General features: G+C 67.2%; 55 protein-coding genes, 1 other RNA gene and 1 pseudogene (1 of these 57 running past the window's edge). 39 read left to right on the plus strand and 18 right to left on the minus strand.

Annotated features, from left to right (window positions below; genetic code table 11):
* Positions 1–165: 165 nt before the first annotated feature.
* On the plus strand, positions 166–381 hold the full coding sequence (locus tag A5730_RS00020; RefSeq protein WP_067893890.1) for a hypothetical protein: 216 nt from the start codon (positions 166–168) through the stop codon (positions 379–381).
* 94 nt (positions 382–475) lie between these two features.
* Entirely contained in the window at positions 476–811 is a 336-nt protein-coding gene (locus A5730_RS00025; protein ID WP_067893893.1) for a DUF732 domain-containing protein, read from the plus strand.
* Here A5730_RS00025 and A5730_RS00030 read toward each other — a convergent pair.
* A complete protein-coding gene (locus A5730_RS00030) occupies positions 808–1,113 on the minus strand; it encodes a hypothetical protein (protein ID WP_067893896.1) in 306 nt (101 codons plus the stop codon). The genes A5730_RS00025 and A5730_RS00030 overlap by 4 nt on opposite strands.
* 250 nt (positions 1,114–1,363) lie before the next feature.
* Between A5730_RS00030 and A5730_RS00035 the strand changes: the two genes are divergently transcribed.
* On the plus strand, positions 1,364–2,257 hold the full coding sequence (locus tag A5730_RS00035; RefSeq protein WP_067893899.1) for a universal stress protein: 894 nt from the start codon (positions 1,364–1,366) through the stop codon (positions 2,255–2,257).
* A gap of 297 nt (positions 2,258–2,554) precedes the next feature.
* On the opposite strand, the gene A5730_RS00040 is transcribed toward A5730_RS00035, so the two are convergent.
* Entirely contained in the window at positions 2,555–5,614 is a 3,060-nt protein-coding gene (locus A5730_RS00040; RefSeq protein WP_156745621.1) for a hypothetical protein, read from the minus strand.
* 117 nt (positions 5,615–5,731) lie between these two features.
* Here A5730_RS00040 and A5730_RS00045 point away from each other — a divergent pair, with 117 nt between their 5' ends.
* Positions 5,732–6,472: a M15 family metallopeptidase gene (locus A5730_RS00045; protein ID WP_231994578.1), complete on the plus strand. Its 741-nt coding sequence runs from the start codon at positions 5,732–5,734 to the stop codon at positions 6,470–6,472.
* Here A5730_RS00045 and A5730_RS00050 read toward each other — a convergent pair.
* The gene (locus A5730_RS00050) at positions 6,469–8,043 is read right to left on the minus strand and encodes a serine hydrolase (RefSeq protein WP_067893905.1); all 1,575 of its coding nucleotides are present in this window, start codon (positions 8,041–8,043) and stop codon (positions 6,469–6,471) included. The genes A5730_RS00045 and A5730_RS00050 overlap by 4 nt on opposite strands.
* A gap of 123 nt (positions 8,044–8,166) precedes the next feature.
* Between A5730_RS00050 and A5730_RS00055 the strand changes: the two genes are divergently transcribed.
* Positions 8,167–8,928, plus strand: a complete 762-nt coding sequence (locus tag A5730_RS00055) for an N-acetylmuramoyl-L-alanine amidase (RefSeq protein ID WP_231994579.1) — start codon at positions 8,167–8,169, stop codon at positions 8,926–8,928.
* An 86-nt stretch (positions 8,929–9,014) separates the two neighbouring features.
* Entirely contained in the window at positions 9,015–9,776 is a 762-nt protein-coding gene (locus A5730_RS00060; RefSeq protein ID WP_067893908.1) for a C39 family peptidase, read from the plus strand.
* Here A5730_RS00060 and A5730_RS24530 read toward each other — a convergent pair.
* The 13 genes from A5730_RS24530 to prfB form a co-directional block, all read right to left on the minus strand.
* Positions 9,773–10,009: a hypothetical protein gene (locus tag A5730_RS24530; RefSeq protein WP_156745622.1), complete on the minus strand. Its 237-nt coding sequence runs from the start codon at positions 10,007–10,009 to the stop codon at positions 9,773–9,775. The genes A5730_RS00060 and A5730_RS24530 overlap by 4 nt on opposite strands.
* A 366-nt stretch (positions 10,010–10,375) precedes the next feature.
* A complete protein-coding gene (locus tag A5730_RS00070; RefSeq protein WP_067893915.1) occupies positions 10,376–11,539 on the minus strand; it encodes an aldose epimerase family protein in 1,164 nt (387 codons plus the stop codon).
* A 241-nt stretch (positions 11,540–11,780) separates the two neighbouring features.
* Entirely contained in the window at positions 11,781–12,908 is a 1,128-nt protein-coding gene (locus A5730_RS00075; RefSeq protein WP_067893918.1) for a hypothetical protein, read from the minus strand.
* Between the two features lie 157 nt (positions 12,909–13,065).
* Complete coding sequence (locus A5730_RS24040) at positions 13,066–14,901, minus strand: AAA family ATPase (protein ID WP_197506056.1); 1,836 nt, start codon at positions 14,899–14,901, stop codon at positions 13,066–13,068.
* A 539-nt stretch (positions 14,902–15,440) separates the two neighbouring features.
* Positions 15,441–15,808: a transfer-messenger RNA gene (gene ssrA, locus A5730_RS00080) on the minus strand.
* A gap of 90 nt (positions 15,809–15,898) precedes the next feature.
* A complete protein-coding gene (locus A5730_RS00085) occupies positions 15,899–16,744 on the minus strand; it encodes a maleylpyruvate isomerase family mycothiol-dependent enzyme (protein WP_067893921.1) in 846 nt (281 codons plus the stop codon).
* A gap of 45 nt (positions 16,745–16,789) precedes the next feature.
* A complete protein-coding gene (locus A5730_RS00090) occupies positions 16,790–17,635 on the minus strand; it encodes an EamA family transporter (RefSeq protein WP_156669607.1) in 846 nt (281 codons plus the stop codon).
* On the minus strand, positions 17,632–18,141 hold the full coding sequence (gene smpB, locus A5730_RS00095) for an SsrA-binding protein SmpB (protein ID WP_067893924.1): 510 nt from the start codon (positions 18,139–18,141) through the stop codon (positions 17,632–17,634). The genes A5730_RS00090 and smpB overlap by 4 nt, the downstream gene beginning before the upstream one ends.
* Before the next feature lie 2 nt (positions 18,142–18,143).
* Positions 18,144–19,037, minus strand: coding sequence for a permease-like cell division protein FtsX (gene ftsX / locus A5730_RS00100; protein ID WP_067893927.1), 894 nt, complete (start codon positions 19,035–19,037; stop codon positions 18,144–18,146).
* A complete protein-coding gene (ftsE, locus tag A5730_RS00105; RefSeq protein ID WP_055403053.1) occupies positions 19,038–19,727 on the minus strand; it encodes a cell division ATP-binding protein FtsE in 690 nt (229 codons plus the stop codon). It lies immediately after the preceding gene.
* 43 nt (positions 19,728–19,770) lie between these two features.
* Positions 19,771–20,247 carry a hypothetical protein gene (locus A5730_RS00110; RefSeq protein ID WP_067893930.1) on the minus strand — a complete coding sequence of 159 codons (477 nt, stop codon included), beginning with the start codon at positions 20,245–20,247 and terminating at the stop codon, positions 19,771–19,773.
* Complete coding sequence (locus A5730_RS00115; protein WP_067893932.1) at positions 20,244–21,239, minus strand: mechanosensitive ion channel family protein; 996 nt, start codon at positions 21,237–21,239, stop codon at positions 20,244–20,246. Before A5730_RS00115 ends, A5730_RS00110 begins: the two co-directional genes overlap by 4 nt.
* Positions 21,229–22,335 carry a peptide chain release factor 2 gene (prfB, locus tag A5730_RS00120; protein WP_067893936.1) on the minus strand — a complete coding sequence of 369 codons (1,107 nt, stop codon included), beginning with the start codon at positions 22,333–22,335 and terminating at the stop codon, positions 21,229–21,231. The genes A5730_RS00115 and prfB overlap by 11 nt, the downstream gene beginning before the upstream one ends.
* 163 nt (positions 22,336–22,498) lie before the next feature.
* Here prfB and A5730_RS00125 point away from each other — a divergent pair, with 163 nt between their 5' ends.
* The 3 genes from A5730_RS00125 to A5730_RS00135 all read left to right on the plus strand — a co-directional run bounded on the left by A5730_RS00125 (position 22,499) and on the right by A5730_RS00135 (position 26,676).
* Entirely contained in the window at positions 22,499–23,863 is a 1,365-nt protein-coding gene (locus A5730_RS00125) for an FAD-dependent oxidoreductase (RefSeq protein WP_067893938.1), read from the plus strand.
* A gap of 469 nt (positions 23,864–24,332) precedes the next feature.
* Entirely contained in the window at positions 24,333–25,496 is a 1,164-nt protein-coding gene (locus A5730_RS00130; RefSeq protein WP_067893941.1) for a PPE family protein, read from the plus strand.
* Positions 25,497–25,587: 91 nt separating this feature from the next.
* Entirely contained in the window at positions 25,588–26,676 is a 1,089-nt protein-coding gene (locus A5730_RS00135; protein ID WP_067893945.1) for a PPE family protein, read from the plus strand.
* Positions 26,677–26,682: 6 nt separating this feature from the next.
* On the opposite strand, the gene A5730_RS00140 is transcribed toward A5730_RS00135, so the two are convergent.
* The gene (locus tag A5730_RS00140; protein WP_067893948.1) at positions 26,683–27,012 is read right to left on the minus strand and encodes a hypothetical protein; all 330 of its coding nucleotides are present in this window, start codon (positions 27,010–27,012) and stop codon (positions 26,683–26,685) included.
* Between the two features lie 33 nt (positions 27,013–27,045).
* On the opposite strand from A5730_RS00140, the gene hisN reads away from it, so the two are divergent.
* The 3 genes from hisN to A5730_RS00155 all read left to right on the plus strand — a co-directional run bounded on the left by hisN (position 27,046) and on the right by A5730_RS00155 (position 30,559).
* Entirely contained in the window at positions 27,046–27,837 is a 792-nt protein-coding gene (gene hisN / locus A5730_RS00145; protein ID WP_067893951.1) for a histidinol-phosphatase, read from the plus strand.
* 77 nt (positions 27,838–27,914) lie between these two features.
* Entirely contained in the window at positions 27,915–29,324 is a 1,410-nt protein-coding gene (locus A5730_RS00150) for an acyl-CoA dehydrogenase family protein (RefSeq protein WP_067893954.1), read from the plus strand.
* Between the two features lie 29 nt (positions 29,325–29,353).
* Positions 29,354–30,559, plus strand: coding sequence for an acyl-CoA dehydrogenase family protein (locus A5730_RS00155; protein WP_067271363.1), 1,206 nt, complete (start codon positions 29,354–29,356; stop codon positions 30,557–30,559).
* A 73-nt stretch (positions 30,560–30,632) separates the two neighbouring features.
* On the opposite strand, the gene A5730_RS00160 is transcribed toward A5730_RS00155, so the two are convergent.
* Positions 30,633–31,490 carry an oxidoreductase gene (locus A5730_RS00160; RefSeq protein WP_067893957.1) on the minus strand — a complete coding sequence of 286 codons (858 nt, stop codon included), beginning with the start codon at positions 31,488–31,490 and terminating at the stop codon, positions 30,633–30,635.
* Positions 31,491–31,513: 23 nt separating this feature from the next.
* Between A5730_RS00160 and A5730_RS00165 the strand changes: the two genes are divergently transcribed.
* From A5730_RS00165 to nuoN, 27 genes and pseudogenes are all read left to right on the plus strand, one after another.
* Positions 31,514–32,512 carry an acryloyl-CoA reductase gene (locus tag A5730_RS00165; RefSeq protein ID WP_067893960.1) on the plus strand — a complete coding sequence of 333 codons (999 nt, stop codon included), beginning with the start codon at positions 31,514–31,516 and terminating at the stop codon, positions 32,510–32,512.
* 22 nt (positions 32,513–32,534) lie between these two features.
* Positions 32,535–33,506, plus strand: a complete 972-nt coding sequence (locus tag A5730_RS00170; RefSeq protein WP_067893963.1) for an NADPH:quinone oxidoreductase family protein — start codon at positions 32,535–32,537, stop codon at positions 33,504–33,506.
* A 121-nt stretch (positions 33,507–33,627) separates the two neighbouring features.
* On the plus strand, positions 33,628–34,731 hold the full coding sequence (locus A5730_RS00175) for a homogentisate 1,2-dioxygenase (protein ID WP_067893964.1): 1,104 nt from the start codon (positions 33,628–33,630) through the stop codon (positions 34,729–34,731).
* 2 nt (positions 34,732–34,733) lie between these two features.
* On the plus strand, positions 34,734–35,915 hold the full coding sequence (locus tag A5730_RS00180) for an alpha/beta fold hydrolase (protein ID WP_067893967.1): 1,182 nt from the start codon (positions 34,734–34,736) through the stop codon (positions 35,913–35,915).
* Positions 35,912–37,114 carry a CaiB/BaiF CoA-transferase family protein gene (locus A5730_RS00185; RefSeq protein WP_067893970.1) on the plus strand — a complete coding sequence of 401 codons (1,203 nt, stop codon included), beginning with the start codon at positions 35,912–35,914 and terminating at the stop codon, positions 37,112–37,114. Before A5730_RS00180 ends, A5730_RS00185 begins: the two co-directional genes overlap by 4 nt.
* The gene (locus A5730_RS00190; protein WP_067893973.1) at positions 37,111–38,007 is read left to right on the plus strand and encodes a hydroxymethylglutaryl-CoA lyase; all 897 of its coding nucleotides are present in this window, start codon (positions 37,111–37,113) and stop codon (positions 38,005–38,007) included. The genes A5730_RS00185 and A5730_RS00190 overlap by 4 nt, the downstream gene beginning before the upstream one ends.
* On the plus strand, positions 38,007–38,621 hold the full coding sequence (locus A5730_RS00195; protein WP_082946643.1) for a TetR/AcrR family transcriptional regulator: 615 nt from the start codon (positions 38,007–38,009) through the stop codon (positions 38,619–38,621). The genes A5730_RS00190 and A5730_RS00195 overlap by 1 nt, the downstream gene beginning before the upstream one ends.
* A 10-nt stretch (positions 38,622–38,631) precedes the next feature.
* Positions 38,632–39,867: an acyl-CoA dehydrogenase family protein gene (locus A5730_RS00200; RefSeq protein WP_067893979.1), complete on the plus strand. Its 1,236-nt coding sequence runs from the start codon at positions 38,632–38,634 to the stop codon at positions 39,865–39,867.
* Positions 39,864–40,850 carry a phosphotransferase family protein gene (locus tag A5730_RS00205; RefSeq protein WP_067893982.1) on the plus strand — a complete coding sequence of 329 codons (987 nt, stop codon included), beginning with the start codon at positions 39,864–39,866 and terminating at the stop codon, positions 40,848–40,850. Before A5730_RS00200 ends, A5730_RS00205 begins: the two co-directional genes overlap by 4 nt.
* A complete protein-coding gene (locus tag A5730_RS00210) occupies positions 40,850–41,191 on the plus strand; it encodes a DUF6285 domain-containing protein (protein WP_067893985.1) in 342 nt (113 codons plus the stop codon). Before A5730_RS00205 ends, A5730_RS00210 begins: the two co-directional genes overlap by 1 nt.
* An 11-nt stretch (positions 41,192–41,202) precedes the next feature.
* Positions 41,203–41,586 (plus strand): nuclear transport factor 2 family protein, encoded by a 384-nt coding sequence (locus tag A5730_RS00215; RefSeq protein WP_067893987.1) that lies wholly within the window; start codon positions 41,203–41,205, stop codon positions 41,584–41,586.
* Between the two features lie 33 nt (positions 41,587–41,619).
* Entirely contained in the window at positions 41,620–42,156 is a 537-nt protein-coding gene (locus tag A5730_RS00220; protein ID WP_067894128.1) for a YceI family protein, read from the plus strand.
* A 30-nt stretch (positions 42,157–42,186) separates the two neighbouring features.
* Positions 42,187–42,600: a response regulator transcription factor gene (locus tag A5730_RS00225; RefSeq protein WP_055402993.1), complete on the plus strand. Its 414-nt coding sequence runs from the start codon at positions 42,187–42,189 to the stop codon at positions 42,598–42,600.
* Positions 42,601–42,849: 249 nt separating this feature from the next.
* Positions 42,850–43,227, plus strand: coding sequence for an NADH-quinone oxidoreductase subunit A (locus tag A5730_RS00230; RefSeq protein ID WP_055402991.1), 378 nt, complete (start codon positions 42,850–42,852; stop codon positions 43,225–43,227).
* Between the two features lie 7 nt (positions 43,228–43,234).
* Positions 43,235–43,789 (plus strand): NADH-quinone oxidoreductase subunit B family protein, encoded by a 555-nt coding sequence (locus A5730_RS00235; RefSeq protein WP_066946610.1) that lies wholly within the window; start codon positions 43,235–43,237, stop codon positions 43,787–43,789.
* Entirely contained in the window at positions 43,786–44,511 is a 726-nt protein-coding gene (locus A5730_RS00240) for an NADH-quinone oxidoreductase subunit C (RefSeq protein ID WP_067893990.1), read from the plus strand. The genes A5730_RS00235 and A5730_RS00240 overlap by 4 nt, the downstream gene beginning before the upstream one ends.
* Entirely contained in the window at positions 44,511–45,842 is a 1,332-nt protein-coding gene (gene nuoD, locus A5730_RS00245) for an NADH dehydrogenase (quinone) subunit D (RefSeq protein ID WP_067893993.1), read from the plus strand. The genes A5730_RS00240 and nuoD overlap by 1 nt, the downstream gene beginning before the upstream one ends.
* A complete protein-coding gene (nuoE, locus tag A5730_RS00250) occupies positions 45,839–46,597 on the plus strand; it encodes an NADH-quinone oxidoreductase subunit NuoE (RefSeq protein WP_067893996.1) in 759 nt (252 codons plus the stop codon). The genes nuoD and nuoE overlap by 4 nt, the downstream gene beginning before the upstream one ends.
* On the plus strand, positions 46,594–47,922 hold the full coding sequence (gene nuoF / locus A5730_RS00255) for an NADH-quinone oxidoreductase subunit NuoF (protein ID WP_067893999.1): 1,329 nt from the start codon (positions 46,594–46,596) through the stop codon (positions 47,920–47,922). The genes nuoE and nuoF overlap by 4 nt, the downstream gene beginning before the upstream one ends.
* A 4-nt stretch (positions 47,923–47,926) precedes the next feature.
* Complete coding sequence (locus A5730_RS00260) at positions 47,927–50,353, plus strand: NADH-quinone oxidoreductase subunit G (RefSeq protein WP_067894002.1); 2,427 nt, start codon at positions 47,927–47,929, stop codon at positions 50,351–50,353.
* Between the two features lie 11 nt (positions 50,354–50,364).
* Positions 50,365–51,627, plus strand: coding sequence for an NADH-quinone oxidoreductase subunit NuoH (gene nuoH, locus A5730_RS00265; protein WP_067894131.1), 1,263 nt, complete (start codon positions 50,365–50,367; stop codon positions 51,625–51,627).
* Positions 51,599–52,165 (plus strand): annotated as a pseudogene (gene nuoI / locus A5730_RS00270) (NADH-quinone oxidoreductase subunit NuoI); the annotation flags it as partial. The gene nuoH and the pseudogene nuoI, both read left to right, overlap by 29 nt.
* Positions 52,166–52,182: 17 nt before the next feature.
* Positions 52,183–52,950, plus strand: a complete 768-nt coding sequence (locus A5730_RS00275; protein ID WP_156745624.1) for an NADH-quinone oxidoreductase subunit J — start codon at positions 52,183–52,185, stop codon at positions 52,948–52,950.
* Positions 52,947–53,246, plus strand: coding sequence for an NADH-quinone oxidoreductase subunit NuoK (nuoK, locus tag A5730_RS00280; protein ID WP_007168303.1), 300 nt, complete (start codon positions 52,947–52,949; stop codon positions 53,244–53,246). The genes A5730_RS00275 and nuoK overlap by 4 nt, the downstream gene beginning before the upstream one ends.
* 10 nt (positions 53,247–53,256) lie before the next feature.
* On the plus strand, positions 53,257–55,143 hold the full coding sequence (nuoL, locus tag A5730_RS00285; protein WP_067894009.1) for an NADH-quinone oxidoreductase subunit L: 1,887 nt from the start codon (positions 53,257–53,259) through the stop codon (positions 55,141–55,143).
* On the plus strand, positions 55,140–56,714 hold the full coding sequence (locus A5730_RS00290) for an NADH-quinone oxidoreductase subunit M (RefSeq protein WP_197506058.1): 1,575 nt from the start codon (positions 55,140–55,142) through the stop codon (positions 56,712–56,714). Before nuoL ends, A5730_RS00290 begins: the two co-directional genes overlap by 4 nt.
* A protein-coding gene (nuoN, locus tag A5730_RS00295) for an NADH-quinone oxidoreductase subunit NuoN (RefSeq protein WP_067894015.1) crosses the window boundary here: on the plus strand, positions 56,714–57,671 show its 5' portion. 632 nt of this gene lie beyond the right edge of the window; the window shows 958 of its 1,590 coding nt (coding positions 1–958); the start codon lies at positions 56,714–56,716; the stop codon falls past the right edge of the window. Before A5730_RS00290 ends, nuoN begins: the two co-directional genes overlap by 1 nt.

Below are 57,671 nucleotides of genomic sequence, written 5' to 3' on the forward strand. Positions count from 1 at the left end.
CAACGACGCCACAGCGCACTCGCAGGACTACCCCCGATCAGCCGACTGCGACCAACCTGATGGCTGAGTACAGCTAGAGGTCGAGTCACTTCGTCGCGCCTGGTTGTGATGCACAGCACATTTGTGCTTTCTTTGTATCCGAGGTCACAACGCGATGGAGGTTCCATGGCCGTAGCCGACGGCTCGGGCAAGTATGTAGTCGTTGCACCGCGCGCGACCGGGGCGGTGCGTTCACATCGGATACTGCTGGCCGTCGTCGTGGTCATGGCGTTCATCGCCGCGGTCACCGGCGTCGTCGTCGCCGCGACGACGGGGCACACCACCGCGGCGCTCGTCATCGCGCTCGTGGCGGCCGGGTGGTTTTCCGCCGCGCTCTGCTAGCGGCTCCCGGGTGATCTGGCTTTCGTCGTGAATCGTTCACGGCGGCAAGGTATTCGCGCGCAGCAACACCAAATCCTACGGAGGGGAGCCACCCGTGAGCTTGAGGGCTTTGTTGAGTTCGGCGCTGGTGCTGGCCGCGCCGGTATCGCTGGCGCCCACGGTCCACGCCGACCCCAATCCCATCTCGATCGGCGCCTACCTGCACACGCTCAACGTGCTGCAGGTGCCCTACGACAATCCGGGGCGAATGATCGACATCGGCAACAACGTCTGCCAACAGGCACGCGGCGGCACCGACTTCGACAGCATCTACGGATATGTGGCAAGCAACGGCTATGAGTCCGTACAGGCGGGCCACATCATGGGCGCCGCCGCCGGGGCGTTCTGCCCCGACATGGAGCCCGCATTCAACCGCTGGGCCAACAGCTAACTGGCGACCGCACCGGGGCAGTACTTGATCCGCCCCAGGTCGACCCACATGTTGGCGCGCTTGGCGGCCTGAACGGGAGTCAACCCCGTGACCGCCTGGTTGTTGGCTTGCTGCATCGCGCCGACGATCTGGGCGCGGGACCAACCCTGCGCCATCGCGTTGCACATGGTCTGCTCGGTTTGCATTTCGTAGTACGGCCAATCCGGCGGGAAGCCGATCGGGTCGGCGTGGGCGGCCGGCACCGCGGCGGGAGCGAACAACGCGATGACAAACGTCAGGGCAAGAAGCAGCTTTTTGAACACTTCTCCTCGATTCAGTCGCGCAGTCACGGGCTAATGCATTTATACCCCGAACGTCGAAGTGGGACCGATGTTTCGACGGGCTCAGGGGCCCTCACCTGCACACACTTCGGGCCGCTTGCGTAGCAACGGCATTCGCCGGCGTCGCTTCGGTGCCTTTGGTCCTTCCGCTTGCATCACTTCGGCCCTGACAATCGCGGCGGCCCTGGATGATCCTGCCGTTGGGTACATAGCCGATCAGAAACGAGCCGAGATGTGGCAGCCACCACCTGACGCGATCTTGGTTGGCGTCGACGGCTCGGCAGCGGCGCTGCGCGCCGTCCGGTGGGCGGCCCGCGCAGCCGCGCTGCGGGATGCGCCGCTGGCCCTGGTCCACGTCGTCGACGCCCCCTCGCCCGAGTGGTTTCAGGTCACCGCTCTGGCCGGCTTCAGCGATTGGCAGGAGACGCGGGCACGCGAATGCATCGCGGCGGCGGTCAGGGCCGCCCGAGAATCGGAGGCTGGACCGCCGCAAATCGATAGCCAGGTCCTGTATTCGGCCACCATTCCCACGCTCGTCGCCCTCTCCAAGGCGGTGGCGATGGTCGTGGTGGGCTATCGGGGGCACGGCGGCTTCCTGGTCCGCAGCGTCCTCGGCTCGGTGAGTTCGGGATTGGTGTACCACGCGCATTGCCCCGTCGCCGTGATCCACGACGAGGACGCGCTCGTCGGCAGCATCGCGCGGGCACCGGTACTGGTGGGCATCGACGGCTCAACGGCATCGGAGGCGGCGACCGCGATCGCGTTCGCCGAGGCGTCCCGGCGAGGTGTCGGCTTGATGGCGTTCCACGCCTGGGCCGACCCACGCGTCTATGCCCTCAAAGGGGCGTACCAAGACGCCAAATGGGACGCCCGGCTGTCCGAGGAGGAGGAAACGCTCGCCGAACGCCTGGCAGGTTGGCACGAACGCTATCCCCACGTGGCGGTCCACCGCAGGATCGAAATCGGTGAGCCGGCGCGCTGGCTCCTCGAGGCGGCGGAACGGGCGCAACTGATGGTGGTGGGCAGCCACGGCCGCGGCGGGTTCCCGGGAATGCTGCTGGGCTCCGTCGGGGCGACGGTGGTCAACAAGGCCAAGATCCCCGTGATCGTGGCGCGTCAACCCTGACCCAGGCTGCGGCCAATACGGCCTTCCCCGTTGCCGGGTCGACACACCCCCCGGCCTTTACCGCGCCGCCGGCGTGCGCGCAACAGTAGTCGTTGCCCTGGCCGAGGTCCTTGATGCAGAAGCTATAGAACTCTTGGTTGACGTCGGCGCGCGCGACGGCCGGATGTTGCAACGGGCCGGCCATCAGCGTCAGTGCGGCGCCGAAAAGGGCGGCACACACCAGCTTTTTCGGACGAGTGCTCATCAGGGTGATTCCTTCCATCTAGTCGTGTCTTTCAAACGCTCGCGCCTCGGCCGTCAAGACGAGGCCCCCGCCGGTACGCGCACCTCGATCGGGGCAAGGTCTTGCACGGGGAGCGCGCGCGCGTCGCCGTTGGCCGTCGTGACGCCATCATCGCACGGGACCGTCATGGCGCACATCGCAATGCTGCGACCGACCTCCGTGTAGGCGGCGAACTGCCCTTCGGAAAACCATTGATCGGATGTGTTGTCGTGGGGGAACTCCGCGCCGCCCTTCTCCGCGGCGTAGGTCAACACCCAATCGGGAAGCCCCTGCCACAGCACGGCTTTGGCGATGATCAGCCATCCGGTCCTGGCTTCCGCCGTCTTGATCCCGGCCGCGTCGGGATACGTGATCCTGCCCCTGGCCACGGCGCATTTGCTGATGCGGCCGTTGAGGCTGCAGAACGCGTGACTGTCGCCGAACTGCTCGCCGGACCCCGGCGCGAGATTCTCGACACCGAACGGTCCGCCACTGTCCATGGTGATCTCGACGCCGAGTTCGAACCTGGCGAGCCTGATCGCATCTGCCAGGCCGGACAGCAGCGGAGGAGCGTCACCACTGCTGTCGATGCAGTAGATCAGTCGGCACCGCCGGCGCAAGGCCTCGACCAGACCGAGGTTTTCGTAGTGCCCACCGTCGGTGACCTGAACAAGTCGGGCGTCAAACTTGTTGATCCCCAGGAGTTCTCGATAGAAGTACCCGGCTCCCCGCATGGAGGGCAGCGCCTTGGGAAACGACGGATCGGCGGCCTTGCGCTGAGCGTTCCGCACGAACAGCGGGTTGGGAAGCCACGTTCCCAGGCGGGCACCGGAAAGCGCCAGCAGCGACTGAACGCCCTTGCTCTGCCTGCCCATCGCCGAGGCGAAGGCCGCTCCGCTCACCGCCATCGCCGCCTCCACGGTGAGGTCGCGTTCGATGCGGGGCGGCGACGCCTGACGCAGTTCGGCGGTCTTCAGCCAGCCAAGTGCCGGTCCCCCAACGTAATCCGCGGTCATGACGTACGACACGGCGTTGAGCCCGGGCGCCGGGCGGATGTCACCGTCGGAGATGGCGGCGGCCGCGGCGAAGACGAATTTCGGGCCGCCGGTTTGCGTCTTGCCGTATTCGTCGAGCCAGGTGGCCTCGCTGCGCTTGTATTCCACGGCCCTGCCGCCAAGGCGGCGGACGGCGAACGTGTGCGCCAGCCGTTGCCGATAGAACGGGTGCAGGCTCAGCGAGGTCACGTCAAAACTGCTCAGCAGCAACGCCAACAGCCCGATGCCACCCAGGTACAACCATTGGACGTCGGAAGTCAGCGGCTGGCGGTTGCGCTCCGGGTGCAGGATCTCCTGATCGATCTCCATGTTGAAGACGTAGCCGGCGACAACGCCGAGCAGCAGCAGCCACGCGACCAGCAGCACGCCCAGCGTGAAAACCACCAGGGCGATGCGCAGCACTCCGGACGGCACGAATCTGAGCCACCGGGAGGGATTTACCAGGCTGTCCTTCTTCGAGGTCATCGAGACCAGCGTCGTCCAATATTGCAGGATCACGACGGCCGCGATGCCGCCGACCGCCCCCACCGGTCCCTTGTCGGGGCGCTGTAGGCACAGCCACATCAGTGCCGGGCCGGCGACGCTGAGGCCGAATACCAGCAACGCCAACAACGCGGCCCGTCGGCCCAGCCAGCCGAACGCGGCTTGCCCCACGGTGCTCCATTTCGACGCCGACGCCCATTCGCAGGCCAGATCTCCGATGATGCAGATGATCACTGCCGCAACGGGAATCGCGATCGCCGCCAGCGCCGCCACCGGGCGGGCCTGAAGCGCTTCGAGATCGAGCTGCTGGTGCAAATCGGCGCCATGCGGCGCAACCCCACCCCTGCGGGGCACGACGGCCCGGAACGGGAAGTACTTGACGAAGATGCCCAGCAGCCATCCGAGCACGACCGCGGACGAAGCGACGATGAGCAGCGAGGCCAACAGGTTCTTGAGTACCTCGGCGAGTGCCCGCAGGAGCGCCAGCGGTGAGTCGGCGATGTAGTCGCAACGGCGGCGCAGGGAGTCGAATTCGACTGAGCCAGGGCTGAATCGCTTGGACAGCGGCGCGATCGCGCCGCCCGCCCTGCCCTCGGAAGCGTCGCTTTGGACGCCGAGCACCCGCGCGCCGGCGCTGAAGCCACCACCGGACACCGAGATCACATAGTCGAATTCGTCCAGCGCCGGCGCCCGGCGCCACGCGTCCACGACGTCATCGCGCGGGCCGGCCAGCTTCTGCATCGCGCCCATGGCCACGCACGCGGAGCGCATTCCGCCGCCGGACAGGCACAGTGCCGTCGGCGCCGGCACCGGGCTGCCGTCGTGTTTGAGGGCCAGGTCTTCGGCGTCGGGGACGTAATAGGCCTGGCGCCAGGCCGCCTCGACGTCACCCGGCTGCGGGTCCATCGCCGGCGGCGACAACGTGTCGTCCCACCAGTTCTTGCCGTGGTGTCGCCGGCGGTACCTGCGCATGCGCAGATGCGACAGGATCACCCGGACTATCGCGAAGACGGCCGCCGGTATCGCCGTCACGGCCAACACGAGCGCGCACCACTTGACGGTTGCCATGGCCGCGGGCGCATAGATCCAGAAGGCGTCCGGCACGCGGCCGAGCAGCCCGTCGGCGGGCTTGGTCAGCACGCAGAAGATCAACGCGTCCTCGAGTAGGTGTGCGAACGCGGCGACCAACGCCGCGGCGAGGATGTAGTGGCTGAGCTTCTTGCCCGACTTGGAGAACGCCAGGGCCGTGAAGACAAGGGCGCAGGTGACCAGCATCAGGAAGTAGCCCAAAATCACCCATTGGTCGAAGTCCAGCGCCTCGGTCAAAGCCTTTTTCAGGAACGGGGGTATGCCCTGGCGCAGGAACTGCGGATTCTTGCTGAAGGTCGTCGTGAAGAGGTACTCCGGATCGGCCCGTCCCCAATGATCGGTGAACAGGTACGCGCCCACGCCGACCGGGATGCCGATCGATGCCACCTTCCCGCAGGCGCTCGCGATGGCGGACCACCAACGGAATCGGATCGGCACGACGCTGCCGGGACTGTGCACTGTGGTCATGATGACCTCACCGGAAGGCTCGAGTTGTTTGTCGTGCTCTCGAGGGTTCGCCGCGGGCACCGGGGCAAGTAGCGTAGTGGGCTACTCGAAAGTTTCTGATCGCATCGGGGCGGCTTCTTGGACTTCCGGATCGCGCGAGACCGGGCGCGGCGGCGGGGCGCCGCGGCGGCCGGCGTGCTCGCGGCCTGCGTCGCGCTGGTGCAATGCACGACCCCCGCGCCACCGCGCGCGGGCTCACCGTCAACGTCCGCCGTACCGTCATCGCGGGCCGTCGCGTCGTCGTCTAGTCCGCCACCGCCGCCCGGTGCCACAGTCGCACCGGTCACGGCCGCCGACCTCGGCACGACCTGGCGGCCGGGTTGTCCGGTCGAGCCGGCGCAGCTGCGGCGGGTCGAGGTCGACTACATCGGTTTCGACGCCCAGACCCACCGGGGCCCGTTGATCGTCCACGAAGACCTCGTGCCGGACGTCATCGCGATCTTCGAGCAGCTTTACCGACTGGGCTATCCCATCGAGAAGATGCGCACGGTCGAGAATTACCCGGACGCCAATGACGAGTTGTCGATGGAGGACAACAACACGTCGGCGTTCAACTGCCGGCTCATCCCCGGAACCGACGAATGGTCTCCCCACGCTTACGGGCGGGCCATCGATATCAACACGCTTGTCAACCCCTGCCTCTACGCAAGCGGATATTTCGAACCGCAGAACGCGGCCGCCTACCTGGACCGCACCCGCACCGACCCGGGCCTCTTACACGTCGGCGACCCGGCGGTGCGCGCCTTCACGGATCGCGGCTGGCGGTGGGGCGGCGAGTGGGCGGGTCCCCTCGACTACCAACACTTCGAGCGGCCCTAGAGACCCAGCGCCCGTGCGGCCGCGGTCGCGACCTGACCCCGCAGGTCCGAAATCGGTGGACTGCCCCGCACATGAATCGAGTTCGTCAGCAGAACGACGTAGGTATCCGAGTCCGGGTCCAGCCACACCGAGGTTCCGGTGAAACCGGTGTGGCCGAAACTGCCGATGGGAAAGACCACGCCGCGCGGCATGGACAGCCGCGAATCGATATCCCAGCCCAGGCCGCGCAGCTCCTGCCCCGCGATCGCCGGATAGCGCGCAGCGAGCAGCGGGTCCGCCGTCTTCGGTCTCTTCGCGATGGCCGCGCGGGCGGCGTCGTTCGCCGCCTGGAGCTGTTGAGCGTTGTGGCCGGGCTGCTGCGGAGTGGTCATCAACTCCAAGGTTGCTTGCGCTAGCGGGAATTCGCTTGGACGGCCCGCCAGCCGGTCGAGCAACGCCTGTGCGAAGATGCTCACATCGTGGGCGGTCGAGAACACGCCGGCATGCCCGGCCACGCCGCCCATCCGCCGCGCCGTCGTGTCCTGCACGGTGCCCCGCAGCAGGCGGTCGAGGTCGGGATTCCTGCTCGGATCGGATCGCCCCTCCTCGTCACGAGCGGTCGGCGCGACGCGCGGCAAGAGATTGACGTTCCACGTGCCGGCCGGACAGGCGTCCTGCGTCCGCTCGGGCGGCGCGGGGGTCCAGGCGACCGCGGACCCGATCGTCGTGTGCGGACCGCATGCTTTGGCCGCGGGAAGGTAGCGGGTGTCGGTCATTCCCAACGGTTCGAACACGTGTCGTTGGGCGTAGTCGTCCAGGGTGTCGCCGGTGACCTTCTCGACCAGCGCACCGAGCAGGATGAAGTTGATATCGGAGTACCGGAAACCCTGACCGGGGTCGGACTCCAGCGGCGTGGTGAGTGCGCGGTGAACGCCTTCCGCTTTGTCGGCCCCGTCCAATCCCCACGGATCGCCGAGGTTGACGTCCCCCGTTTCGCCCGAGGTGTGCGTGAGCAGCATGCGAACGGTCACGGTCGCGCGGCGCGGATCGTTCCCGGTGTCGAAGTCGGGCAGGTATTGCCCGACGGAATCGTCGAGCCTGAACTTGCCTTGTTCGTAAAGTTGCATGACGGCGGTCGTCGTGGCGAGGATCTTCGTCAATGACGCCATGTCGAAGACGGTGTCCTCCGTCATCGCCTCCGCGGGTGCCGGCGACCCGTCCAGTCCGGGTTCGCCCGCGAGCTTGCGCGAGCCGTAGGCCTGCTCGAAGGCGACCTGGCCCCCGTGCCCGACGGCGACCACCGCGCCGGGCAGCCGGTTCGCCGCAATCGCGTCGTTGATCAGCTTGGACACCTTGGCGAAAGCGGCGGCGGTTGCGGCATCGGGCGGTTTGGCCGGCGCCGCGGGCAGGGGCGTAAACACCGCGACCGGCGGTGTTGTCGTCGGGCTGATGCTCGACGCGGTGTGCGCCGTATCGCCGCGCGAGCAACCCGCCACCAGCGCGACCACGACGGCTCCGACGGCGATGGCTTTCCGCCTGCCGAAGGGCAAGCCGCCAAGCGAGCTGACGCAAAACCCGCTGGCCCGTCCCATCGCCGCCTCCCTACGGCAAAGCGTAGTGCCGATTCGGTCGCGAATGCAGCTGCGAGCCAACAGCTTCGCCCGGTAACGCAATCACGGCGTTCGGCGGCGCCGATCACCGTATCGTGATGAAGCGTGTGTGAGCCCGCGCGCGGTCGGCCGGCCGTCGTCAGCCGCCGCCAGCTGCTAGGACTGGCCGGCAGCGTCGGTGCGGCGGCCGTGGTCGGCACCCACTCGAGGACGGCACCGACGGACGTTGCGGCGGCCGCGCGGGCGACGTCGACGGCCGATGCCCGCCTGATGAGTGCCGGCTCGGCCCTGTTGTTGTGCCGGGACGCCTGGGGCGCCCGACCGGCCCGCTCCGGCGGCCGGCGTCACACCATCACCCGCATGACCCTGCACCACGAGGCCGTGGTCCTCGGCGACAACCGCAACGCGCCAAGCCACCTCCGGCAAGACCAGCGATACCACCAGGACGACCACGGGTGGATCGACATCGCCTATCACGTCGGGGTCGACCGCAACGGCAACATCTACGAGCTGCGCAGCACCGAGCTCGCGGGTGACACGGCAACGGACTACGACACGACGGGGCATTTTTTGGTTCTCTGCGAGGGCGACTTCGACCAGGAGTCCGTGCCCGAGGCGCAGCTTGTCGGGGCGGCCCGCGCGTTCGCCTGGGCGGCCCAGACCTTTCGCGTCGCGACGACCACCTTGGCGGGCCATCGGGACCTGGCGTCGACCTCGTGCCCCGGGGCCAACCTGTACGCGCACCTGTCCTCGGGCGACCTCAAACGCCGCATCGACGAGCTGCTGGCCGCGGGCGGAGTGGACCTGCAGCGCTTCTGCGGGCCCGACGCGGCGGCGCGCGTCGCGGCGATCGAGGCGGGCAACTGAGGTTCGCGTTGATTGCGCTGCGCGGGTTTGCTGGCGGTGCTACGTTGCTGACCAATCGGTAGTTCGACCGGCCTTTGCGAGGCAACATGTTCGACTCTCGGATCGCGGCCGCGGTACCCACCGCCCTGGTGGCCGCCTGTATCGGTATCGCGAGCGTATCGGCGCTGTCTTCGTGCAGCGCCGCGCCGTCGTCGATGCGCGCGGCGGCGACGTCAGCTACCGCCGGTACCGGCCGCATTTATCCCGACCCGCCGAGGGCCAGGACGATTGCCAGCGGCGTGTACGGCGACCCCGACGCGGCCGCCGAGTTCTGGCAGCAGCAGTCGTACGAGGACAACTGCGGGCTGGCGTCCGTGGCCGACGTGGTTGGGGAGGTCACCGGCCACTCCCCGACGGAGCAGCAGATCATCAAGCTGGCGCAGCACACGCCCTCGTCGATCCGCAACGGCCCGATTTACGCGCCGACCGGCGACCCGGCTCACGATGGCCCGAATGGCGGCATCGACATGGCCGACACGGTGGTGCTGCTCGACCACTACGGCATCAAGTCGCACATGACCTACGACAAGCACCCCGAAGAGGTGGGGCTGCCGTCGCTGGAGCAGTACCTGGGCGCCAACCGCAAGGTCATCGCGTGGGTCAATTCCGGAACCATCTTGAATTCAAACGACCAGCGCACCTCGGCCGACCATCTGCTGGTGGTCACCGGCATCGACACCAACAAAGACGTCGTCCACCTCAACGACCCCTACGCCGATCACGCCAACACGAAGGTCAGCATCGCCACGTTCATGACGGCCTGGAAGATCGGGCAGGAATCGATCGTCGTCACCGCGCCGCCCGGTTAGGGCGTCGTCACTGGGCGTTGCCCGGACCCGCCGTTTTGAGTGCGCTCGTCGAGGTGGTGGGGGCCGTTGGGGTGGTCGTTGGGGTTGCGGAGCTCGTGGGGCTTGTCGTGCTCGTCGGCTTCGTCGTGCTCGTCGGGCTCGTCGTGCTCGTCGGGCTCGTCGGGCTCGTGGGAGTCGTCGGGCTGGTCGGAGTCGTGGGCGTGGTACTCGCGAGGCCCGGCCCTTCGCCACACCAGTCCGCGACGTCCTTCGGGTACTGCTCGAGCGGTGGTGGGCAACGCTGCCCCGGCGGGAAATTGGCGCCGGCGTTGAGCAGGTCGCAGGGCACGTAGACCTGCTTGCCCGTCTGCGTGTTGGTCAGGCACTTCGTCGGCGGCTCGCCGTGGGCGGTGACGGGAATGACGACGGCCGCCGCCACCACCGCGCCGAGCGCCCAGGCAAGTCGGCGATAGGTCATGAAGGCTCCTTGTTCTCGGTGCGAAGACGATTAAAGCCGCTCACCGCCGGAATAATCCAACCCGCCGGTCGCCCGGTGGGGCTGCCCGGAATCGAGCCCGCCTCGAAAATCGGGCTTTGGCCTGTGCATACGGCGCCGGCGCCTACGCGGTGCCGAAGGAAAAAACCGTTGTCGAATCGTAGGTCTGCCCCGGGTTGAGCGTCGTGGTCGGGAAGTTCGGGTGATTCGGCGAGTCCGGGTAGTGCTGAGTCTCCATCGTGAATCCCGCGCCCTGCCGGTAGACGTGGCCGCTGGTGCCCGTGAACGCCCCCTCGATGAAGTTGGACGTGTAGAACTGCACAGCGGGCTCGGTCGTGGAGACGGTCAGCGTGCGCCCCGTTCGCGGGTCCTCGGCCTTGGCCGCTTGCACCAGCCCGGCGTTGTCGCCGCGGTTGATCACCCAGTTGTGGTCGTAACCATGGGCCAGCAACAGCTGCGGGTCATTGGCGGTGATACGCGCGCCGATCGCGGTCGGTGCGGTGAAATCGAACGGTGTGCCCTTCACCGGGGCGAGCTGTCCGGTCGGGATCTGGGTGGGGTCGGTCGGCGTGTAGTAGTCGGCATCGATGGTGACCTTGTGGTCGTAGATGTCGAGGGCGTCCTCACCTGCCAGGTTGAAGTAGCTGTGATTGGTCAGGTTGATCACGGTCGGCGCATCGGTGGTCGCGTGGTAGTCGATGCGCAGTTCGTTTTTCTGGTTGAGGGTGTAGGTGACGGTTGTCGTCAGCGTCCCGGGATAGCCCATTTCGCCTGCGGGACTTACGTATTGGAGCTTCACGCCCACGCTGTCGCCATCGTGCTGCTGGCCGGCCCGCCACAGCTTGGTGTCGAAGCCCGCGGTGCCCCCGTGCAGGCTGTTGCCGTTGTTGTTGACCGGCAGGTGATACTCGTTGCCGTTCAACGAAAATGCCCCCTTGGCGATCCGGTTGCCGTAGCGGCCGATGATCGCGCCGAAGTAGGTCTTGGCGGATCCGGTGTTGTTCAGGTAGTCGTCCAGGGTTTCAAAGCCCAGCACCACATTCCCGACATGTCCGGTGCGGTCGGGCACCTCAATCGACTGAATGATGCCGCCGTAAGTCAGGATTCGCACGCGCATGCCGTGCCCGTTGGTGAGCGTGTAGCGGGTCACCGGGGTTCCATTCACTTCGCCGAACGGCTCGCCGGCGATCGACGGCGGCTCCGCGGGTGCGGTGGTCGTGTTGCCACACGCCGCCAAGCCCGCGACACCGGCCACGGCAATCAGCAGAAGCAGTCGTTTGCCGTCCACGGCGCTCCTCGCACTCGTACCGAACCCACCTGCACCAGAAAAAACGGCCGCATCTCTGCGGTCCTTTTTTTGAGCTGCCGGGAATCGAACCGTTTCGCACCTGCGCACGACCTGCGACTGAGGTATCAAGAATGGTCTGACCTGCGGATTGACGGTAACTGGGATTCACCTTGATCCACGAGAATTGCCCTCGATAGCGGGCAAGTGTGCTCGAAATGTGCCCACCGCTGAGGCTGCCGATTCAATCGCCGGTGCTGCCGGATGATTGATCCGGCGTGTTCTGTCGCTGTTGCTTGGGCTGCTCTACCGAAGCTCGGTGCTGTGCAAACATCTGCATGGCTCGCTCGTGCTGCTCGCGGTCACGCTTGCCGTCCCGATACTCGATCTTGCCCTGCTCGCGGTGGCGCACCAATTCAATGTAGCCGTGGATCGCGTGTTCCAGCCGGTGCCACCGATCGGGCGGTTGCGACAGGTCGCCTTCACGCACTCGTGGAATCTGCACCCAAGTCAGATTCCACATGAGTTCGATCATGGGTGCGTTTTCGCGAACGAGTTTCTTGTCCTTGGCATCTTGTACAAAGTTCTCAAACGGCCATTGATGCCTCCCCCAGAAATCACGCGGCACGTCTACCTCAAAACCCATGGCGCGAACCATGTTGCTCGGAAGCGCTGACACGAGACCCTGCACGTGTGCCCTCGTCTGCGGAGTGTCTTTGCCTTTGTAGTCGCCCCACGCGGCGGCCAGGTCTATGAGAGTTTTTCGAATTTCGGCGCACCACACCCTATCCATGGCACCTTCGGCCTCGCGTTCGACTTCACGCCGCTTAACTGTCTCGTCAAATGTCTTGTTGGGTATGGCGTCCAGCACGTCTTTGAACGTCTTGCGTTCGGTTTCACCTTCGGGCAGCCAATCCAGTTCTACTGCGTTGCCGGCACTTCCGAAAGTAAAGTGAGCGTGGAACGCCACTGCATGGCCGGGCGCGACAGTCGGGCCTGTTTCACCCTCGTGCTGTTCGAAGAACATCATCGTGTGAGGGTCTACGTTGATGAATCGCACATCCTGGGCCGTCGATGTTCCGGTATTACGCAGCACGTAGCGATCCCCGTCGGGATGGACGGTGATCACCCAGCCGTACTTGGCGCGCTCCTCGTTCGCCTGAGCGCGCTCCTCAGCCGAATGTGCGAGTGCAGCTGCCTTCGTAGAGTTGTGTGCCGATCTGGACGCTTGGAACTGGGCGAAGCACGCGACTCCGAGCGCGCCGACTGCAACGAGCGTCGCAGCCGGAGAGTGGTAGTGCTTCCACAGCCAGAAATCAAAACCGCCGAAAACCACGACGATGATCAAGGCCACCAACACGGACAGTTTCATCGGTCACCCCAAACGCCTACCCCTGTCAGGACATTAGCCGTTGCGTCAGACATGGAGACGCGGCGCGCCGCCGCTGGCCGCCGAGCAGTGCAAAGCTGCGGACTTTGCTGGACACTGGCGCAACAGGATCGACCAGGCATAACGCTTCTGGCATCGACTAGGTTGACTCCGGCGGTTCTGGTTGAGCTTGGGGCGGCGCGGTGTCGGTCGCGGGATTGATGATGTAGTTTATCCGGTTCAAGTACGGCTCGAAATTCTGAAAGTTCGCCGGGTCCGCGTCATCGCCGCACAATTTATCGGCTAGCAGCGTCTTTCGCACTTCAGGAATAATTTTTGGCTTCCCTACAATGCCAGATGGTATCTCTTTGTCGTGGAGTACCTCCGGAGTGAATACATCGGCGGGTAGTAAATTTTCTATACCCGGCTCAACCGCTGCGCCTTCAATCTTCTCCAATGCAATGACATGGACGCTGCCGAATTGAGCATCTACCTGATTGGCGTCGTTGTCGAATACAGCAACGACGGTGCGGCTGGTGAAGCGTTGATTCGCTTTTAGGAATTTAATAGCTGCCTTAAGATTATCGTCTCCAGTATATTCTCCGCCCCCGCTTTTACCGGGAACACCAATCCACTCGAAATAGTTGATAAGTTGTGGGTAACCGAGGAGCTTGGCTGCAGTTTTGAAGTAAGGCACGTCAGTCTCACCTGCCAGCCAGACAACTGGTGTTTGGGACGCCGCCAACGACTTGCCGATTTCCGCTTCGAATGCGCGTGTTTCCATGAGCGCTGCCATAGCGCTATCGAACTCCGCATAGGACTCGGCGCTCAACGTCAATCCAGTTGATACGTCGATGATGCGAAGCCTCTCTTCAGAGAAGCGTTTCTCCATGCCAAGCGCAAAAAATGGCGAATGGCTCGATATTACAAATTGCACGCGCGGGAACATCGCGACTAACCGCGGAACCGCAGTGGTTTGAAGCTCGATATGCATGTGCGCGTCGAGTTCGTCGATCACTACAAGCCCTGTGACATTCTGAGGCAACAGCCCCGTTACATCGGCGTACCTCAGAATAGTGCCGAAAATTGCAAGCAATGACGACTGTCCACCCGACAAACCGTCCAAGCCGGCTGCCAGCACTCGATTTCCTGATGCCACGCCCACCTTGCGCGGCTGCCTACGGCCAGCCCAGTAGAAATATGCTTCTGGGTCACCCATAATCGCTTGAAGAAGTCTATTGGCGGCGGATAATCGCTGCGATGCGTCGACCCAAAGCGGTATGTCGCCATCCATTGCATTAAGCATAAACTGGTTAGGATTGTCCTGCGTGGCTACAGGGTTAACGCGGGTTCGCGATTCGGTCAATACTCCCAGTAACCACTGCGCGAAAGAATCCACTCCATGTTCAACGTAGATCGGCTTGTTAAGGTTATGACTGTATCGTTCCGTCGAATCAAACATGTCTTCAAAAATTGACTGTTGATTTAGCCAAAACGGCGCCTCGGACCTACTCGACGGGAAGAAAGCATGTGCCCCATTCTGATAAACTGCTCTGACAACATCTTTCGGCATGGCAAATGCTTTACCGTTTTTGTCATCATCGCCCCAATGCACTATTCCACGTAAGGACTCAGGCGCCATCGCCTTGACTTCTTCTGCGGTGAATCCCGCATGTTCGTTGTATAGGTATTGTTGCTCGTCATGCTCGAAACGCAAAATCGAGAAGCTCCCTGGTTCGTTATAGCTCGTCGTCTTAACGCCGACTATCCTGAACCAATTCCGGGAGAAACCTGTATGAGTGAGAATATCGCTGTAAACCGTTGCAGCACCCTCCATCAAGGCGTCGGCCATCAGCGATAGAAGGTTTGTTTTTCCTGAGCCATTTCGCCCAACAATCAAATGTGGTATCGGTAACCCGTCTGGCGTAAACGCCATTTCAAGGTGCAGTTCGCGAATCGGGCCACTGTTCTTGATGAACAACTCGCGCAGATACACCCGGTCCCTCCTATGCTCAGACGTTGCGTTACGGCTACCCACGCCGAACGGCATCGTATGCGTCTGAGCCGACAGTTGGACGGATCAGCGTGATTTTCGAGCGGATTTCCTTTCCGTTTCGACCTGCTTCAGGTAGCCCTTGGCGAGCTTGGGGCCCTCGCCTCTCGCGGCACGCGCGTAAACGGCTTGCAGTGACCGCTGACGTGGGGGCGCGCCTGCACGCATGCTCGATTCGGCGCAGCGGTCAAACGCTGCCAGGCAGCCGACGCGAAGTTTCATCGCGTCGCCGTCCACGAGCTACGCCAGACGGCGGCGTCGTGGATGATCGCCAGCGGTGACACCATCAAGATGGTGCAAGCCCAGCTCGGGCAAGACGGCCACGACGACCCAAGATCAATACGGCCACCTGTTCCCCGATGACCTCGATGGCGTGCCGAAGATGGACGACGTCCTATCAGGATGTGCTGATAATGAGCCCACAAAGCGATCAGGCCAGGGCGCGAAGCGCGCCCTGGCCTGATCGTTCACCGCTAACTCTTTGGTGGAGCTGCCGGGAATCGAACCCGGGTCCTACGGCATTCCCTCAAGACTTCTCCGTGCGCAGTCCGCTATGCCTCTACTCGGATCTCCTGGTCACGCGAACCAGCCAGGATGACGATCCCAGTCGCTGTTGGTGTCCCGATGAGTCCCGCGACCGAACCCATCGGTGGATCCCTCTAGCTGACGCCAGGCTCCGGGTCGAGGGCTTTCCCGGTCTGACGGACTAGCTGTCGCTTAGGCAGCGAGAGCGTAGTCGCGCTGATGTGAATCGGCGCTTAATTGGTTGCAACGACGCTTACGGTGGTCTCTTGCCTGCACCGGCACGCTTCCCTTGATTCGATGCGCGAAGTCGAAACCGTTCAGCCCCTCGCATCCCCGCCGACTTTCGGCAGGACAATCCATGGTACGCCGCTATCAACGCGCGGCAACGACGTTATCTTCCGCTCCGGCGCTGCGATCAGATCACGAAATTGAGGTGCTCGACGACCTGGGCGGCGACGTCCTCGTTACCGCCCAGCTCAACGCTCTGCGCGCGGGTGGGGCACATCGGCCGCCCGCCCGCGAGCCTGGTGAACTGCAGCCCGTCCAGCCGGATGGTCACCGTCGGCTCCTGACCACCGAAGTCGTCGACCACTTGGGCCCGCCCGTCGACGGCGACGCGGATGCTGCGCGACAGCGGCCCGGTCAGATCGAACAGCACCCGGGAACCCTCGGGCGCTTTGGCGCGCTTGCCGACCACGTAGCCCATCGTGGCTTCGATCTCGTCGAGGGAGAGCTCCGCCGCGGGCCCGACCAGCTGATCGTCGGACGGCGGCCACCGCAGCGCCTCGCGGATGTCCTGCTCGTGCATCCAGCAGTCGAACACCCGGACGCGCATGAACCGCCCGTAGCTCTCCGGGCCGACCGGCGTCAACGTCGCCGCGTCCCAGTCCTGCGCGGACATCTCCGTCAGCGCCTTGCGCCGCTCGTCGGTGATGTCCTTGAACCGCTTGATGACATCCGCGCCGGCTTCGGCGCTGAGGTAGCGGACCCAGCACTCGTTCATCACGCCGATGTCGTTGCGGACATGGTCGAGGGTCGAGACGTCGATGTCCGGCTGGGGCGCGGGGACGCCGGCGAGGAAGGATTCGGTACCGATCATGTGCGCTACCAGCGCCTTGACGTCCCAGCCCGGCAGCGGGCTGGCCGCCTGCCATTCGGCTTCCGGCAACCCGCCCAGCAGCGCGGCGATGTCGTCCCACACCGCGAACAGACCGGCGAGTACCTCGGACTTGTCGAGCTTGGTGACGGGGCGATCGGCCATTACCGGATAGTAGGCCGATCGGACGCCGAATCGACAGGCGCAGCCTCAGCTGGCGGCGATCATGGCCACCGACCCCATGGCCATCACCATGCCGAACCCCTGCCAGCGGGTCAGCCGCTCGCGCAGCACGATCATGGCCAGCACCACGGTGGCCGCCGGGTATAGCGAGATCAGGATGCTGGCCAGCGAGAGCAACCACGTGTGCAGCGCCAGCAGCATGGTCACGTTGGCGCAGATGTCCAGCAGTGCGACGGCCCAGGCCAGCTTCATCGGCTTGCCGCGCGGGGCGCGCAGGTTGTCGCTGGCCGCGGCCATCACGAAGATCACCACGGTGGCCGAGAGCCGGGCGAAGACCAGGGGCCACAGCTTGCACGCGTGCGGCGCCTGATGCAGAAACACCAGATTCAGCCCCATCGCCGAGCCGGCCAGCAGCGTGAGCCACGCCACCTTGGGGGTGAAGCGATACGGCGTGACCCCTTGGGCGGTCGCCTCGCGGCTCACCAGCATGACGGCGACGAGCGCCAATACGACGCCCACCGACGCCCCCGGCCCCGGCCGCTCCCCCAGCGCCACCCCGACCGCCACCGGCACGGCGGCGTTGAGGACGGCCGCCAACGGTGACACCACCGAGATGGGCCCGGCGCCCAGCGCCGCGAAGAAGGCCCACATGCCGACCGCCATCCCGACGCCGTAGAGGGCGCCCCAGAAGATGGCGCCGCGCGAAATCGGGCCGCCCACGGCGAGGGCCATCGCCGCCAACAAGAACGTCTCGATCGGATAGACCACCAGCATCACGCGCAGCGCCGCTACCCGTCGAGCTGCCACACCGCCCACGAAGTCGCTGACACCGTACGTAACGGCCGACAGCTGGGCGTAAGCCGCCCCGATCAGTTCATGCCCTTGGCTCGGCGACCCAATTCACGGACCACTTCGCGCTGGGCATCGCGCCGGGCCATGTCCTGTCGTTTGTCGTGCGCTCGCTTGCCGCGCGCTAACGCGAGCTCGACCTTGACCTTCCCCTCGGAGAAATACAGAGACATCGGCACGAGGGCGAGGTTACCATCTCGTATCTTTCCCACCAGGCGGTCGATTTGTTGCCTATGTAACAACAACTTTCGATTGCGACGTGGCTCATGGTTGGTCCAGCTACCGTGCTGATACTCCGGAATGTACAAGTTGCGCAACCACACTTCGCCGTCGTCGACGGTTGCGAAAGCGTCGGCCAGCGACGCATTGCCCTCGCGCAGACTCTTCACCTCGGTGCCCTGTAACGCCACCCCGGCCTCGAACTCTTCGAGAATTGAATAGTTGTGCCGCGCTTTGCGATTGGTGGCGACGATTCGTTTGCTGCCGCGCTTGTCGCCCGCCGCCTTCCCCCGGCCGGGATCTTTCGCCATAGCTACCGCCGGATGTAGAGGCGCAGCGTGGCGTAGGAGGTTAGGCCGGCCATCGACACGCCGAGCAGGAACAGCCACGGCGAGATGTAGAGGATGTCGGCGTAGTCGACCTTGGCGATCAAATGTGCTTGGTAGAACTGGCTCAGCGCGTTGTCCAGGAACCACGCCCGCACCAGAACCAAGCCGACCACCGCGATGGCCACACCGATGGTCGCGGCCAGCATCGCCTCCAGCAGGAAGGGCAGCTGGGTGTACCAGCGGCTGGCGCCGACCAGCCGCATGATCCCGATCTCGGTGCGTCGCGTATAGGCGGCGACCTGGACCATGTTGGCAATCAGCAGAATTGCGCCGACGGCCTGCACCAGGGCGACGGCGAACGCGGCGTTACGCAGCCCGTCGAGGACCGCGAATAGCCGGTCGATCAAATCCTTTTCGTTGAGGATGCTGCGCACGCCGGGCTGGCCCTGCATCGCGGCGTCGAACTCCGCGTGCTGTTCGGGGTTGTTCAGCTTGACGATGAACGACGCGGGAAACGATTCCTTGCCCGCGACGTCTTTGAACTCCGGGAACTTCTTGATCGCGTCGTTGTACGCGTCCTGCCGGTTGACGAAGCGCACCGACTTGACGTCTTGGCGCGCATCGATCTTGTCCCGCAGCGCTTTACACGGACCCGACGCGCAGGTCGCGTCGTTGGCGGAGATGTCGTCGGTGAGGAACACCTGCGTCTCGACGCGATCGAGGTAGATCTCGCGCGAGTTGTCGGCCAACCGGACCACCAGCAGGCCACCGCCGAACAGCCCGATGGAGATCGCCGTGGTCAGGATCATCGCGGCCGTCATCGTGACGTTGCGACGAAGGCCGGTCAGGACCTCGTTGAACAGGAAGCCAAAGCGCACTTAGCGGTCCATCCCATAGATGCCGCGCTGCTCGTCGCGAACCAGCCGCCCCAAGGACAGCTCCACGACGCGCTGACGCATCGAGTCGACGATGTGGTGGTCATGCGTCGCCATCAGCACCGTCGTCCCCGTGCGGTTGATCCGCTCCAACAAATCCATGATGTCCTTACTGGTGTCTGGGTCGAGATTGCCAGTCGGCTCGTCGGCCAAGAGAACCAGGGGCCGGTTCACGTAGGCGCGGGCGATCGCCACGCGTTGCTGCTCGCCACCGGACAACTCGTGCGGCAGCCGGTTGGCCTTGCCGGACAGGCCGACGGTTTCCAGCACCTCGGGCACCACCCGGTTGATCGCGTCGGTCCGCCGACCGATCACCTCCAGCGCGAACGCGACGTTCTCGTACACGGTCTTCTGCTGCAGCAGCCGGAAGTCCTGAAAGACGGTCCCGATCACCTGGCGCAGCTTCGGGACGTGACGCCCGCGCAGCTTGTTGACGTGAAACTTCGACACCCGGATGTCGCCGGAGGTCGGGTTCTCCTCGCCGAGCAGCAGCCGCATGAACGTCGACTTACCGGAGCCCGACGGGCCGATCAGGAAGACGAATTCACCCTTGTCGATTTTGACGCTGACGTCCTCCAACGCCGGACGCGCCGACGCTTTGTACTTCTTGCTGACATGGTCGAGGGTGATCATCACGGCACGCCAGTGTAGCCGTGATTTTCGCTGGCAAGCCAAGTCAACTGGCTGGCAGCGGCGAACTGGGCGCCGGTCCGGGCCCCGGCTGCGGGAGCGGGGGCGGCGGTGTGGGCGGGCTTGTGCTGGGCGGACAGAAGGGCGCCGGCAGCAGGCAGGGCAGCTGCGGGAGCTGCAACGGCGGCGTCGTGGTGGTCGTCGTCACCGGCGGTGGCGGGGGCGGGGGCGGCGGCGTGCTCGTCGGGGTCGGCGGGTGCGTGGTGGCCGGCGGCTCCTGCACGCGGCTGCGGGGCACCCAGGTGTAGTTGGGGTCGGGCACGAAGCCCGGCGGCACCACTTGCTGCGCCGGCGGCTTGGGCGCCGCTTCGGGGCGGTACGTGTCGTAGACCCACCACACCGCGAAAAAGGCGATGATCAGTACCAGGGTGGACGTGCGGACCCGCCCGCCGAACATGTATTTCGGCCAGCGATGTTCGGTGTCTTCGCTGCGTTTCTCGAAGACGCTCAGGGTCAATTTCAACGCTTCTGCACCGCACCTTGGACGTCATCGCCGGCTACCCCCTCGGCGGCCTGGGCGGCCGGCACGGACGGGTCCTCGACCAGGCCCACGGTCGCGTCCGCCGACGTCACGATGCCGACGCGGGCCAGCGCTCGGATGACCAGGACGCGCAGCTGCCGCCCGGCCTCGAACTGCTTGCCGGGCAGCGTGCGGGCCACCAGGCGAAGGGTGACGGTGTCGACCTCGATGCTCTCCACACCCATCACAGTGGGCGCATCCAACAGCAGTTCCCCCAGCCCCGGGTTGTCCATCGCGCGGTCGCACTCCTGGTGCAAGACCTCGTTGACCCGGTTCAGGTCCGCGCTGGTGGACACCGGGATGTCGACCACCGCGCGGGCCCAGTCCTTGGACAGATTGACCACCTTGACGATCTGCCCGTTCGGAATGGTCAACACCTCGCCGTCCGGTGAGCGCAGTCGCGTCACCCGCAACGTCACGTTCTCGACCGTGCCGCTGGCCTCCGTCGAGGAGACGACGGTGAGGGTGACCAGATCACCGAAGCCGTACTGGCGCTCGGCGAGGATGAAGAACCCCGAGAGCAGGTCCCGCACCAGCTGCTGCGCGCCGAAACCCAGGGCGGCGCCGACCACGGTGGCCGGCGCGACCAGTCCCCCGACCGAAAACTGCAGCACGCTGGCGATCTGCATCATCACCCAGATGCCGATGAGGACCACCGACACCCAGGAGATCACCGAGGCCATCGCCTGACGGTGCTTGGTGGCTTCCGAGCGCACCAGCGCGTCGCTCTCGGCGAAGCCCAGGTTGAGTTGACGGGTCACCTGTTGAGCCACCCAGTTGACGAATCGGGCCGCCAGCACCGCCACGATCAGCACCATGACGATCCGCAGACCGCGCGTGATGATCCATTGACCGATCTGGCCACGCCAAAATTCGTGCCAACCGAGCGCCTGCACCGAGGCGGTCGTGGCCTGAAGAGTTGTGTTAGTCGTCATCTTTTCGGTTGCGCCAGCGGATTCCCGCTTCCAGGAACCCGTCGATGTCCCCATCCAGGACGGCCGCCGGATTGCCGACCTCGTACTCGGTCCGCAGGTCCTTGACCATCTGATAGGGATGCAGGACGTAGGAGCGCATCTGGTTGCCCCACGAACTGCCGCCTTCGCCTTTCAACGCGTCCAGCTCCGCGCGTTCTTCGGAACGCTTGCGCTCCAACAACTTTGCCTGAAGCACGCGCATCGCTGAGATCTTGTTCTGCAGTTGCGATTTTTCGTTCTGGCAAGTCACGACGATACCCGTTGGGATGTGGGTTAAACGAACCGCCGAGTCGGTGGTGTTCACCGACTGCCCGCCCGGGCCGCTGGAACGGTAAACGTCAACGCGCACATCGCCTTCCGGTATGTCGATGTGATCGGTGGTCTCCACCACAGGAAGAACCTCGACTTCGGCGAACGACGTCTGACGTCGGCTTTGGTTGTCGAATGGGCTGATCCGCACCAGCCGATGGGTGCCCTGCTCGACCGACAACGTGCCGTACGCGAACGGGGCGTGCACCGCGAACGTCGCGCTCTTGATGCCCGCCTCTTCGGCGTAGGAGGTGTCGAACACCTCGACGGGATACTTGTGTTGCTCGGCCCACCGCATATACATGCGCATCAGCATCTCGGCCCAGTCGGCGGCGTCCACCCCGCCTGCGCCGGAGCGGATGGTGACCAACGCCTCGCGCTCGTCGTACTCACCCGAGAGCAGCGTGCGCACCTCGGTGGCCTCTATATCCGCGCGCAGCGCCTTCAGCTCGGCGTCCGCCTCGGCCAGCGCGTGGGCGGCCCCCAACTCGGCCGCCAGCTCGTACAGGACGGGAAGGTCGTCGAGCCGCTGCCGCAGCTCTTCGATGCGACGCAGCTCGCCCTGGGCGTGGGACAACTGGCTGGTCACCCGCTGCGCGTTGCTCTGGTCATCCCACAATTTGGGATCCGACGCCTCGTGTTCGAGCTTCTCGATCCGGCTGCGCAAACCGTCAACGTCGAGCACCCGCTCCACCGTGGTCAGGGTGGAGTCAAGGGCGGCGATATCGGCTTGACGGTCGGGTTCCACAGCGGACCACGTTACCGGGACCCACCGGGGACCCCGGCTCCCGGCGAGTGCTCGGGCCACGACCAGCGGTCATGCGTTTAGCATCGAGTCACGGTCATGTGCACCCCGCGCCGCGCGCCCGCAGCCCCCCGCGCGCTAACCGGGCACGAATAGAAGGTCGAGTATGCGCCCCTACCACGTTGCAATCGTCGGCTCCGGACCGTCGGGATTCTTCGCCGCTTCATCCCTGCTCAAGGCCGCCGATGCGGCCGAAGGTCTCGACGTCGCCGTCGACATGCTGGAAATGCTGCCCACCCCGTGGGGGCTGGTGCGCTCCGGCGTCGCGCCCGACCACCCCAAGATCAAGTCGATCAGCAAGCAGTTCGAAAAGACCGCCGAAGATCCCCGCTTCCGCTTCTTCGGCAACGTGGTGGTCGGTGAACACGTGCATCCCGGTGAGCTGTGTGACCGCTATGACGCGGTGATCTACGCCATCGGGGCGCAATCCGACCGGTCGTTGAAGATTCCCGGCGAGGACCTGCCCGGCAGCATGGCCGCCGTCGAATTCGTGGGCTGGTACAACGCGCACCCGCATTTCCAAGAACCCGGCCCCGATTTGTCCGGCGCCCGCGCGGTCGTCGTCGGCAACGGCAACGTCGCCCTCGACGTCGCCCGCATCCTGGTGACCGATCCCGATGTGCTCGCACGCACCGATATCGCCGACCATGCCCTGGACTCGCTGCGGCCGTGTGGCGTGGAGGAAGTGGTGATCATCGGGCGGCGGGGGCCGCTGCAGACGGCGTTCACCACACTGGAATTGCGCGAGCTGGCGGATCTGGAAGGCGTCGACGTGATCGTCGATCCGGCGCAGCTGGAGGGCATCACCGAGGAGGACGAGGCCGCCGCGGACAAGACGACGAAGCTGAACATCAAGGTGTTGCGCGGTTACGCCGGGCGTGCCCCGAGGCCCAACCACCGTCGAATCGTGTTCCGGTTCATGACCTCTCCCATCGAGATCAAGGGCGACGGCAAGGTGGAGAGCATCGTGCTGGGCCGCAACGAGCTTGTCACCGACGAGAGCGGCCGGGTGTCGGCCAAGGACACCGGCGAGCGCGAGGAGCTGCCGGTTCAGCTCGTCGTGCGGTCGGTCGGCTACCGCGGCATGCCAACGCCGGGGCTGCCGTTCGACGAGAAGACCGCGACCATCCCGAACACCGCCGGCCGGGTGGAGGGCAGCCGCAACGAATACGTCGCCGGATGGATCAAGCGCGGGCCGACCGGCGTCATCGGCACGAACAAGAAGGACTCCCAGGAGACCGTCGACACCGTGCTGGCCGACTTGGAGCGCGCGAAGGGCGAGTTGGCGGATTTCCCCGACGACCACGCCGCCCAACTGGCCGACTGGCTGGCCGCACGCCAGCCCAAGCTGGTCACCTCCGAGCACTGGGAGATCATCGACCGCCACGAGCGGGCCGCCGGTGAGCCGCACGGGCGGCCGCGGGTGAAGCTGCCCAACCTGGAAGAGCTGCTGCGGATCAGCCACGGCTGAGCGCCCCTGCGTGCTGCTTGACACGTGCCCAACAACGCGCGCCGCAGGCGCCCGCGCGGCGGCGGATTGGCAAGTCCCGCAGCGGGTTTCGTGTTTTCCTGCCGGCATCGGGGCACGCGGGCCCGGTTAACAAAAGATGAACTAACGGCAAACTACGCCTTAATTCTGTCTGGCTGCCGCCGGAATAGCCGCAAAACCCCGCAAGCGCCGTCCACGCCTGCGACCTTTGAATTGCCCGACCATCGAAGGATCCATTGCGATGCCCTGTGCGCACGGTCCGCCAACTCGATAAGCGCCACGCTGCCCGCTAGACAGCACGTGAGCGCTCGCGCTCGGCCGCCCAGTCACCCGGGGTGAGCTTTGCCGACCGGCAAAGCGGTGTGGAAGCGGCCAACAGATTTTTGCCAACCAACGCCGATGCGTTCAGCCCCGGCGTTATTCACGTTTGCCTTCACAGGGATGGGACATCATGGATTGGGCTTTTCTTCCACCGGAAATCAACTCCGCCCGGATGTACGCCGGGCCCGGGCCGGCCTCGTTGCTGGCCTCCGCGGGAAGCTGGGACGCGTTGTCGGCCGAGCTGGCCTCCACCGCCGCGTCGTACGAATCGGTGCTCTTGAGCCTGGGCCTGCAGTGGCGCGGCTCGGCGGCTGACGCGATGGCGTTCGCGGCCGCCCGCTACCTGGCGTGGTTGCAGGCGACCGCCGAGCAGACGCAACAAACCGCCATGCAGGCGCGAACGGCCGTGGCGGCGTACGAGCAGGCGTACGCGATGACGGTGCCGCCCCCGGTGGTCGCCGCCAACCGCACCCTGCTGGCGTCGCTGGTGGCGACGAACATCGTCGGCCAGAACACCGCGGCCATCGCGGCCGTCGAGGCGCAATACGCCGATTTCTGGGCTCAGGACACCGCCGCGATGTCCGGTTACGCCGCCTCCTCGGCGGCGGCGACGCGGTTGCCGAAGTTCACCGCCGCGAACAAATCCACCAACGAGTCCGGGGTTGGCGCCCAGAACGCCGCGGTGGCCACGGCCAGCGCCAGGACGGCCGCCAACAAGGCTGTGGCGCAGTCGTTCTCACCGCAAGCCAGCCAGCTTTCGGCGCCGAACCCGCAGTCGGGAGTCGGCGCTGCTCCGCTGGCTGCCGCCAACAATAACAACGCCTTCCGGGTCCTCGACCTCATTCAGGGCACGGGCGTCGGCTTCAGCGCTCCCTACAACATGGAGCAGTTCGTATCGGGAATCATTGGGGCCGAGAACAATCTGGGCATCCTCGCCAAGCCCGGGGCGGCGGCCGCCAATCTCGCCCCCGCCATCGCGGCGCCCGCGTTTCGCGGCGCGACGGCGGGCCTGGGCGGGGGCCTGGGCAACATCACCGCGACGCTCTCGCACGCCGGCTCGATCGGGCCGATGTCGGTGCCCGCAAGCTGGTCGGCACCGACGAGCACCCATATATCGCCGCTATCGCCCGCCGGCTTCACCACGCTGCCCGGGACCGAGGAGCCGGTGGCGTCCGGGTACCCCGGCTATCCGGGCATGCCGGGCAGCGGCGCCTCGCGCTCCGTCGGCGTCGGCGCACCGCCCCGCTACGGGATGCGGCTCACCGTGATCCCCCGCCCGCCGGCCGCCGGGTGACGTGCCGCCAATCCGCCAACTGCCGTCGGACATAGCACGAACCGTTCGCCGCAGGCAGTTTCGTTGTACTCGCTCATAGGGCTGTAACACAATGGATTTCGGCCTTCTGCCACCGGAGGTGAACTCCGGCCGGATGTACGCCGGCCCGGGGTCCGGCTCGTTGCTGGCCGCCGCCGGGAGCTGGGACTCGCTGTCGGCGGAGTTGAGCATCACGGCCGCCGTCTACGAGTCGGTGCTGTCCGGGCTGACGGGGTTGCACTGGTACGGGCCCGCCTCCCAGGCCATGGCGGCCAGCGCGGCGCCCCATGTGGCTTGGCTGCATTCCACCGCCGAACGGGCCCAGCAGGCGGCGACGCACGCCCGGGCGGCCGCGGCGGCTTACGAGCTGGCGCATGCCATGACGGTGCCGCCACCCGCGATCGCGGCCAACCGCAGCCAATTGGCAATGCTGATAGCGACGAACTTCTTCGGCCAGAACACCGCCGCGATCGCCGCCACCGAGGCGCAATACGCCGAGTATTGGGCTCAGGATGCCGCCGCGATGTACAGCTACTGCGCCAGTTCGGCTGCCGCGGTGCAGTTTTCGCCGTTCTCCTCCCCACGGCAGACGACCGACCCGGGTGGGGTGCCCGCCCAGCAGGCGGCCGTCGCGCAAGCCACCGCCGGCGCCTCGAACTCAGGCACGGGCTCGCAGGTGGTGACCCCCGCGGCGCCCGGCCCGTCGTCGCAACTTTTCCGGATACTCGACACCATCCAGGGCGTCCAGACCACGTTCAACGCGCTTTTGAATTCGGAAGGGTTTCCCGCGGGAATCATCCAGGCCGACAAGAACTTAGGCATTTTGCCGAACCTCGGGGCGGCTCCGGCCGCGGTGCCCGCCGCGCCCGCGCTGAGCGGTGCCGCGTCGGGCCCGGGGGGCGGCCTTCGGGCGGTACTCGCCAGCGCCGGAAGGATCGGAGCGATGTCGGTGCCCGCCGGCTGGGCGTCCGCGACCGGCAACCCCGGCGTCCAGTTGCCGGTCGGTGGATTGTCCGCCGCGCCGACGACCGAGGCGCTGGCGCGAACGACGACGGCCGGGGTGCCCGGGCTACCGGGGATGAGAGTCTCGCGGGCGGCGATGGTGGTGCCGCGCTACGGCGTGCGGATCACGGTGATGGCACGCCCGCCCGCGGCCGGCTGACCGGCGCTAGACCGGCGGCGGCTCGGACGGCGCGAACCTCCAGTTGTCCGGATTCTTCGGCGAATACACCACCGGGAACAACTGGCCCATGGTCGGCCAGTTGTCGGCATCGACCGCCATGCGCTGATACACCGCGTGCTCACTGACGGTGGGCCCGTTGATCACGCCGGCGATGGTGACGAACTGCTCACCGGTGGCCTCGGGCCGCGGGCTGACGCCGGTCACCAGCAGCGTGCCGTTCAGCAGCTCGCCGCGGGGGCCGCGCGGCCCGAACCGCTGGGCGAGGGCGACCGCCAACACGGCCAGCAGCAGGATCAGGACTCCGAATTCCCACACGCCGCCATGGTAGAGCCGTGATAGGACTGCGTCATGAGTCGGGACGATGTGACATTGGCGCTGGCGCTGGCCGACCGCGCGGACGCGCTGACGTCGGCCCGCTTCGGCGCCCTCGACCTGCGCGTTGACACCAAACCCGACCTGACCCCGGTCACCGACGCCGATCGCGGGGTGGAGACCGAGCTGCGCGAGGCGCTGGGCCGTGAACGGCCGGACGACAGCGTCGTCGGCGAGGAGTTCGGCGGGACCACCGCTTTCACCGGACGGCAGTGGATCATCGACCCCATCGACGGCACGAAGAACTTCGTGCGGGGCGTGCCGGTGTGGGCCAGCTTGATCGCGCTGCTCGAAGACGGTGTGCCCACCGTGGGCGTCGTCAGCGCCCCCGCGCTGCGGCGGCGTTGGTGGGGGGCGCGCGGCCAGGGCGCCTTCGTCGGCGTCGACGGCGCGGCGCCGCGGCGGCTATCGGTTTCCTCAGTGGCGCAACTGGATTCGGCCAGTCTGTCGTTCTCCAGCCTGTCCGGCTGGGCGGACCGCGGTCTGCGGGACCGCTTCATCGCGCTGACCGACGCCGTCTGGCGGGTACGCGCCTTCGGCGACTTCCTCTCCTATTGCCTGGTGGCCGAGGGGGCCGTCGACATCGCCGCCGAACCCGAGGTCTCGGTCTGGGACCTGGCCGCGCTCGACATCCTGGTCCGCGAGGCGGGCGGGACGATGACCGGCCTGGACGGCGTGCCGGGACCGCACCGCGGCAGCGCCGTGGCGACGAACGGGCCGCTGCATGCCCACGTTCTGCGCAGCCTGGATACCGGCGCTGTGAATTAGTTAACAAGTGTTCTCTGTGATCTTACTCCGGAGTAAGATAGGCCTATCCGCACTGCCCCAACAACAGAGGCGCCCAGATGACCGACAGTCGTTCCGGTTCACCAAAGACTTCGAAATCCGCCCGCTCCGGTCGCAAACGGAAAGACCACGAGAGCGCGGTCGGGTTACAACACCACAAGCGCACCGGCGTCGACATCGCCATCGCGCTGCTCACCCCGCTCATGGGCCAGGAGTTCCTGGACAAATACCGCCTGCGCGACCCGGTCAACCGGGGGCTGCAGTACGGCACGAAGACCGTATTCTCCACCGCGGCCGCCGCCTCCCGGCAGTTCAAGCGCGTGCAGAACCTGCGCAGCGGACCGACCCGGCTGAAGTCGAGCGGCAAGGACTATTTCGACCTGACGCCCGACGACGACCAGAAGATGATCGTCGAGACCCTCACCGAATTCGCCGAGGAGGTGTTGCGGCCGGCGGCGCCCGAGGCCGACGAGGCCGCGACCTACCCGGCCGACCTGATCGCCAAAGCCGCGGAGCTGGGCATCACCGCGATCAACATCCCCGAGGACTTCGACGGCATCGCCGCCCACCGCTCCAGCGTGACCAACGTGCTGGCGGCCGAGGCGCTCGCCTACGGCGACATGGGCCTGGCCCTGCCGATCCTGGCCCCCGGGGGGGTGGCAGCCGCGCTAACCCATTGGGGCAGCGCGGACCAGCAGGCAACCTATTTGCACGAGTTCGCCGGCGAGAACGTTCCGCAGGCCTGCGTCGCCATCGCCGAGCCGCAACCGCTGTTCGACCCCACCATGCTGAAGACGACTGCGGTGCGCACCCCGAGCGGCTACCGCCTCGACGGCGTGAAGTCGTTGGTTCCGGCGGCTGCCGACGCCGAACTGTTCATCATCGGCGCGCAGCTGAACGGCAAGCCGGCTTTGTTCGTCGTGGAGTCGTCGACCAAAGGCCTTGCCGTCAAAGCGGATCCGAGCATGGGCATCCGCGCGGCGGCCCTGGGCCAGGTGGAGCTCTCCGGGGTATCGGTGCCGCTGAGCGCCCGCCTCGGCGAGGAGGAGGCCACCGACGCCGACTACTCGGAGGCGATCGCGCTGGCCCGGCTGGGCTGGGCGGCGCTGGCGGTGGGCACCTCGCACGCGGTGCTCGACTACGTCGTGCCCTACGTGAAGGAGCGCGAGGCCTTCGGTGAGCCCATCGCCCATCGCCAGGCGGTCGCGTTCATGTGCGCCAACATTGCCATCGAGCTGGACGGCCTGCGCTTGATCACCTGGCGTGGCGCGGCCCGCGCCGAGCAGGGCCTGCCCTTCCTCCGCGAGGCGGCGCTGGCCAAGCGGCTGGGCGCCGACAAGGGCATGCAGATCGGCCTGGACGGCGTGCAGCTGCTCGGCGGCCACGGCTTCACCAAAGAGCACCCGGTCGAGCGCTGGTACCGCGATCTGCGGGCCATCGGCGTGGCCGAGGGCGTCGTCGTCATCTAGCCGTCATCCGGACTACCGAAAGACCAACCATGGCAATCAATCTGGAACTACCCCGCAAGCTGCAAGCGGTGGCCGTCAAGACCCACCAGGGCGCCGCGGAGCTGATGCGCCCGATCGCCCGCAAGTACGACCTCGCCGAACACGCCTACCCGGTCGAACTCGACACGCTCTACAACCTGTTCGCGGGCGCCTCGGAATCCATCGAATTCGCCGGCGCCGACAACCTGGGCGACGAGAATAAGGACCGGGACCAAAACCACAACGGCGCCAACATGGCGGCGCTGCTGCAGACCCTCGAGGCCTGCTGGGGTGACGTCGCGATGATGTTGTCGGTGCCCTACCAGGGCCTGGGCAACGCGGCCATCTCCGCCGTCGCGACAGAGGAACAGCTGGAACGCCTGGGCAAGGTATGGGCGGCGATGGCCATCACCGAGCCGGGGTTCGGCTCCGACTCGGCGGCGGTGTCGACCACCGCCAAGCTGGACGGCGACGAGTACGTGATCAACGGCGAGAAGATCTATGTCACCGCCGGTTCGCGCGCCACCCACATCGTGGTGTGGGCCACGCTGGACAAGTCGCAGGGGCGCGCGGCCATCAAGTCGTTCATCGTGCCGCGCGAGCACCCCGGCGTGACGGTCGAGCGGCTCGAACGCAAGCTCGGCATCAAGGGCTCCGACACCGCGGCGATCCGCTTCGACAACGTGCGCATCCCCAAGGAGAACCTGCTCGGCAACCCCGAAATCGAAGTCGGCAAGGGCTTTTCGGGTGTGATGGAGACCTTCGACAACACCCGGCCGATCGTGGCGGCCATGGCCATCGGCGTCGCCCGAGCAGCCCTCGAGGAAATCCGCAAGATCCTCACCGAGGCGGGCGTGGACATCTCCTACGACAAACCGTCGCACGTGCAGAGCGCCGCGGCGGCCGAGTTTTTGCGGATGGAAGCCGACTGGGAGGCCGCCTACCTGCTCGCCCTGCGGGCGGCGTGGCAGGCCGACAACAAGATCCCCAACTCCAAAGAGGCGTCGATGAGCAAGGCCAAGGCCGGCCGGATGGCCAGCGACGTCACCCTCAAGACGGTCGAATTAGCCGGGACCGCAGGCTATTCCGAGCAGTCGATGCTGGAGAAGTGGGCGCGCGACTCCAAGATCCTGGACATCTTCGAGGGCACCCAGCAGATCCAGCAGTTGGTGGTCGCCCGCCGCTTGCTGGGCCTGTCGTCGGCCGAGCTCAAGTAGGCCCGGTTCGCCGAACGTGAAACCACGGCGGCCAATCGGCGAATTTCCCGCCCTGAGTGCACGTTCGGCGTGACTACCCGGCGAGGGCGTCCAGCCGTCCGCGCACCTGGTCGTCGAGTTCGATCGAGGCGACGTCCATGTTCTCCTCCAGGTGCCGCACCGACGAGGTGCCGGGGATCAGCAACACGTTGGGCGCCACGCTCAACGTCCACGCCAGCGCGACCTGCGCCGGCGTACGGCCGAGCCGCTCGGCCGTGTCGGCCACCAGCGGGTGCGTGAGCACCGGGTTCGGCTGGACGAACGCGGCCCCGAGCGGGAAGAACGGCACGAACGCGATCCCGCGGGCGGTGCACTCGTCGAGCAGGGGCCCCGATTCCCGGTCGAGAAGGTTGAATGCGTTTTGCACACAGGCGATTTCGGTGCGCTCCAAGGCGCGCAGCAGGTGATCGCGGTTGACGTTGCTCAGCCCGATCCCGCCGATCAGCCCCGCGTCGCGGGCTTCGATCATGACCGAGAGCTGGTCGTCGAACAGCTGATCGGGCTCGCCGCTTTCGAAGACGCGCAGGTTGACCGCGGCCAGTTGGTCGACGCCGAGGGTGCGCAGGTTGGTCTCGATGTCGCGGCGTAGGTCGGCGGGTTCGTCCACCGGCAGCCAGGCGCCCTTGTCGTCGCGCCGGCCGCCGACCTTGCTCACCAGCGCCAGGTTCTCCGGGTAGGGGTGGAGCGCCTCGCGGATGAGCTCGTTGGCGACGTCGGGTCCGTAGAACTGGGCGGTGTCGATGTGGTCGACGCCGAGTTCGACGGCCCGGCGCAGGACGGCCAACGCCTCATCGCGATCCCGGGGCGGCCCGAAGACGTTGGGGCCCGGCAACTGCATCGCGCCGAAGCCCACCCGGGAGACCGAAAAGCGACCGAGTGGAAAGGAATCCATACGGTGAGGTTAGCGTCGATTGCATGGACACGTTTCAAGCGCTCGTCGCTCGCGAAGATGGCGACCGAATCACCGCGTCGGTCGAGGCTTTGAGCCACTCCGCCCTGCCACCCGGTGAGGTCACCATCCGGGTGCTCTATTCGAGCGTCAACTACAAGGACGCGCTGGCGCTGACCCCGGGCGGCGGCGTGGTGCGCAGCTACCCCGTGGTGCCCGGCATCGACCTGGCCGGCGAGGTCGTCGAGTCGAGTTCACCCGACTTCGCCGTCGGTGAGGAGGTGCTGGCGCACGGCTACCAGATCGGCACCGGCCACCACGGCGGCTACGCCGAATTCGCGCGACTGCCAGCCGACCAGGTCGTCGCGCTCGGCCCGTTGACCCCGCGCGAGGGTGCCGCCATCGGGACCGCCGGCTTCACCGCCGCGATGAGCGTGCAGGCGCTGATCGACTGGGGCGTTGAGCCCGGCGCCGGGTCGGTCGTGGTCACCGGCGCCTCCGGGGGCGTCGGCTCGGTCAGCGTGGACCTGCTGGCCGCCAAGGGCTATCGGGTGGTCGCCTCGACCGGCAAGGAGGCGGCGGCCGGGTTGCTGAAACAGCTTGGCGCGGCGGAGGTTATCGGCCGGTTGCCGGAGGATCCCGACGCCAAGCCGCGGCCGTTGGCCAAGGCGCGCTGGGCGGCCGCGGTGGATTGCGTGGGCGGTGCGACGCTGGCCGACGTGCTCAGCGCGGTCGACTACGGCGGGGCGGTCGCCGCCAGCGGGCTGACCGGTGGTCCGGCGCTGCGCACCACGGTGATGCCGTTCATCCTGCGCGGCGTCGCGCTGCTGGGAATGGATTCGGTGCAGATGCCGATCGGGCGGCGCCGCAAACTGTGGGCGCTGCTGGGCGATTCGTTGCGGCCGCGCCATCTCGACTCGCTCACCAGCGACGTCGACGTCAAGGACGTGGTCGACGTGCTCGATCAGGTGCGCGCCGGCAAGTTCACCGGGCGGGCGGTGGTGCGGGTCGCGGGCGGATTCTGAGTCGGCAGTAGGCTCTGCGACCATGCGCGCTGCACGGGTGACTCGGTTGGACGGTCCGGAGGCGATCGAGGTGGCGGAGGTCGACGAACCGTCGGGTGACGGCGTCGTCGTCGAGGTGCACGCCGCCGGTGCCGCCTTCCCCGACGCGTTGCTGACCCGGGGCCTGTATCAGTACCGCCCCGAGCCGCCGTTCGTGCTGGGCGCGGAGATCGCCGGTGTGGTCCGCTCGGCGCCGGCCGGCGCGCACGTGCGGGCCGGCGACCGGGTCGTCGGGCTGACGATGCTGTCCGGCGGCATGGCCGAAGTCGCAATCCTGGCGCCCGACCGGGTGTTCAAGCTGCCCGACAACGTGAGCTTCGAGGCCGGCGCCGGACTCCTGTTCAACGACCTGACCGTGTATTTCGCCCTGACGGTGCGCGGCCGGCTCGCCCAGGGCGAGACGGTCCTGGTGCACGGCGCCGCCGGGGGCATCGGCACGTCGACGCTGCGGCTGGCCGCGCTGCTCGGGGCGTCGCGCACCATCGCGGTCGTCAGCACCGAGGGGAAGGCCGACGTCGCGACCGCCGCCGGCGCCACCGACGTCGTGCTGGCCGACGGGTTCAAGGACGCGGTCAAGGAACTCACCGGCGGTCGCGGTGTCGACCTGATACTCGACCCGGTCGGCGGTGACCGGTTCACCGATTCGCTGCGCTCGCTTGCGCCGGGTGGGCGGCTGCTGGTCGTCGGCTTCACCGGCGGAGAGATCCCGACCGTGAAGGTGAACCGGTTGCTGCTCAACAACATTGACGTGGTCGGTGTCGGCTGGGGCGCGTGGACGGCCACGCGTCCGAACGCGCTGGCCGAGCAGTGGGCCGGGCTCGAGAAGCTGCTGAGCTCCGGGCAACTGGCCGCCCCCAATCCGGAGGTGTACCCGCTCGAGGAGGCCGCCGCGGCGGTCGCGTCGCTGGAGAACCGCACCGCCAGGGGCAAGGTCGTGGTGCGCGTCCGCGACTGACTCGTCGGGCTTGATCGGCGGCACTGAAGGGTCGACGAAGACGCACGGACCCTTGTGCGGGCGCAAAACAAAAACTAATATCACTTTCAGTTTTGTAGGTCGCCCGAGCCGGGGGTATTCGATGGAATCGTTCGTTCACTTGCGAAAAGGCAAGACGCCCCAACGCCTGCACGCCGACCTCGACGGGCTAAAGGACGACGAGCTGGGCCGCGGCGGATTCACCGGCCGCACGGCGAACCTCTACCGCCGCCACGACCCCACCGCCTACCGGTCCGTCGGCCCGCTGCGGCCCGTCGACGTGCTGGCCGGAGAGCTGAAGCCGAGCGACGCCACCGACGCCAACGGCGGTCCCCTGCTGATGTTCAGCAACGCCGACTGCCGAATCCTGTTGAGCCGGCGCGCCCAGCCGATGCCGTTTTTCGCCCGCCATGTCGACGGCGACCTGCTGTGCTTCGTGCACCAGGGCGCGGGCCTGCTCGAAACCGAGTTCGGGCCACTGCGCTACTCCCCAGGCGACTGGGTCTACCTGCCCAAGGCCTGCACCTGGCGTCACGTTCCCGACGCCGAGACGACGCTGCTCATGATCGAGGCGACCGACGAGTTCCGGGTGCCGCCGCCCGGGCCGCTGGGCCGGCACTTCCCGTTCGACCCGTCGCAGGCCACCATCCCCGAACCGGCCCCCGTCGAGGACGACGGCCGCGACGAGTACGAGGTCCGGCTCCTCCACCGGCCTGTTGGGGATGGCGGCCCGACAACGCTGTTCTACCAACACAATCCGCTCGACGTCGAGGGTTGGCGCGGTGACAACTTCGCGTTCACCTTCAACATCGCCGACTACAACGTGGTCACCTCCGACAGCGTCCACCTGCCACCGACGGTGCACCTGTTCATGCAGGCCACCGGCGTCTACGTGATGAACTTCCTGCCGAAGCCGGCCGAGGGTGTCCCAGGCACCGAGCGCACCCCGTGGTATCACCGCAACGTCGACTATGACGAGATCGCCTTCTTCCACGGCGGCTCGCTGTACGGCATCCCGATGCCGCCCGGCCTGATCTCCCATGCGCCGCAAGGCGTTCACCACGGCGCACCGGAGAAGGCGCGGGAACGGGCGCGCCGCAAGTTCGACGAGTACTCCCGCGTCGATTGGCAAGTGATCGCCGTCGACACCCGTCGGCGACTGACCCCGTCGGCCGAGGTGCTGGCGAACGACCTAGGACAACACTGAGCATGACGACCCGTCACGAATACGAACGAATCCCCTATCTCGTTGCCTTCCAGAACAATTCCGGCGTCCGCGACGTCTATGGCGGCCTGGCCGAGATCACCGTGCTGGAAAGCTATCTGCTCAAGCCGACGGAGCGGTCGTCGGACACGGTGCTGGTGTTCATGCACCCGATCGGGGGCGGCGCCTACCTGCCGATGATCAACGCGCTGGCCCGCGCCGGCCACCACGTCATCTACTGCAACAGCCGATTCCGCGGCACCGACGCGGCGCTGCTGATGGAGAAGGTGGTGGAGGACCTCGGCGAGTGCATCAAGGACGCCAAGAAGCGGCTGGGCTACTCGAAGGTGGTGCTGGCCGGGTGGAGCGGCGGCGGCTCGCTGTCGGTGTTCTATCAACAGCAGGCCCAGCACCCGACCATCACGTCCAGCCCCTCCGGCGACGGGCCCGACCTGACCGCCCTGGACCTGCCCGCCGCGGACGGCATCATGCTGCTGGCCGCGCACATCAGCCGGCACGGCACGCTGACCGAATGGCTCGACGCGTCCATCCTCGACGAATCCGACCCCACCAAGCGCGATCCCGAGCTGGACCTGTACAACCCGGACAACCCCAACCAGCCGCCGTACAGCCAGAAGTTCCTGGCCCGGTATCGCGAGGCGCAGATCGCGCGCAACCGGCGCATCACCGCCTGGGTCCGGGACAAGCTCGCCGAGTTGAAGGCGGCCGGCCGGCCCGAAGACGAGTTCGGCTTCGTGGTGCACGGCACCATGGCGGACCCGCGCTGGCTGGACCCGACCGTGGATCCCAACGAACGCACCCCGGGAACCTGCTACCTGGGGGATCCTCAGGTGGTGAACATGAGCCCGGTCGGGCTGGCCCGCTTCTCGACGTTACGGGGCTGGCTGTCGCAGTGGAGCTACGACGACGCCCGCGGCGACGGGGTGGCGTGCGGGGCCGACATCGCGGTCCCGGCGCTGGTGATCGGTAACCTGGCCGACGACGCCTGCACACCCAGCCACACCCGGCGGCTGTTCGAGGCGATCGGGTACCACGATAAGGAAATGCACGAAATCCCCGGCGCCACCCACTATTACGCGGGCCCCGACCAGCGCGACAAGCTGCGCGCGGCCGTCGACATCGTTACCGACTGGCTGGTCCGCCACGACTTCGCGAGCAAAGAGTGACAGCCGGTCCGCTGGACGGCGTACGGGTGCTCGAACTCGGCACGCTGATCGCGGGCCCGTTCGCCGGGCGGCTGCTGGGCGACATGGGCGCCGACGTCATCAAGGTCGAGCCCCCCGGCGCCCCGGACCCGCTGCGCACCTGGGGCCAGGCCGAGATCGACGGGCAGCACGTCTTTTGGACGGTGCACGCGCGCAACAAGCGAGCGATCACCCTCGACCTGCGCAAGCCCCGCGGCCGCGAGCTGTTCCTGGAGCTGGTCGCGAAATCCGACATCGTCGTGGAGAACTTCCGGCCGGGAACGCTGGAGAAATGGGACCTGGGCTACGACGTGCTCAGCGCCCGCAACCCGGGCATCATCCTGGTCCGGGTCTCGGGTTACGGGCAGACCGGGCCCGACGCGCACAAGGCCGGCTACGCCTCGGTGGCCGAGGCGGCAAGCGGGCTGCGGCACCTCAACGGCTTCCCCGGCGGCCCGCCGCCCCGGCTGGCGCTATCCCTCGGCGACACCCTGGCCGGCATGTTCGGCGCCCAGGGGGCGCTGGCAGCGTTGTACCGCCGCGGCATCACCGGGCGCGGCCAGGTGGTGGACGTCGCGCTGACCGAATCCTGTTTGGCGGTCCAGGAATCCACCATCCCCGACTACGACGCGGGGGGCGTGGTGCGCGGACCGTCGGGCACCCGGCTGGAGGGCATCGCGCCGTCGAACATCTACCGCAGCGCCGACGGCTCCTGGGTGGTGATCGCCGCCAACCAGGACACCGTCTTCGCCCGGCTGTGCAAGGCGATGGGCCGCCCCGAGCTGGTCACCGACGACCGGTTCGCCACGCACGGCGCCCGTGGCCGCAACCAGGACGAGCTCGACGGGATCATCGGCGCATGGGCGGCGGAGCGCCGGCCGGGTGAGATCATCGAAACCCTCAGCGCCGCAGGCGTGATCGCTGGACCCATCAACACCGTCGCCGAGGTCGTCAACGACCCGCAGCTGCGGGCCCGCGGCATGCTGGTCGAGCACTTCGATGAACGGGTCGGGCGAAACGTGCTGGGGCCCGGCGTGGTGCCGGTGCTCTCCGAGTCCCCGGGCCGGGTCCGCAGCGCCGGGCCCGCGCGGCCGGGACAGCACAACGACGACGTCTTCATCGGACTGCTGGGCAGGACCGCCGAGGAGCTGGAGACGTTGCGGGCCGAGGAGGTGCTGTGAACACCCAGGTGGCGATCCGCGAGGTATCGCTGCGCGACGGACTGCAGATCGAGGCGCCAATCCCGTTGGCGGCCAAGCTCGAACTGCTGGCGGCGGTCGCCGCGACCGGAGTGCGCGAGATCGAGGCCACCGCGTTCGTCTCGCCGTCGAAGGTACCGTCGATGGCCGACGCCGCCGAGCTCGCCGCGCACCTGCACGACTACCCCGACATCGAATTCTCCGCGCTGGTGGCCAGCCCGAACGGGGCCAAGCGCGCGGTGGCGGCGGGGCTGCGCTCGATCGAGTACGTGGTGGCCGCCGACGACACCTTCAGCCAGGCCAACGTCGGGCGCACCAGCGCGCAGGCCACCGATCAGATCGGCGAGATCCTCGCCATCGCGCACGACGCCGGCGTCAGCGTCGAGGTGATCATCGCCACCGCGTGGGACTCACCGTTCGAAGGCCCCACTCCCCCGCAGCGGGTGCTCGACATCGCCGCGGCCGCCCGCGACCGCGGCGTCGACCGCCTGTCGATCGCCGACACCATCGGCACTGCCACCCCCGGGCGGGTGAATTCGCTGATCGCCCAACTGCGTCCGGTGATCGGCGACCTGCCGCTGGGCGGGCATTTCCACAACACCCGCGGCTCCGGGCTGGCCAGCGCCTACGCCGCGGTCAGCGCCGGGGTGAGGAGGCTGGACGCCTCAGTCGGCGGCCTGGGCGGCTGCCCGTTCGCGCCGGGCGCGACCGGCAATATCGCCACCGAGGACCTGGTGTACCTGCTGCGCGACAGCGGCTTCGGGGTCGACGTCGACCTGCAGGCCGCCATCGCCGCCGCCGAGGTCGCCAGATCCGTTGTCGGCCATGACCTGCCGGGCGCCCTGCTGCGCGCCGGTGACCGGATCCGGGCCTGATGCCCACCCCGGACACGCTGACCGCCAAGGGCCGCCAGACCAGGCAGGCCATCGAGCAGGCCGCCCGAAAGCTGTTCGCCGAGCGGGGCTTTCACGGTACCACGCTGGCCGACATCACGTCGGCTGCCGGCAAGTCGTCCGCCGTGTTCTATCGGTATTTCGGCGACAAGGAAGACCTGCTCGCCGCGCTGGCGGAATCCTTTCTGCACGACGTCGTGACGCCGTCCGGGCTCAGCGTGCACCTGCCGGACTCGCCGGAAGACGAGGCCTTCTTCACCTCGGTGGTCACCGGCTACTGGAACATGTTCAAACAGAACATCGGCATCATGATCGCCGTGGCCCAACTCGCCGCCACCCAGCCGCGCTTCGCCGCCGTGCAGGACGAATTTCGCCGCTTCGGCATGGACATCGTCGCCGCCTCGGTGCGCCGCGCCCAGGAGCAGGGCTACGGAACCGAGCTCGATCCGCAACACACCGCGGCGGCCATCGCCCTGCTCTTCGAGAACTTCACCACCGTGTTCGTCGGCAACTCCAACCTGGGCCTCAAGATCAGCGACAAGGACGCCATCGCCACGCTGTCGACGATCTGGAAGAAAACGCTCTACGGCGAGTAAGGAGACAACTGTGGATTTCACGCTCCCCGAACACCTTCCGGGCCTGCTCGCCGAGATGGACGACTTCATCGAGGCCGAGATCAAACCGCTCGAGCGCGAACACATCCAGTATTTCGACAAGCGCCGAGAACACGCCCGCACCGACTGGGAGAACGACGGCATCCCGACGCTCGAATGGGAGGAGCTGCTCGCCGAGATGCGCAGGCGGGCCGACAAGGCGGGATGGCTGCGGTACGGTCTGCCGGCCTCGCTGGGCGGGCGGGACGGCACCAATGTGGACATGGCCGTCATTCGGGAACACCTGGCGCACAAGGGACTTGGGCTGCACAACGACTTGCAGAACGAGTCCTCGATCGTCGGGAACTTCCCGCAGGTGATCATGATGGAGCGGTTCGGCACCTCCGAGCAGCGACGGCTGTGGTCCGAGGCGCTGATCACCGGGGAACGTTCGATGGCGTTCGGGCTGACGGAGCCGCAGCACGGCTCGGACGCGACGTGGCTGGAGACGCACGCGCGGCCCGACGGCGACGACTGGGTGATCAACGGATCCAAGCGGTTCAACACCGGCGTGCACCGCGCGACCCACGACCTGGTCTTCGCGCGCACCTCCGGTGAGCCCGGCCAGGCGCGGGGCATCACGGCGTTTCTGGTGCCGACGGACGCGCCCGGGTTCAAAGTCCCCTACTACTGGTGGACTTTCAACATGCCGACCGACCATGGCGAAGTCTCCTTGACCGACGTCCGGGTACCCGCCGATGCGGTCCTCGGTGAGGTGGACCGCGGCCTGGAGGTGGCGCAGACCTTCCTGCACGAGAACAGGATTCGGCAGGCCGCGAGCAGCCTGGGCGCCGCGCAGTACTGCATCGACCGCGCCGCCGAATACGCCGGCAGGCGAACCGTGTTCGGCAAGCCGCTGTCGGTCAACCAGGCCGTGCAATGGCCGCTCGCCGAACTGCAGACCGAAGCCCAGATGGTGCGGCTGCTGGTGGCCTACGCCGCCTGGCACCTGGACCGCGATCACCACATGGAGGTTTCGGACAAGGTGTCGATGGCCAACTACCGGGCGAACCGGCTGGTGTGCGACGCCGCCGATCGGGCCATGCAGATCTTCGGTGGCCTGGGCTACAGCCGGCACGAGCCGTTCGAGCACATCTATCGCCACCACCGCCGTTACCGGATCACCGAAGGCGCCGAGGAGATCCAGATTCGCCGGGTGGCGCAGCGGCTGTTTAAGTTTGGCAAGTGACGCCGACCGACGACCTGGCCACACAACTCGCCGCGCTGCTGGCGCCGGTCCTCGGCGCCGACGTCGCGGTGCGCAACCTGCGCGCCCTGACCGGCGGCGCCAGCCGCGCCACCTGGGCGTTCGATGCCGCCACCGGCGACCGAAGCCAAGCGTTGATCCTGCGCACCGGCGCACCCGACGACGTGCACGCAGGCATGGAGCTCGAGGCGCGCGCCCAGGCCGCCGCCGCAGCCGCCGGCGCACCGGTCCCCCACGTCCTGATCGCCGACGATTCGCCTGCGGCACTGGGCAACCCGTTTCTGATCTGCGAGGCGATCGCGGGCGAGACCATCGTCCGGCGCATCCAGCGGCAACTCGACGCCGCGGGCGGACAGGCGGCCCGCACGGGGCTGCTGCGGCAATGCGCGCAGGCGCTGGCGGCCATCCACCGCGCCGACCCGGCCATCCCCGGGCTGGCCCACGAGGATCCGCTCGCGCAGTATCGGGAGCGCCTCGACGCGATGGGCGACACCACGGCCACCTTCGAATGGGCGTTTCGCTGGCTGGAAGCCCGTCGGCCCGGACCGTCGGCGGACGTCCTGGTGCACGGCGACTACCGGATGGGCAACCTGATCGTCGACGGGTCCCGCCTCGCCGCCGTCCTCGACTGGGAGCTGGTGCACCGCGGCGACCCGCACGACGACCTGGCCTGGTTCTGCATCCGGGCCTGGCGCTTCGGCGCTCCCGCCGGCCTCGGCGCCGGAGGTCTGGGCAGCATCGAGAGCTTCCTGCGCGCCTACGAGCAGGCCAGCGGTTCCAGCGTGGATCGAGTCACGTTCCACTGGTGGCTGGTGCTGGCCACGCTGCGCTGGGGCGTCATCTGCCGCTATCAGGCCGAGCGGCATCTGACCGGTCTGCACCGCTCGGTGGAGTTGGCCACCATCGGTCGCCGCGTGTGCGAGACCGAGTGGGACCTGCTCGACCTGCTCGAAGGAGCCGCCTGATGATCGGCGCGTACGGCCGGCCGGTCGCCGCCGAGTTGGTGGCCGCGGTGGCCGAATTTCTGGAGACCGACGTGCGGTCGGCGACCAGCGGGCAGGTCAACTTCCACGCCAGGGTGGCGGCCAACGCGTTGCGCATCGTCGAGCGCGAACTGCTCGACGAGAGCGAGGCCGAATCCCGCGCCGCCCTGGCCGACCTGGGGTTCGCCGACGAGGAAGAGCTGGCCGCCGCGATCCGGGCCGGCGAGCTGGACGGGCGGGCCCTGGAAGTGACGGCCTGCCTGCGCACGCTGGTGCGGCGCCGGCTGGCGGCCGCACACCCGGGTTACGACAACAGCGATTAGGAGCGTTTGCCATGCCGAGTGCGGAAACCGTCGCCGACGCGGCCGACCGGCTGTTCGCGGCCATCGAAAAGGGTGACTTCGCGGCGGTCGACCAGATGTGGAGCGACGACATCGCGGTCTGGCGGGTGGGCGCGCGCCGCGACGACGGCAAGGCCCGCGCGTTGCGGGTCATCGACTGGTTCATCAACGCGACCACCGCGCGCCGCTACGAAATCCTGGACCGGCGCTTCTTCGAGGGCGGCTTCGTCCAGCAGCACGTCCTGCACGCCACCGGCCATGCCGGTCAATCGATCTCGATGCGGGTCTGCATCGTGATCAGGGTCGGCGAAGACGGCCGGCTCGCCCGGATCGACGAGTATTTCGACCCCGCAGAGATCGCGCCGCTGATGCAATAGCGGTTAGATTCCCCTCGAGAGATGGGGTGGGAGATGACAACTCTGGAAACACTGCTGAACGATCCCGACGTGGCCGGCGTCTGGAACCTCGTCCCGGACCGCTCGACCATCACCTTCAAGATCAGAAACATGTGGGGCCTGGTCAACGTCAAGGGTCGCTTCACCGAGTTCAGTGGCGACGGCCAACTGACGGGCGCGGGAGCCGTTTTCGGCCGCATCGACATCCGCGCGGCCTCGATCGACACCGGCATCGGCCGGCGCGACAAGCACCTGCGCTCCGCCGACTTCTTCGACGTCGAGCGCTACGGCGAGATCAACGTCGTCATCACCGCGGTGCAGCCGACCAAAGGCAAGGCGGCGGATGTGCGGGCCGCGTTCACCATCAAAGGCATCACCGAGCCGCTGCCGGTCTCCGCCACCATCACCGAGCTCGACGACGGATCGATCCGGATCGCCGGGGAGACCGACGTCGACCGCACCAGGTTCGACCTGGGCTGGAACCGGCTTTCCATGATGGGTTCGACGGCCAAGGCGGCCGCGGAACTGGTCTTCGTGCGGGCTGCCCAGTAAAGCCGGTGCGGCACCAGTACCATCTGGACCGTGCCCGATTCCAGCCCCGAATCCAGCGTTGCCCTGCGGATCCTGGTCTACAGCGATAACGCCAACACGCGCGAACAGGTGATCCGGGCACTGGGCAAGCACCTGCATCCGGATCTGCCGGAGCTGACCTACCTCGAGGTGGCGACGGCCCCGATGGTGGTGCGCCAGATGGACGAGGGCGGCATCGACTTGGCCATTCTGGACGGCGAGGCCACGCCCACCGGCGGCATGGGAATCGCCAAACAACTCAAAGACGAACTCGCGACGTGCCCGCCCCTCGTGGTCCTGACCGGCCGCGCGGACGACGCCTGGCTGGCGAACTGGTCGCGGGCCGAAGCCGCCGTGCCGCACCCGATCGACCCCATCGTGCTCGGCCGCACGGTGCTCGGACTGCTCCGCACCCCCACCCGCTAGCGCCTTCACCTGCGGTAACAGCACCCGGTCGCGCCTCGCGGCCGAAGGTGCCGGTGCACTGCGGCCAACCGCCGGGTTGCCACGACGCAAAACTCTGACGGATACCCCCACCCCGACAAAGCACACCTGTCTTCACGACGCTATGTTGTGGAGGTCACTGTGGCGCCCCGCAGCCCGCGTACGTCACAGCAGCCCGGCCCCCCGCCCGGCCGCCGCACGGCGACCCGTACGAGGAGATCTTGGAGCGAGTTGAACGTCTACATACCCATCCTGGTTCTCGGAGCGATAGCGGCGGCCTTCGCCGTGGGATCGGTCGCGATCGCGAGCATCGCCGGACCGTCGCGATACAACAAGTCGAAGATGGCGGCCTACGAGTGTGGGATCGAGCCGACCGAAAGCCCGGTCAGCGGCCCCCACGCGGCGAGCGGACAGCGGTTCCCGGTGAAGTATTACCTGACCGCAATGCTGTTTATCGTCTTCGACATCGAAATCGTGTTCTTGTATCCCTGGGCGGTCAGTTACGACGCGCTGGGAACGTTCGCGTTGGTCGAGATGGTGGTGTTCATGCTCACGGTTTTCGTGGCGTACGCCTATGTGTGGCGCCGCGGCGGCCTGACGTGGGATTGAGGTAGACGTGGGTCTCGAGGAACAGCTGCCCGGTGGGATTCTGCTGTCGACGGTCGAGAAGGTGGCCGGTTACGTCCGCAAGAACTCGTTGTGGCCGGCGACATTCGGGTTGGCGTGCTGCGCCATCGAGATGATGGCAACCGCCGGACCGAGATTCGACATCGCGCGGTTCGGCATGGAGCGGTTCTCGGCGACGCCGCGGCAGGCCGACCTGATGATCGTGGCCGGCCGGGTGAGCCAGAAGATGGCGCCGGTGCTGCGCCAGATCTACGACCAGATGGGCGAGCCGAAGTGGGTGCTGGCCATGGGCGTGTGCGCGTCGTCGGGCGGGATGTTCAACAACTACGCGATCGTGCAGGGCGTGGATCACGTGGTCCCGGTGGACATCTACCTGCCCGGCTGCCCGCCGCGGCCCGAGATGCTGCTGCACGCAATCCTCAAGCTGCACGAGAAGATTCAGGAGATGCCGCTGGGGGTCAACCGCGAAGAAGCCATCGCGGAAGCCGAGCAGGCGGCGCTGGCCGCCCGGCCCACGATCGAGATGCGCGGGCTGCTGCGATGAGCTCGCCGGACCACGACCCGAAGGAAGCGGCAACCGAAGGCGTGGGCCCGCCCCGCGCCGACGGCGAAGTGATCGGCGTACGCCGCGGCATGTTCGGCCTCTCCGGCAGCGGTGACACCACCGGGTACGGACGGCTGGTCCGGGAGGTCGTGCTGCCCGGCAGCTCGCCCCGCCCATACGGGGGCTACTTCGACGACGTGGTCGACAAGCTGGCCGAGGCCCTGAAAAGCGCCGACGTCGAATTGTCCGACGCGTTGGAAAAAGTCGTGGTGTACCGCGACGAGCTGACCCTGCACGTGCGCCGGGACGCCCTGCCCCGGGTGGCCCAGCGCCTTCGCGACGACCCCGGACTGCGCTTCGAGATGTGCCTGGGCGTGAGCGGGGTGCACTACCCCCACGAGACGGGCCGCGAACTGCACGCCGTGTATCCGCTGCAGTCGATCACGCACAATCGCCGCGTCCGCCTGGAAGTGGCTGTGCCGGACGGTGATCCGCACATCCCCTCGCTGTTCGGCATCTACCCGACCACCGACTGGCACGAGCGTGAAACCTACGACTTCTTCGGCATCATCTTCGACGGGCATCCGTCGCTGACCCGGATCGAGATGCCCGACGACTGGCATGGCCATCCGCAACGCAAGGACTACCCCCTCGGCGGCATTCCGGTGGAATACAAGGGAGCGCAGATACCCCCGCCCGACGAGCGGAGAGCGTACAACTGATGAGCACAATCACCGATTCGACCAGCGGCGGCGCGGAAAGCCCGGAGACCGTTTTGGTCGCCGGCGGCCAGGACTGGGACCAGATCGTCGAGGCCGCCCGCAACGCGGACCCCGGCGAACGGATCGTCGTCAACATGGGGCCCCAACACCCGTCCACCCACGGGGTGTTGCGGCTGATCCTCGAGATCGAGGGCGAGACGATCACCGACGTCCGCTGCGGAATCGGCTACCTGCACACCGGGATCGAAAAGAACCTGGAATACCGGTACTGGACGCAGGGCGTCACCTTCGTGACCCGAATGGATTACCTCTCACCGTTTTTCAACGAGACCGCCTACTGCCTGGGCGTGGAGAAGCTGCTCGGCATCACCGATCAGATCCCGGAGCGGGTCAACGTCATCCGGGTGATGATGATGGAGCTCAACCGGATCTCCTCGCATCTGGTCGCGCTGGCCACCGGCGGCATGGAGCTGGGCGCCATGACCCCGATGTTCGTCGGTTTCCGCGGCCGCGAGATCGTCCTGACCCTGTTCGAGAAGATCTCCGGACTGCGAATGAACAGCGCCTACATCCGGCCGGGCGGCGTCGCGCAGGACCTGCCGCCGGGCGCGGAGTCCGACATCGCCGAAGCGCTGGCGCCGCTGCGCCAGGTGCTGCGTGAAATGGGCGGGCTGCTCAACGAAAACGCCATCTGGAAGGCCCGCACCCAGGACGTCGGCTACCTGGATCTGACCGGTTGCATGGCGCTGGGCATCACCGGGCCGATCCTGCGCGCCACCGGGTTGCCGCACGACCTGCGCAAGAGCGAGCCCTACTGCGGATATGAAAACTACGAATTCGACGTGATGACCGCCGACACGTGTGATGCTTACGGCCGCTACATGATTCGCGTCAACGAGATGTGGGAGTCGATCAAGATCGTCGAGCAGTGTCTGGACAAGTTGAAGCCGGGTCCGACGATGATCGAGGACCGCAAGATCGCCTGGCCGGCCGACCTGAAGGTGGGCCCGGACGGCATGGGTAACTCACCCGAGCACATCGCCAAGATCATGGGCGGCTCGATGGAGGCCCTGATCCACCACTTCAAATTGGTCACCGAGGGCATCAGGGTGCCGGCGGGCCAGGTGTACACGGCGGTGGAATCGCCGCGCGGCGAGCTGGGCGTGCACATGGTGAGCGACGGCGGCACCCGGCCCTACCGGGTGCACTACCGGGACCCCTCGTTCACCAACCTGCAGTCGGTCGCGGCGATGTGCGAGGGCGGCATGGTGGCCGACCTGATCACCGCGGTCGCCAGCATCGACCCGGTCATGGGCGGGGTGGACCGGTGACGGGCCCGCAGGGACAGCCGGTCTTCATCCGGCTCGGACCCCCGCCGGAGGAGCCCAACGCGTTCGTCACCGAGGGTGCGCCGCAGTCGTATTCGCCCGAGGTGCGGGCGCGCCTCGAGGTCGACGCCAAGGAGATCATCGGCCGCTACCCCAACCAACGCTCGGCGCTGCTGCCGCTGCTGCACCTGGTGCAGGCCGAGGATTCCTACCTCACCCCGGCGGGCCTGGAGTTCTGCGGGGAGCAGTTGGGACTGACCGGCGCCGAGGTGTCGGCGGTGGCGAGCTTCTACACCATGTACCGGCGCGGACCCACCGGTGACTACCTGGTCGGGGTGTGCACCAACACGCTGTGCGCGATCATGGGCGGCGACGCGATATTCGACGCCCTCAAAGAGCATTTGGGCATCGGCAACGACGAGACGACCGCCGACGGCTCGGTCACCCTGCAGCACATCGAGTGCAACGCCGCCTGCGACTACGCGCCGGTGGTGATGGTCAACTGGGAGTTCTACGACAACCAGACGTGCGAGTCGGCGCGCGAACTCGTCGACTCGTTGCGGTCGGGCGAACCCCGGCCGCCGACGCGCGGTGCGCCGCTGTGCGCCTTCCGCGAGACGTCGCGCATCCTGGCCGGCCTGCCCGACGAGCGCCCAGACCAGGGCCAGGGCGGCGCCGGTGCGGCCACCCTGGCCGGCCTGAAGGTGGCGCAGGAGCACGGCATGCAGGCGCCGACTCCCCCGGAAAGCCAGTCATGACCAGCTCGCAGGCCACGCCGCTCACGCCGGTCATCAGCCGCTTCTGGGACGACCCCGAGTCGTGGACCTTGGAGACCTATCTGCGCCACGACGGCTACGAGGCGATGAAGAAGGCGCTGAGCATGGCGCCGGACGACGTGATCGCGACCGTCAAGGACTCCGGGCTGCGTGGGCGCGGCGGCGCCGGCTTCTCGACCGGGACGAAGTGGTCGTTCATCCCGCAGGGCGACACCGGCGCGGCCGCCAAGCCGCACTACCTGGTGGTCAACGCCGACGAGTCGGAACCCGGTACGTGCAAAGACATTCCGTTGATGCTGGCGACGCCGCACGTGCTCGTCGAGGGCGTCATCATCGCCGCCTATGCGATCCGGGCCAGCCACGCCTTCATCTACGTGCGCGGCGAGGTGCTCCCGGTGTTGCGCCGCCTGCAGAACGCGGTGGCCGAGGCCTACGCCGCCGGATACCTGGGCCGCGACATCAACGGCTCGGGATTCGACCTGGAATTGGTGGTGCACGCCGGCGCCGGCGCCTACATCTGCGGCGAGGAGACCGCGCTGCTCGATTCGCTGGAAGGCCGGCGCGGCCAGCCGCGGCTCCGGCCGCCCTTCCCGGCGGTGGCGGGGCTGTATGGCTGCCCGACGGTGATCAACAACGTCGAGACGATCGCCAGCGTGCCCTCGATCATCGGAAACGGTGTCGACTGGTTCCGGTCGATGGGAAGCGAGAAATCGCCCGGCTTCACGCTGTATTCGCTGTCCGGCCACGTGACCCGGCCCGGCCAGTACGAGGCCCCGCTGGGTATCACGCTGCGCGAGTTGCTCGCGTATGCCGGCGGGGTGCGCGCCGGGCACCGGCTCAAGTTCTGGACACCCGGCGGTTCGTCCACCCCCCTGTTGACCGACGAGCACCTCGACGTGCCGCTGGACTACGAGGGCGTGGGCGGGGTCGGCTCGATGCTGGGCACCAAGGCGCTGGAGATCTTCGACGAGACCACCTGCGTGGTGCGGGCGGTGCGCCGCTGGACGTACTTCTACAAGCATGAGTCGTGCGGCAAGTGCACACCGTGCCGCGAGGGCACTTTCTGGCTGGACCAGATCTACGAACGGCTGGAAACCGGTAAGGGCACCGACGAGGACATCGACAAGCTGCTCGATATCTCCGACACCATCCTCGGAAAGTCGTTCTGCGCCTTGGGTGATGGCGCAGCCAGCCCGGTGATGTCGTCGATCAAGTACTTCCGCGACGAATACGTGGCTCACGTGCAAGGCGGTGGATGCCCGTTCGACCCCCGAGATTCCATGCTGACGCCCAACGGAAAGGCTTGACACTTTGACTAGTGCCGCCAAAACCGAGACCGGTGACCCCAAAGACGGCCCCGCACGTCCGCCGGAAATGGTGACGCTGACCATCGACGGCAACGAAATCAGCGTGCCCAAGGGCACATTGGTGATTCGCGCCGCCGAATTGATCGGCATCCAGATCCCGCGGTTCTGCGACCACCCGCTGCTCGAGCCGGTCGGCGCGTGCCGGCAGTGCCTGGTCGAGGTGGAGGGGCAGCGCAAGCCGATGGCGTCGTGCACCACCGTCGCCACCGACGAGATGGTGGTCCGTACGCAGCTCACGTCGGAGGCCGCCGACAAGGCCCAGCACGGCGTGATGGAGCTGTTGCTCATCAACCATCCGCTGGACTGCCCGATGTGCGACAAGGGCGGCGAGTGCCCGCTGCAAAACCAGGCGATGTCCAACGGCCGCGCGGATTCTCGCTTCACCGACGTCAAGCGCACCTTCGCCAAACCGATCAACATCTCCGCCCAGGTGCTGCTCGACCGCGAGCGTTGCATCCTGTGCGCCCGCTGCACGCGGTTCTCGGAGCAGATCGCCGGCGACCCGTTCATCGACATGCAGGAGCGCGGCGCCCTGCAGCAGGTCGGCATCTACGCGAACGAACCGTTCGATTCGTATTTTTCGGGCAACACGGTGCAGATCTGCCCGGTGGGCGCGCTGACCGGGACCGCCTACCGCTTCCGGGCCCGCCCCTTCGACCTGGTGTCGAGCCCCAGCGTGTGCGAGCACTGCGCCTCAGGGTGCGCGCAGCGCACCGACCACCGCCGCGGCAAGGTGCTGCGCCGCCTGGCGGGTGACGATCCCGAGGTCAACGAGGAATGGAACTGCGACAAGGGCCGGTGGGCGTTCACCTACGCGACGCAGCCGGACGTGATCACCACTCCCCTGATCCGCGACGCCGACGGCGCCTTGGTGCCCGCGTCGTGGTCGCACGCGATGGCGACGGCGATCCGGGGTCTGGACGCGGCTCGCGGGCGCACCGGTGTGCTGGTCGGCGGGCGGGCCACCCTGGAAGACGCCTACGCCTACTCCAAGTTCGCGCGAATCGTCCTGGACAGCAACGACATCGACTTCCGGGCCCGGCCGAACTCGGCCGAGGAGGCCGACTTCCTGGCGTCGCGGATCGCCGGCCGTCGTGACGTCAGCTACTCCGATCTCGAATCGGCGCCGGTGGTGGTGCTGGTCGGGTTCGAGCCCGAAGACGAGTCGCCGATCGTGTTCCTGCGCCTGCGCAAAGCCGCCCGCAAGCACGGGCTGCCGGTGTACGCGGTGGCGCCGTTCGCCACCAGGGCGCTGGTGAAGATTTCCGGTCGGCTCATCAAAACCGTTCCGGGGACCGAAGCGGCCGCCCTGGACGGGCTGGCCACCGGTGAGGTCGGCGAACTGCTGTCCACCGCCGGCGCGGTCATCATGGTCGGGGAACGCCTGGCCACGGTGCCCGGCGGGTTGTCCGCCGCGGCCCGGCTCGCCGATGCCACCGGGGCCCGGCTGGCGTGGGTGCCGCGCCGCGCCGGGGAGCGCGGCGCGCTGGAGGCCGGGGCACTACCCGCCCTGCTGCCGGGTGGCCGGCCGCTTGACGACGAGACCGCCCGCGCGCAGATCGCCGCGGCGTGGCATGTCTCCGAATTGTCTTCGGCCGCAGGGCGTGACGTGAACGGCATCCTGGCGGCCGCCTCCGACGGGACGCTGGGCGCCCTGCTGGTCGGCGGCGTCGAACCCGACGACTTCGCCGACCCCGAAGCCGTCCTGGCCGCGCTCGACTCCGCGGGGTTCGTCGTCAGCCTGGAGCTGCGGCGCAGCGCCGTCACCGAGCGCGCCGACGTGGTGTTCCCGGTCGCGCCGACGACGCAGAAGGCCGGCGCCTTCGTCAACTGGGAGGGCCGCTACCGGCCGTTCGCCCCGGCCCTGCGCGGCACCATCGCGCAAGCCGGCCAATCCGACCACCAGGTGCTCGACGCGCTGGCCGACGAGATGGGCGTCTATCTGGGGTTGTCGACCGCGGACGCGGCCCGCGCGGAACTGTCCGCACTGGGCAGCTGGGACGGCAAGTGGGCCGCCGGGAGCGACGTCGCTGCCCCGCAGCCCGCGCGGCCCGGCGCCGGCGAGGCCGTGCTGACCGGTTGGCGCATGCTGCTGGACAACGGCCGATTGCAGGACGGCGAACCGCATCTCGCCGGCACCGCACGCAAACCCGCGGCGCGGCTGTCGGCCGATACCGCCGCCGAAATCGGCGCCGGCGACGGTGACGCGGTCACCATCAGCACGCCACGCGGGTCGATCAGCCTGCCGCTGGTGATCACCGACATGCCCGACCGGGTGGTCTGGCTTCCGCTGAACTCACCGGGTTGCGCCGTCCACCGGCAGTTGGGCGTAACCGCGGGCAGCATAGTGAAAATCGGAGTGGGCTCATGACGTCGACCTCGCTGACCGCCTTCGGGCACGACACCTGGTGGCTGGTGTTGGGCAAGGCGCTGGCCATCTTCGTGTTCCTCATGCTCAACGTGCTGGTCGCGATCCTGCTCGAGCGCAAGATCCTGGGCTGGATGCAGCTGCGTCCCGGGCCCAACCGGGCGGGACCGTGGGGTGCCCTGCAGAGCCTGGCCGACGGAATCAAGTTGGCGCTCAAGGAAACCATCACCCCGGGCGGCGTCGACAAGTTCGTCTACTTCGCGGCGCCGGTCATCTCCACCATCCCGGCGTTCACCGCCTTCGCGTTCATCCCGTTCGGCCCGGTGGTGTCCGTGTTCGGCCACCGCACACCGCTCCAGCTGACCGACCTGCCGGTCGCGGTGCTGTTCATCCTGGGGCTGTCGGCGATCGGGGTGTACGGGATCGTGTTGGGCGGCTGGGCATCCGGGTCCACCTACCCGCTGCTCGGCGGGGTGCGCTCCACCGCCCAGGTCATCTCCTACGAGGTGGCGATGGGACTGTCGTTCGCGGCGGTGTTCCTCTACGCCGGCACCATGTCGACGTCGCAAATCGTCGCCGCGCAGGACCGGGTCTGGTTCGTCTTCCTGCTGCTGCCGTCGTTCGTGATCTACCTGATCTCCATGGTCGGCGAAACCAACAGGGCGCCATTCGATTTGCCCGAGGCCGAGGGTGAGCTGGTCGCGGGTTTCCACACCGAGTACTCGTCGCTGAAGTTCGCGATGTTCATGCTGGCCGAGTACGTCAACATGATGACGGTTTCCTCGCTGGCCACCGTCCTGTTCTTCGGCGGCTGGCATGCGCCGTGGCCGATCAACATGTGGGACGGCGCCAACACCGGGTGGTGGCCGGTGCTGTGGTTCACCGCCAAGATGTGGACCTTCCTGTTCATCTACTTCTGGTTGCGCGCCTCGCTGCCCCGGCTGCGCTACGACCAGTTCATGGGGCTGGGCTGGAAGCTGCTGATCCCGGCCTCGCTGGTCTGGGTGTTGATCGCCGCGGTGATCCGCACGCTGCAGAACCAGGGGTACGCGCACTGGACGCCGCTGCTGGTGGTCAGCAGCCTGGTGTTCGCCACCGTGCTGGTGCTGCTGCTGCGAAAACCCTTCAGCACGCCCGGCATTCGCGCGCTGGAGCGGCAGCTGCGCCGCGAGGCCAAACAACTTCCGGCCGGACAGGGTTCCACTCCGGTATTCCCGACACCGCCGCTGCCGATGAAGTCTTTGGCGGCCGCGAGCAAGGAGAAAGCACGTGGCTAAGTTTTTGGACGCTGTCGCCGGGTTCGGTGTGACGTTCGGGTCGATGTTCAAGAAGAACGTCACCGAGGAGTACCCGGAGAAGCCGGGCCCCGTCGCGCCTCGCTATCACGGCCGCCACCAACTCAACCGCTACCCGGACGGCCTGGAGAAATGCATCGGGTGCGAGTTGTGCGCGTGGGCATGTCCGGCCGACGCCATCTACGTGGAGGGCGCGGACAACACCGAGGAGTTGAGGTATTCGCCCGGGGAGCGCTACGGGCGGGTCTACCAGATCAACTACCTGCGGTGCATCGGCTGCGGCCTGTGCATCGAGGCCTGCCCCACCCGGGCGCTGACGATGACCAACGACTACGAGATGGCCGACGACAACCGCGCCGACCTGATCTACGAAAAGGACCGGCTGCTGGCCCCGTTGCTGCCGGAGATGACCGCGCCGCCGCATCCCCGGGCGCCCGGCGCCACCGACAAGGACTACTACCAGGGCAACGTGACCGCCGACGGCCTGCGGCAGATCGAGAACGCCGGAGAGTCGCGGTGACCGGATTGACGGGCCAGCTGTTGGCGGCCGACACCATCGTCCGCACCTCCACCGGTGAGGCGGTCGCGTTCTGGGTGCTGGGCGCGCTGGCGCTGATCGGCGCGATCGGGGTGGTGCTGGCGGTCAACGCCGTGTACTCGGCGATGTTCCTGGCGATGACGATGATCATCCTCGCGGTGTTCTACATGATCCAGGACGCGCTGTTTCTCGGCGTCGTCCAGGTTGTGGTCTACACGGGCGCGGTGATGATGCTGTTCTTGTTCGTGCTGATGCTGATCGGCGTGGACTCGGCGGAATCCCTGAAGGAGACGCTGCGCGGCCAGCGCGTCGCCGCGGTGCTGGCCGGCGTCGGGTTCGGCGTTCTGCTGATCGCCGCGATCGGGACCGCCGCGACCGGCGGCTTCGCCGGGCTGACCACCGCCAACGCCAACGGCAACGTGGAAGGGCTTGCCGCCCTGATCTTCTCCCGGTATGTGTGGGCCTTCGAGCTCACCAGCGCGCTGCTGATCACCGCGGCCGTCGGGGCGATGGTGCTGGCGCACCGCGAGCGGTTCGAGCGCCGCAAGACGCAGCGGGAGCTCTCCCAGGAGCGGTTCCAGCCCGGTGGCCACCCGACCCCGATGCCCAGCCCCGGTGTCTACGCGCGGCACAACGCCGTCGACGTGGCCGCGCTGCTGCCCGACGGGTCGTACTCGGAGTTGTCGGTGTCGCCGATCCTGCGCAGCCGCGGCGCCGACGGCAAGGAAACCCCCTCGCGTCAGGCGATCAAAGGCGGTGCATCGTGAATCCGGCCAATTACCTGTACCTTTCGGCCCTGCTGTTCACGATCGGGGCCTCGGGTGTGCTGTTGCGGCGCAACGCCATCGTGATGTTCATGTGCGTCGAGCTGATGCTGAACGCGGTGAACCTGGCGTTCGTCACGTTCGCGCGGATGCACGGCCACCTGGACGGGCAGATGATCGCGTTCTTCACGATGGTGGTGGCCGCCTGCGAGGTCGTCGTCGGCCTGGCCATCATCATGACGATTTTCCGTGCCCGCAAATCGGCGTCGGTCGACGACGCGAACCTACTCAAAGGCTGACAGCGCCAACATGACTCACTACACCTGGCTGCTGGTGGCGCTGCCGCTGGCGGGTGCCGCGATCCTGTTGTTCGGCGGACGACGCACCGACCCGTGGGGGCACTGGCTCGGCTGCGCCACCGCGCTGGCGGCGTTCGGCGTGGGCCTGGACCTGCTGAACGAGCTGCTCGGCCGCGCCGCCGATGACCGGGTCATTCACCAGACGGTGTTCAGCTGGATCCCCGTCGGCCAACTGCAGGTGGACCTCGGCATGCAGATCGACCAGCTGTCGGTGTGTTTCGTCCTGCTGATCTCCGGGGTCGGATCGCTGATCCACATCTATTCGGTCGCCTACATGGCCGACGACCCGGACCGGCGCAGGTTTTTCGGCTACCTCAACCTGTTCCTGGCCTCGATGCTGCTGCTGGTGGTCGCGGACAACTACGTGGTGCTCTACGTCGGCTGGGAGGGCGTGGGCCTGGCCTCCTACCTGCTGATCGGGTTCTGGTACCACAAGCCGACGGCGGCCACGGCGGCCAAGAAGGCGTTCGTGATGAACCGCGTCGGGGACGCCGGGCTCGCGCTCGGAATGTTCTTGATGTTCAGCACGTTCGGCACGCTGTCGTATGCCGGGGTGTTCGCCGGGGCGCCCGCCGCCGGCCGCGGTGCCCTGACGGCCATGGGGTTGCTGCTGCTGCTGGGCGCCTGCGCCAAGTCCGCGCAGGTTCCGCTGCAGGCCTGGCTGGGTGATGCCATGGAGGGCCCCACCCCGGTGTCGGCGCTTATCCACGCCGCCACCATGGTGACCGCCGGCGTGTACCTGATCGTGCGGTCCAACCCGCTCTACAACCTGGCGCCCGACGCGCAAACGGCGGTGGTGGTGGTCGGCGCCGTCACGTTGCTGCTCGGGGCGTTCATCGGTTGCGCCAAGGACGACATCAAGCGCGCACTGGCGGCGTCCACGATGAGTCAGATCGGCTACATGGTGCTGGCCGCCGGCCTCGGCCCTGCCGGCTACGCGTTCGCGATCATGCACCTGCTCACCCACGGTTTCTTCAAGGCCGGCCTGTTCCTCGGCTCCGGCGCGGTGATCCACGCCATGCACGAGGAGCAGGACATGCGCCGATACGGCGGCCTGCGCGCCGCCCTGCCGGTCACCTTCGCCACCTTCGGCCTCGGCTATCTGGCGATCATCGGTGTGCCCCCGTTCGCGGGCTTCTTCTCCAAGGACGCCATCATCGAGGCGGCCCTGGACGCCGGCGACGCCCGCGGCTACGTCCTGGGCGGGGCCGCGCTGCTGGGCGCGGGCGTCACCGCGTTCTACATGACGCGCGTGATGCTGATGACCTTCTTCGGCAAAAAGCGTTGGGGCCCCGGCACGCATCCCCACGAGGCGCCCGGCCTGATGACCTGGCCGATGATCCTGCTCGCCGTCGGCTCGGTGTTCTCCGGTGGGCTGCTGGCCTGGCGGGGCACCTTGGCGCGCTGGCTCGAGCCGGTCGTCGGCAAACACGAAGAGGTGACCCACGCGTTGCCGGCCTGGGTGACCACCGCCGTGGCGCTGGGCGTCGTCGCGGTCGGCATCGCGGTGGCCTACCGGTTGTACGCAAACGCCGAAATCCCCCGCGTCGCACCGCTTGCGGTGTCGCCGGTCACCACGGCCGCGCGCAGGGACTTCTACGGCGACGCGTTCAACGAGGAAGTGTTCATGCGCCCCGGGGCCGAGCTGACCCAGGCGCTGGTCGACGTCGACAACGCCGGGGTGGACGGCTCGGTCAACGCGCTGGCCGCACTGGTCGGCCGGACTTCGAATCGCTTGCGGGGGCTGCAAACCGGCTTCGCCCGCAACTACGCATTGTCGATGCTGACGGGCGCGGTCCTGGTGGTCGCGCTGATCCTGGCGGTGAAACTGTGGTGAAAACCCTTCCCTGGCTGAGCATTCTGTGGCTGGTGCCGCTGGCCGGCTCGGTGCTCGTCATCCTGCTGCCGCCCGGGCTGCGCCGGCTGGCCAAGTGGACCGGCCTCGTCTTCGGCGTCCTGACGCTGGCGGTGGCGATCGTCGTCACCCTGGGCTTCAAGTCCGGCGGCAGCACCTACCAGTTCGTCGAAAGTCATTCCTGGATACCGGCCTTCGGTGCCACCTACTCCCTCGGGGTGGACGGCATCGCCGTGGTGCTGGTGCTGCTCACCGCGGTGCTGATCCCGGTGCTGCAGGTGGCCGGTTGGAAGGATGGCGGCGAACGCAGCCCTCGCGGCGTGCACGCCTACGTCGCCCTGACGCTGGCCATCGAGTCGATGGTGTTGATCTCGGTGGTCGCGCTCGACGTGCTGCTCTTCTACGTGTTCTTCGAGGCCATGCTCATCCCGATGTACTTCCTGATCGGCGGCTTCGGCGGTGGCCCGGGCTCCTCGCGCGCGGCGGTGAAGTTCTTGCTGTACAACCTGTTCGGCGGGCTGATCATGCTGGCCGCGGTGATCGGGCTGTACGTGGTGACCGCGCAGCACGGTTCGGGCACCTTCGACTTCCGCGAGATCGTGGCCGGCGTCGCCTCCGGCCGCTACGGCGCCGACTCCGCGGTGTTCAAGGCGCTGTTCTTGGGCTTCATGTTCGCGTTCGCCATCAAGGCGCCGCTGTGGCCGTTCCACCGCTGGCTGCCCGACGCCGCGGTGGAGGCCACCCCGGCGACCGCGGTGTTGATGATGGCGGTGATGGACAAGGTCGGCACGTTCGGCATGCTGCGCTACTGCCTGCAGCTCTTCCCCGGCGCGTCAACGTATTTCCGCCCCCTGATCATCGTGCTGGCCGTCATCGGGGTCATCTACGGCGCCATCGTCGCGATCGGGCAGACCGACGTCATGCGCCTGATCGCCTACACCTCCATCTCCCACTTCGGGTTCATCATCCTGGGCATCTTCGTGATGACGAGCCAGGGGCAGAGCGGGTCGACGCTGTACATGCTCAACCACGGCCTGTCCACGGCGGCGGTGTTCCTGATCGCGGGATTCCTGATAGCCCGGCACGGCAGCCGGCAGATCGCCGATTACGGCGGTGTGCAGAAGGTGGCCCCGGTGTTGGCGGGCACGTTCCTCGTCTCGGCCATGGCGACGTTGTCGCTGCCCGGCCTGGCGCCGTTCGTCAGCGAATTCCTGGTGCTGCTGGGCACTTTCAATCGTTACTGGCTCGCCGCCGCGTTCGGTGTCACCGCGCTGGTGCTGTCGGCCATCTACATGCTGTGGCTCTACCAGCGCATGATGACCGGACCGGTGGCCGCCGGCAACGAGAAGATCGGTGACCTGCGGGCACGCGAATTGGTCGTGGTTGCACCCTTGATCGCGCTGTTGTTCGTGCTCGGGATCTACCCGAAGCCGGTCCTGGACATCATCAACCCCGCCGTCGAGAACACCATGACCACCATCGGTCAGCACGACCCCGCGCCGAGCGTGCCGGCAGTCAACCGCGTACCCCGGACAGCCGAAGGACCGCGATAATGACCCTCCCCACCCCCAGCATCGAGTACTTCCTGCTGTGCCCGACGCTGATCGTGTTCGGCGTCGCCGTGGTCGGCATCCTCGCGGAGGCGTTCCTGCCCAGGCGGATTCGCTACGGCGCCCAGGTGACGCTCGCGCTGGCCGGTTTGATCGCGGCGTTCGTGGCGACCGTTGAGGTGGCCGAGTCGATTCCGGCCTCCGGCCGGGCGACGGTGCTGTGCGCGATGGCGGTCGACCGGCCGACGCTGTACCTGCAGGGCACCGTGCTGCTGGTCGCGGTGCTGGCGGTCATCTTCATCGCCGAACGCACGCAGGCCAAAGCGGACAGCAAGGTCACCGCGGGGGTGGGAGCCGCCGGGTCGGGCGGGCTGGATTCCTTCACCCCGCAGGCTTCCGCGGTTCCCGGCAGCGACGCCGAGCACGACGCGCAGCGGGCCGGGGCCGCGCAGACGGAGCTGTTCCCCCTGGCGATGCTGTCGGTCGGCGGCATGATGGTGTTCCCGGCGTCCAACGACCTGTTGACGATGTTCGTTGCCCTCGAGGTTCTTTCGCTGCCCCTGTACCTGATGTGCGGCCTGGCCCGGCACCGGCGCCTGCTGTCGCAGGAGGCGGCCATGAAGTACTTCCTGCTGGGCGCGTTCTCGTCCGCGTTCTTCCTGTACGGCGTGGCGCTGCTGTACGGCGCGACCGGCACGCTGCTGCTGACCGGCATCCGGGATGCGCTGGCGGCGCACGGCGACACCTCGATGGCGTTGGTCGGCGTCGCGCTGCTGTCGGTGGGCCTGCTGTTCAAAGTGGGTGCGGTTCCGTTCCATTCGTGGATTCCGGACGTGTATCAGGGCGCCCCCACCCCCATCACCGGGTTCATGGCGGCGGCCACCAAGGTTGCGGCCTTCGGCGCGCTGCTGCGGGTGGTTTACGTCGCGCTGCCGCCGCTACACGAGCAGTGGCGGCCGG

The sequence above is a fragment of the Mycobacterium sp. ACS4054 genome (genome assembly GCF_001667275.1).
GTDB lineage: Bacteria > Actinomycetota > Actinomycetes > Mycobacteriales > Mycobacteriaceae > Mycobacterium.

Coding starts and splice junctions, on each gene's coding strand:
- A5730_RS00020 (WP_067893890.1), top strand. CDS start 166: ATGGCCGTAGCCGACGGCTCGGGCAAGTATGTAGTCGTTGCACCGCGC.
- A5730_RS00035 (WP_067893899.1), top strand. CDS start 1,364: ATGTGGCAGCCACCACCTGACGCGATCTTGGTTGGCGTCGACGGCTCG.
- A5730_RS00040 (WP_156745621.1), bottom strand. CDS start 5,614: ATGACCACAGTGCACAGTCCCGGCAGCGTCGTGCCGATCCGATTCCGT.
- A5730_RS00050 (WP_067893905.1), bottom strand. CDS start 8,043: ATGGGACGGGCCAGCGGGTTTTGCGTCAGCTCGCTTGGCGGCTTGCCC.
- A5730_RS00060 (WP_067893908.1), top strand. CDS start 9,015: ATGTTCGACTCTCGGATCGCGGCCGCGGTACCCACCGCCCTGGTGGCC.
- A5730_RS00075 (WP_067893918.1), bottom strand. CDS start 12,908: ATGAAACTGTCCGTGTTGGTGGCCTTGATCATCGTCGTGGTTTTCGGC.
- A5730_RS00085 (WP_067893921.1), bottom strand. CDS start 16,744: ATGGCCGATCGCCCCGTCACCAAGCTCGACAAGTCCGAGGTACTCGCC.
- smpB (WP_067893924.1), bottom strand. CDS start 18,141: ATGGCGAAAGATCCCGGCCGGGGGAAGGCGGCGGGCGACAAGCGCGGC.
- ftsE (WP_055403053.1), bottom strand. CDS start 19,727: ATGATCACCCTCGACCATGTCAGCAAGAAGTACAAAGCGTCGGCGCGT.
- A5730_RS00115 (WP_067893932.1), bottom strand. CDS start 21,239: ATGACGACTAACACAACTCTTCAGGCCACGACCGCCTCGGTGCAGGCG.
- A5730_RS00125 (WP_067893938.1), top strand. CDS start 22,499: ATGCGCCCCTACCACGTTGCAATCGTCGGCTCCGGACCGTCGGGATTC.
- A5730_RS00130 (WP_067893941.1), top strand. CDS start 24,333: ATGGATTGGGCTTTTCTTCCACCGGAAATCAACTCCGCCCGGATGTAC.
- A5730_RS00135 (WP_067893945.1), top strand. CDS start 25,588: ATGGATTTCGGCCTTCTGCCACCGGAGGTGAACTCCGGCCGGATGTAC.
- hisN (WP_067893951.1), top strand. CDS start 27,046: ATGAGTCGGGACGATGTGACATTGGCGCTGGCGCTGGCCGACCGCGCG.
- A5730_RS00150 (WP_067893954.1), top strand. CDS start 27,915: ATGACCGACAGTCGTTCCGGTTCACCAAAGACTTCGAAATCCGCCCGC.
- A5730_RS00155 (WP_067271363.1), top strand. CDS start 29,354: ATGGCAATCAATCTGGAACTACCCCGCAAGCTGCAAGCGGTGGCCGTC.
- A5730_RS00160 (WP_067893957.1), bottom strand. CDS start 31,490: ATGGATTCCTTTCCACTCGGTCGCTTTTCGGTCTCCCGGGTGGGCTTC.
- A5730_RS00165 (WP_067893960.1), top strand. CDS start 31,514: ATGGACACGTTTCAAGCGCTCGTCGCTCGCGAAGATGGCGACCGAATC.
- A5730_RS00170 (WP_067893963.1), top strand. CDS start 32,535: ATGCGCGCTGCACGGGTGACTCGGTTGGACGGTCCGGAGGCGATCGAG.
- A5730_RS00175 (WP_067893964.1), top strand. CDS start 33,628: ATGGAATCGTTCGTTCACTTGCGAAAAGGCAAGACGCCCCAACGCCTG.
- A5730_RS00180 (WP_067893967.1), top strand. CDS start 34,734: ATGACGACCCGTCACGAATACGAACGAATCCCCTATCTCGTTGCCTTC.
- A5730_RS00195 (WP_082946643.1), top strand. CDS start 38,007: ATGCCCACCCCGGACACGCTGACCGCCAAGGGCCGCCAGACCAGGCAG.
- A5730_RS00210 (WP_067893985.1), top strand. CDS start 40,850: ATGATCGGCGCGTACGGCCGGCCGGTCGCCGCCGAGTTGGTGGCCGCG.
- A5730_RS00215 (WP_067893987.1), top strand. CDS start 41,203: ATGCCGAGTGCGGAAACCGTCGCCGACGCGGCCGACCGGCTGTTCGCG.
- A5730_RS00220 (WP_067894128.1), top strand. CDS start 41,620: ATGACAACTCTGGAAACACTGCTGAACGATCCCGACGTGGCCGGCGTC.
- A5730_RS00240 (WP_067893990.1), top strand. CDS start 43,786: ATGAGCTCGCCGGACCACGACCCGAAGGAAGCGGCAACCGAAGGCGTG.
- nuoD (WP_067893993.1), top strand. CDS start 44,511: ATGAGCACAATCACCGATTCGACCAGCGGCGGCGCGGAAAGCCCGGAG.
- nuoF (WP_067893999.1), top strand. CDS start 46,594: ATGACCAGCTCGCAGGCCACGCCGCTCACGCCGGTCATCAGCCGCTTC.
- nuoL (WP_067894009.1), top strand. CDS start 53,257: ATGACTCACTACACCTGGCTGCTGGTGGCGCTGCCGCTGGCGGGTGCC.